The 56145-nt window shown below is 72.8% G+C and carries 51 protein-coding genes and 1 pseudogene (1 of these 52 only partly in view); 22 read left to right on the top strand and 30 right to left on the bottom strand.

All coding sequences use genetic code 11. The features are described 5' to 3' along the window. From IE273_RS29790 to IE273_RS29775, 4 genes are all read left to right on the top strand, one after another. Positions 1-580, top strand: the 3' portion of a protein-coding gene (locus IE273_RS29790) for a zinc-binding alcohol dehydrogenase family protein (RefSeq protein ID WP_189818269.1). It extends 452 nt beyond the left edge of the window; the window shows 580 of its 1032 coding nt (coding positions 453-1032); the start codon falls outside the window, past its left edge; it ends in the stop codon at positions 578-580. Positions 581-1133: 553 nt separating this feature from the next. Beyond that, complete coding sequence (locus IE273_RS29785) at positions 1134-2003, top strand: aldo/keto reductase (RefSeq protein WP_189818268.1); 870 nt, start codon at positions 1134-1136, stop codon at positions 2001-2003. A gap of 204 nt (positions 2004-2207) precedes the next feature. Continuing rightward, positions 2208-2819 carry a flavodoxin family protein gene (locus tag IE273_RS29780; RefSeq protein WP_189818267.1) on the top strand — a complete coding sequence of 204 codons (612 nt, stop codon included), beginning with the start codon at positions 2208-2210 and terminating at the stop codon, positions 2817-2819. Between the two features lie 68 nt (positions 2820-2887). Further along, complete coding sequence (locus IE273_RS29775) at positions 2888-4159, top strand: MFS transporter (RefSeq protein ID WP_229887674.1); 1272 nt, start codon at positions 2888-2890, stop codon at positions 4157-4159. A 538-nt stretch (positions 4160-4697) separates the two neighbouring features. Here the strand turns inward: IE273_RS29775 and IE273_RS29770 are convergent. Together IE273_RS29770 and IE273_RS29765 are read right to left on the bottom strand one after the other, a co-directional pair. Further along, on the bottom strand, positions 4698-5225 hold the full coding sequence (locus tag IE273_RS29770; protein WP_189818266.1) for a YbhB/YbcL family Raf kinase inhibitor-like protein: 528 nt from the start codon (positions 5223-5225) through the stop codon (positions 4698-4700). 253 nt (positions 5226-5478) lie between these two features. Beyond that, the gene (locus IE273_RS29765; protein WP_229887672.1) at positions 5479-6954 is read right to left on the bottom strand and encodes an aldehyde dehydrogenase; all 1476 of its coding nucleotides are present in this window, start codon (positions 6952-6954) and stop codon (positions 5479-5481) included. Positions 6955-7009: 55 nt separating this feature from the next. Between IE273_RS29765 and IE273_RS29760 the strand changes: the two genes are divergently transcribed. Continuing rightward, a complete protein-coding gene (locus IE273_RS29760; protein ID WP_189818265.1) occupies positions 7010-9760 on the top strand; it encodes an AAA family ATPase in 2751 nt (916 codons plus the stop codon). A gap of 71 nt (positions 9761-9831) precedes the next feature. On the opposite strand, the gene IE273_RS29755 is transcribed toward IE273_RS29760, so the two are convergent. After that, positions 9832-10554, bottom strand: a complete 723-nt coding sequence (locus IE273_RS29755; protein ID WP_189818264.1) for an SDR family oxidoreductase — start codon at positions 10552-10554, stop codon at positions 9832-9834. 173 nt (positions 10555-10727) lie between these two features. Then, complete coding sequence (locus IE273_RS29750; RefSeq protein WP_014669470.1) at positions 10728-11654, bottom strand: LysR family transcriptional regulator; 927 nt, start codon at positions 11652-11654, stop codon at positions 10728-10730. A gap of 172 nt (positions 11655-11826) precedes the next feature. Between IE273_RS29750 and IE273_RS29745 the strand changes: the two genes are divergently transcribed. From IE273_RS29745 to IE273_RS29725, 5 genes are all read left to right on the top strand, one after another. Beyond that, complete coding sequence (locus tag IE273_RS29745; protein ID WP_189818263.1) at positions 11827-12630, top strand: glycine betaine ABC transporter substrate-binding protein; 804 nt, start codon at positions 11827-11829, stop codon at positions 12628-12630. A gap of 82 nt (positions 12631-12712) precedes the next feature. Beyond that, entirely contained in the window at positions 12713-13738 is a 1026-nt protein-coding gene (locus IE273_RS29740) for a zinc-binding alcohol dehydrogenase family protein (RefSeq protein WP_189818262.1), read from the top strand. 231 nt (positions 13739-13969) lie between these two features. Continuing rightward, complete coding sequence (locus IE273_RS29735; RefSeq protein WP_189818261.1) at positions 13970-14281, top strand: putative quinol monooxygenase; 312 nt, start codon at positions 13970-13972, stop codon at positions 14279-14281. A gap of 110 nt (positions 14282-14391) precedes the next feature. Further along, positions 14392-14862 carry an indole-3-glycerol phosphate synthase gene (locus IE273_RS29730; protein WP_189818260.1) on the top strand — a complete coding sequence of 157 codons (471 nt, stop codon included), beginning with the start codon at positions 14392-14394 and terminating at the stop codon, positions 14860-14862. Positions 14863-14923: 61 nt separating this feature from the next. Next, the gene (locus IE273_RS29725; protein WP_229887670.1) at positions 14924-15244 is read left to right on the top strand and encodes an isochorismatase family protein; all 321 of its coding nucleotides are present in this window, start codon (positions 14924-14926) and stop codon (positions 15242-15244) included. Positions 15245-15283: 39 nt separating this feature from the next. Here IE273_RS29725 and IE273_RS29720 read toward each other — a convergent pair whose 3' ends face one another. Beyond that, on the bottom strand, positions 15284-15739 hold the full coding sequence (locus IE273_RS29720; RefSeq protein ID WP_229887668.1) for an ATP-binding protein: 456 nt from the start codon (positions 15737-15739) through the stop codon (positions 15284-15286). A gap of 281 nt (positions 15740-16020) precedes the next feature. Between IE273_RS29720 and IE273_RS29715 the strand changes: the two genes are divergently transcribed. The 7 genes from IE273_RS29715 (at position 16021) to IE273_RS29685 (ending at position 21703) form a co-directional block, all read left to right on the top strand. Continuing rightward, positions 16021-16872, top strand: coding sequence for an MBL fold metallo-hydrolase (locus tag IE273_RS29715; protein WP_189818259.1), 852 nt, complete (start codon positions 16021-16023; stop codon positions 16870-16872). Positions 16873-17045: 173 nt separating this feature from the next. Continuing rightward, positions 17046-18542, top strand: a complete 1497-nt coding sequence (locus IE273_RS29710) for an FAD-dependent oxidoreductase (RefSeq protein ID WP_189818258.1) — start codon at positions 17046-17048, stop codon at positions 18540-18542. Between the two features lie 121 nt (positions 18543-18663). After that, complete coding sequence (rpmG, locus tag IE273_RS29705; RefSeq protein WP_014669330.1) at positions 18664-18828, top strand: 50S ribosomal protein L33; 165 nt, start codon at positions 18664-18666, stop codon at positions 18826-18828. Between the two features lie 68 nt (positions 18829-18896). Further along, complete coding sequence (locus IE273_RS29700) at positions 18897-19157, top strand: type B 50S ribosomal protein L31 (RefSeq protein WP_189818257.1); 261 nt, start codon at positions 18897-18899, stop codon at positions 19155-19157. Positions 19158-19194: 37 nt separating this feature from the next. Then, on the top strand, positions 19195-19317 hold the full coding sequence (gene ykgO / locus IE273_RS29695; protein ID WP_006130958.1) for a type B 50S ribosomal protein L36: 123 nt from the start codon (positions 19195-19197) through the stop codon (positions 19315-19317). Between the two features lie 108 nt (positions 19318-19425). Further along, entirely contained in the window at positions 19426-19884 is a 459-nt protein-coding gene (locus IE273_RS29690; RefSeq protein ID WP_189818256.1) for a GNAT family N-acetyltransferase, read from the top strand. Positions 19885-20068: 184 nt separating this feature from the next. Beyond that, positions 20069-21703, top strand: a complete 1635-nt coding sequence (locus IE273_RS29685) for a phosphodiester glycosidase family protein (RefSeq protein WP_189818255.1) — start codon at positions 20069-20071, stop codon at positions 21701-21703. A gap of 47 nt (positions 21704-21750) precedes the next feature. Here IE273_RS29685 and IE273_RS44985 read toward each other — a convergent pair whose 3' ends face one another. From IE273_RS44985 to IE273_RS29675, 3 genes are all read right to left on the bottom strand, one after another. Continuing rightward, positions 21751-22134 carry a tetratricopeptide repeat protein gene (locus IE273_RS44985; protein ID WP_308437070.1) on the bottom strand — a complete coding sequence of 128 codons (384 nt, stop codon included), beginning with the start codon at positions 22132-22134 and terminating at the stop codon, positions 21751-21753. Beyond that, positions 22103-22594 (bottom strand): hypothetical protein, encoded by a 492-nt coding sequence (locus IE273_RS44980; protein WP_308437069.1) that lies wholly within the window; start codon positions 22592-22594, stop codon positions 22103-22105. The genes IE273_RS44985 and IE273_RS44980 overlap by 32 nt, the downstream gene beginning before the upstream one ends. Before the next feature lie 151 nt (positions 22595-22745). After that, entirely contained in the window at positions 22746-23681 is a 936-nt protein-coding gene (locus IE273_RS29675) for a LysR family transcriptional regulator (protein ID WP_189818254.1), read from the bottom strand. Positions 23682-23815: 134 nt separating this feature from the next. On the opposite strand from IE273_RS29675, the gene IE273_RS29670 reads away from it, so the two are divergent. Beyond that, a complete protein-coding gene (locus tag IE273_RS29670) occupies positions 23816-25084 on the top strand; it encodes an MFS transporter (RefSeq protein WP_189818253.1) in 1269 nt (422 codons plus the stop codon). Between the two features lie 324 nt (positions 25085-25408). On the opposite strand, the gene IE273_RS29665 is transcribed toward IE273_RS29670, so the two are convergent. Continuing rightward, a complete protein-coding gene (locus IE273_RS29665) occupies positions 25409-27106 on the bottom strand; it encodes a hypothetical protein (RefSeq protein ID WP_189818252.1) in 1698 nt (565 codons plus the stop codon). Between the two features lie 266 nt (positions 27107-27372). Between IE273_RS29665 and IE273_RS29660 the strand changes: the two genes are divergently transcribed. Then, complete coding sequence (locus IE273_RS29660; protein WP_189818251.1) at positions 27373-27786, top strand: YciI family protein; 414 nt, start codon at positions 27373-27375, stop codon at positions 27784-27786. Beyond that, positions 27786-28931, top strand: coding sequence for an RNA polymerase sigma factor (locus IE273_RS29655; RefSeq protein WP_189818250.1), 1146 nt, complete (start codon positions 27786-27788; stop codon positions 28929-28931). Before IE273_RS29660 ends, IE273_RS29655 begins: the two co-directional genes overlap by 1 nt. A gap of 45 nt (positions 28932-28976) precedes the next feature. On the opposite strand, the pseudogene IE273_RS43890 reads toward IE273_RS29655, so the two are convergent. Next, positions 28977-29214: pseudogene (locus IE273_RS43890) on the bottom strand (hypothetical protein); the annotation flags it as partial. A gap of 633 nt (positions 29215-29847) precedes the next feature. Here IE273_RS43890 and IE273_RS29650 point away from each other — a divergent pair. Further along, on the top strand, positions 29848-30681 hold the full coding sequence (locus IE273_RS29650; protein WP_189818249.1) for an MmyB family transcriptional regulator: 834 nt from the start codon (positions 29848-29850) through the stop codon (positions 30679-30681). Positions 30682-30798: 117 nt separating this feature from the next. Next, positions 30799-31845, top strand: coding sequence for a beta-ketoacyl-[acyl-carrier-protein] synthase family protein (locus tag IE273_RS29645; protein WP_189818248.1), 1047 nt, complete (start codon positions 30799-30801; stop codon positions 31843-31845). Between the two features lie 65 nt (positions 31846-31910). On the opposite strand, the gene IE273_RS29640 is transcribed toward IE273_RS29645, so the two are convergent. From IE273_RS29640 to IE273_RS29545, 20 genes are all read right to left on the bottom strand, one after another. Next, the gene (locus IE273_RS29640; protein ID WP_189818247.1) at positions 31911-33050 is read right to left on the bottom strand and encodes a sugar phosphate isomerase/epimerase family protein; all 1140 of its coding nucleotides are present in this window, start codon (positions 33048-33050) and stop codon (positions 31911-31913) included. Beyond that, positions 33047-34462, bottom strand: coding sequence for an alkaline phosphatase family protein (locus IE273_RS29635; protein ID WP_189818246.1), 1416 nt, complete (start codon positions 34460-34462; stop codon positions 33047-33049). The genes IE273_RS29640 and IE273_RS29635 overlap by 4 nt, the downstream gene beginning before the upstream one ends. Next, entirely contained in the window at positions 34459-35628 is a 1170-nt protein-coding gene (gene eboE, locus IE273_RS29630) for a metabolite traffic protein EboE (protein WP_189818245.1), read from the bottom strand. The genes IE273_RS29635 and eboE overlap by 4 nt, the downstream gene beginning before the upstream one ends. A gap of 3 nt (positions 35629-35631) precedes the next feature. Continuing rightward, complete coding sequence (locus IE273_RS29625; protein ID WP_189818244.1) at positions 35632-36480, bottom strand: TatD family hydrolase; 849 nt, start codon at positions 36478-36480, stop codon at positions 35632-35634. Beyond that, on the bottom strand, positions 36480-37124 hold the full coding sequence (locus IE273_RS29620) for an EboA domain-containing protein (RefSeq protein ID WP_189818243.1): 645 nt from the start codon (positions 37122-37124) through the stop codon (positions 36480-36482). The genes IE273_RS29625 and IE273_RS29620 overlap by 1 nt, the downstream gene beginning before the upstream one ends. Next, positions 37121-38002: a sugar phosphate isomerase/epimerase family protein gene (locus IE273_RS29615; protein ID WP_189818242.1), complete on the bottom strand. Its 882-nt coding sequence runs from the start codon at positions 38000-38002 to the stop codon at positions 37121-37123. The genes IE273_RS29620 and IE273_RS29615 overlap by 4 nt, the downstream gene beginning before the upstream one ends. Positions 38003-38090: 88 nt before the next feature. After that, entirely contained in the window at positions 38091-39044 is a 954-nt protein-coding gene (locus IE273_RS29610) for an SCO3242 family prenyltransferase (RefSeq protein WP_189818241.1), read from the bottom strand. After that, complete coding sequence (locus IE273_RS29605) at positions 39041-40165, bottom strand: inositol-3-phosphate synthase (RefSeq protein ID WP_189818240.1); 1125 nt, start codon at positions 40163-40165, stop codon at positions 39041-39043. The genes IE273_RS29610 and IE273_RS29605 overlap by 4 nt, the downstream gene beginning before the upstream one ends. 123 nt (positions 40166-40288) lie before the next feature. Continuing rightward, positions 40289-41608: a ThuA domain-containing protein gene (locus IE273_RS29600; RefSeq protein ID WP_189818239.1), complete on the bottom strand. Its 1320-nt coding sequence runs from the start codon at positions 41606-41608 to the stop codon at positions 40289-40291. A gap of 12 nt (positions 41609-41620) precedes the next feature. Then, positions 41621-44107: a PQQ-dependent sugar dehydrogenase gene (locus tag IE273_RS29595; RefSeq protein ID WP_189818238.1), complete on the bottom strand. Its 2487-nt coding sequence runs from the start codon at positions 44105-44107 to the stop codon at positions 41621-41623. Between the two features lie 94 nt (positions 44108-44201). Further along, a complete protein-coding gene (locus IE273_RS29590) occupies positions 44202-45200 on the bottom strand; it encodes a sugar phosphate isomerase/epimerase family protein (protein WP_189818237.1) in 999 nt (332 codons plus the stop codon). A gap of 14 nt (positions 45201-45214) precedes the next feature. After that, positions 45215-46510 carry a Gfo/Idh/MocA family protein gene (locus IE273_RS29585; RefSeq protein WP_189818236.1) on the bottom strand — a complete coding sequence of 432 codons (1296 nt, stop codon included), beginning with the start codon at positions 46508-46510 and terminating at the stop codon, positions 45215-45217. 66 nt (positions 46511-46576) lie between these two features. Beyond that, positions 46577-47617 (bottom strand): substrate-binding domain-containing protein, encoded by a 1041-nt coding sequence (locus tag IE273_RS29580; RefSeq protein WP_189818235.1) that lies wholly within the window; start codon positions 47615-47617, stop codon positions 46577-46579. A gap of 17 nt (positions 47618-47634) precedes the next feature. Beyond that, positions 47635-48651, bottom strand: coding sequence for an ABC transporter permease (locus tag IE273_RS29575; protein ID WP_014669356.1), 1017 nt, complete (start codon positions 48649-48651; stop codon positions 47635-47637). Further along, positions 48648-50165 (bottom strand): sugar ABC transporter ATP-binding protein, encoded by a 1518-nt coding sequence (locus IE273_RS29570; RefSeq protein WP_189818234.1) that lies wholly within the window; start codon positions 50163-50165, stop codon positions 48648-48650. The genes IE273_RS29575 and IE273_RS29570 overlap by 4 nt, the downstream gene beginning before the upstream one ends. A gap of 287 nt (positions 50166-50452) precedes the next feature. Then, a complete protein-coding gene (locus IE273_RS29565) occupies positions 50453-51634 on the bottom strand; it encodes an ROK family transcriptional regulator (protein WP_189818233.1) in 1182 nt (393 codons plus the stop codon). Positions 51635-51782: 148 nt separating this feature from the next. After that, positions 51783-53075 carry a phosphatase PAP2 family protein gene (locus IE273_RS29560; RefSeq protein WP_189818373.1) on the bottom strand — a complete coding sequence of 431 codons (1293 nt, stop codon included), beginning with the start codon at positions 53073-53075 and terminating at the stop codon, positions 51783-51785. Between the two features lie 177 nt (positions 53076-53252). Then, positions 53253-54050, bottom strand: a complete 798-nt coding sequence (locus tag IE273_RS29555) for a restriction endonuclease (RefSeq protein ID WP_189818232.1) — start codon at positions 54048-54050, stop codon at positions 53253-53255. A gap of 165 nt (positions 54051-54215) precedes the next feature. Continuing rightward, positions 54216-54746, bottom strand: coding sequence for a MaoC family dehydratase (locus tag IE273_RS29550; protein ID WP_189818231.1), 531 nt, complete (start codon positions 54744-54746; stop codon positions 54216-54218). Between the two features lie 46 nt (positions 54747-54792). Next, positions 54793-55794 (bottom strand): SMP-30/gluconolactonase/LRE family protein, encoded by a 1002-nt coding sequence (locus IE273_RS29545; protein ID WP_189818230.1) that lies wholly within the window; start codon positions 55792-55794, stop codon positions 54793-54795. Between the last annotated feature and the right edge of the window lie 351 nt (positions 55795-56145).

The following is a 56145-nucleotide window of genomic DNA, read 5'->3' as shown; positions in this document are numbered from 1 at the left end:
CGCCCTGGAGAAGACCGGCACCCTGCTGGTCACCGCCGCCGCGGGCGGTGTCGGTGCCATGGTGGCCCAGCTGGCGCGCGCCCTGACCAGCCTGACGGTGATCGGTACCGCCTCCCGCCCGGAGACCGCCGAGTTCGCCCGCCGCATGGGGGTGTCCCATGTCGTCGACCACCGCAGGCCCCTGCCCCCGCAGGTGGCCGAGGTGGCACCGGGCGGGATGGACTTCGTCTTCAGCACCGCCGGTACGGACCGGAACCTGACCGCCTACGCGGACATCCTCAAGCCGCTCGGACGGCTCGTCGCCATCGACGACTTCGGCCCGGTCGAGATCGGCGTGCTCAAGTCCAAGAGCATTTCGTTCCACTGGGAGTTCATGTTCACCCGCTCGCTCCACCAGACGCCCGACCAGGCGGTGCAGCGGCACATCCTCGACCAGATCGCCCGCCTGGTCGACACGGGAATCCTCACCACCACCGCCACCACCGACCTCGGCACGATCAACGCCGAGCACCTGCGCGAGGCTCACCGCGTCCTGGAATCGGGCAAGGCCATCGGCAAGATCACGATGACCGGCTTCTGAGCACGGCCGCGCACGGCCGGCCCGCCGGGACGGTGCCCGGCGGGCCGGCCGTGCGGCGCGGCGACGGAGCGGCGGCGGAGCGGGCGCCTGGCGGTGGCCGACCGGCGCGCGGAGGCCGCCGGGAACTGGAGAGGGGAGGCCGCCGGGAGCTGGTGCGCGGACGCCGCCAGGTGCCCCGAAGCGGACCCCACTAAGTATCCACAAACGGCGGCCATGCTGGTCGGGCCGGCAGCGAGAGGCCCGACGACCGGGTCGACCGCGCGGCCGGCGGACCGCCTCGGACGAGCCCGTGACCCGTCGGCGCCCCTCTTCCGGTCCCCGCCACGGTCACGGTTCGCCAAGGAGATCCGATGGCCTCGGTGACGTGACGACTCCGGGCTGCTCCGCCGACGCGACCACGGCGTCGTCATCGCCGGTGGGACGCCGGCCGTGCACGCGCCGTCGCGGGTTCCTCGCCGGCGCGGTGATGCCACCCGCACAGACAACGCGGCACCTCCAGGGTGCCGGGGGCCGCCCCGACCGCGGGCGGCCCTGACGAGAAAGGCAGCGAGACATGGACACCATCTCAGCGGAGTCATCCGGGTCGTTCGCCCTCGGCGGTGAGCTCGTGGTCAACCGACTCGCTTACGGGACCATGCAGTTGACGGGTCCGGGAGTGTGGGGTCCCTTCCCCGACCGGGACAGGGGTGTGCGTGTCCTGCGCCGCGCCGTGGAACTGGGCGTGACCCTGATCGACACCGCCGACTCCTACGGACCCGGGACGACCGAACAGCTCCTGCGCGAGGCACTGCACCCGTACCCGGAGAACCTGGTCATCGCCACCAAGGCCGGGCTGGCCCGTCCCGGTCCCGGGGAGTGGCGGCCGAACGGCCGGCCCGAGTACCTGCGCCGGCAGGCGGAGTCCAGCCTCCACAGGCTGGGTCTGGAGCGCATTCCGCTCTTCCAGCTGCACCGCATCGACCCCTCGGTACCCTTCGAGGACCAGATCGGTGTCCTCAAGGAGCTGCGCGACGAGGGCAAGATCGCCCACGTCGGGCTCTCCGAGGTCGGCGTCGAGGAGCTGGAGCGGGCCCGCGCCATCGTGCCCATCGCCTCCGTGCAGAACCTGTACAACATCGCCCAGCGCGACTCCGAGGACGTCCTGCGGTACGCCGAGGCGAACGACATCGCGTTCCTGCCCTGGTTCCCGCTGGCCACCGGGCAGCTGGCCCGGCCGGGCGGTCCGCTCGCCCGCATCGCGGCCCGCCTGGCCTCCTCACCCTCCCAGGTGGCGCTGGCCTGGCTGCTGCACCGCTCGCCGGTCGTCCTGCCGATCCCCGGCACGTCGTCGGTCGAGCACCTGGAGGAGAACGTGGCGGCTGCCGCGCTGAAGCTGACGCAGGCCGACTACGAGGCCCTGGGCAACCCGTTCGCCCGGGGCTGAGAACCCCACACCCGGAGCCGGCGCCCGCGGAACCGCCCCGCGCGGCTGCGCCTTGCGAACCGGCCGACCGGCCCGGTTCCTAACAAGGGGTCACCGGCGAACGACCGTGACGCCCCTCCCAGGGTCGGGAGGCACGCGGCCCCCCTCCCCCCGAAGCACTCACTCTCGCACTCCCCCAAAGCACTCACTCTCACAGGAGCTTCCATGTCCGAATCGTCCTCCGCCCACCCGTCCGTCGCCGTCGCCTACCACTCCGGCTACGGACACACGGCCGTGCTCGCCGAAGCGGTCCGCCGCGGGGCCGCGCAGGCCGGCGCCGACGTCGTCTTCGTGGACGTGACCGCCGTGACCGACGAACAGTGGCAGGGGCTGGACCACGCCGACGCGATCGTCTTCGGATCGCCCACCTACATGGGCGGCGCCTCGGCCGGTTTCCACGCCTTCGCCGAAGCGACCAGTGGCCGCTGGGCCGAGGGGCGGTGGGCGGACAAGCTGGCGGCGGGATTCACCAACTCGGCCTCCAAGAGCGGCGACAAGAACAACACCCTCGCGTTCTTCGCCGCCTTCGCCGCCCAGCACCGGATGCTCTGGGTCAGCCTGGGCCTGGCTCCGGGCTGGAACTCCACCAGCGCCTCCGAGCACGACCTGAACCGCCTCGGCTTCTGGAGCGGAGCGGGCGCGCAGACGCCGATGGACGGCGGGACGGACACCGTCCACGGCGCGGACATCGCCACGGCCGAACACCTGGGCGCGCGCGTGGCCCGGCAGGCGGCTGTGATCAGCGCCGGACGCCGGGCGCTCGCCGCCGCGGTCTGAGCGCCGGTGTGACCTCGCGGGTCGGCACCCGTCCGACCCGTCCGGAACAAGCGGCCCGAGGAGACGCCGTGAAGCTGTCTTCAGTCCCTTCCTCACACCAGACCCCGGCGTCCTCCTCGGACCCGGCTTCGCCCTCCGGCCGCGGTCGGCCGCTGGCCACCGCCGGCGTGGTGATCGCCTCGATCGCCGTCGCCTTCGGGGCCGGCGCCGGCAGCCCGCTCTTCCTGCTCTACCAGCGCGAGTGGGGCTTCCCCGCCTGGCAGCTCACCACGGCGTTCACCGTGTACGCGGTGACGCTGCTGGCCACCCTGCTCGTGGCCGGTTCCGTATCGGACCACATCGGCCGCAGGCCGGTGCTGGTCAGCGCCATGCTCCTGTTGCTGGTCACCAGCGCGCTGTTCCTGGCCGCCGACGGCATCGGCTGGATCATCGCCGCGCGGGCCGTGCAGGGCATGGCCACGGGGGCGGCCACCAGTACGTTCACGGCGGCGATCATCGAGCTCGCCGCTCCGCGGCACCGGCCGGTCATGACGGTGCTGACCAGCGCCGCCCCGGTGGGCGGACTGGCCCTCGGAGCCCTCTTCGCGGGCCTGGCCGTCCAGTCCAGCACCCACCCGACGGCCGTCGTGTTCCTCGGCCTGACGGTGGTTCTCGTCTACGGCATCGCCTCCGTGCTGGCCGCCCCGGAGACGGCGGACCGGCACCCCGGTGTGCTGGCCTCGCTGCGCCCGAGGCTGAGCGTCGTCCGGACGGCCCGCGGATGGTTCTGGTCCCTGGCCCCCCTGGTCGCCGCCGGCTGGATGTTCTCCGGCCTCTTCCTCGGCCTGGCGCCGTCCTTCGACGCGTCGGTCTTCGGCATCCGCAACGCGGCGGTGAACGGTGCGATCGTCGCCGTCCAGCCGATGGCGGCGGCGGTGGCCGGCATCGGCTTCGGCCGGCTGTCCGCCGGGCGGGCCACTCGCACCGGCGCGCTCCTGGTGTTGGCCGGTGCCGTCCTCACGGTCACCGGCGTCGTGACAGCCAGGCTGCCGCTCGTCGTCGTCGGCGCGCTGCTGGGCGGCTCCGGGCAGGGTGCGGCGTTCGGCTCCTCCCTGCGCATACTGGGCCCGCTCGCGGACAACGCGAGCCGGGGCGGCCTCTTCGCCGCGGTCTACCTCGTCGCCTACACGGCGTACGGCGCGCCGGTCCTCGTAGCGGGCATCGCCGGCGACTTCGTCCCGCTGACCGCCACCGTCGCCGTCTACGGCCTGGTCGTGGCCCTCCTCGCCGCGAGCGCGGTCCTCTCGCTGGCCCTGCGGTCACGCCGTGACGACCGCGCGCGGCTCGTCCAGGGGGTCTGACAGGCCCCGGGCACGTGTGCGGAACCGGTGACCGAGCCTGAGCACCCCGGCAACGCTTTCCCCGCCAGGGGACACAACGGCGCGCACGTGGCGGACACGTGCGCGCGAGCGTGTCCGCCACGCGCGCGGGCGGCGGGCGTGCCGAAGGGCCGCCGGGAAGGGCCCCGACCCGCCACCGGACCCACGGTCGAGGGAACGCGCGACCGTGGGTCCGGTGCACGGCTGACCGGCTCACCGGCCGGCGTGGCCGTCTTCCCGTTCGACCTGCCGGAGGGCGCCACCCGACGCGCCGCGCCGAAGACCGCCGACGGCTCACCAAGCACCGTGACGTGCCGGGCGCGCCGGATGCCCCGTCCCCTGGCTCCCGTTCACCGACCGGGCCGGCCGGATGGGGCGTGCCGAAGGGCGGACCCGGGCCACGGGATCCGCGTCGTGGTGCCTCGGCGGCGGTCACGGGCTCGGCGGACACCCCACCGGCCGCGACGGGAAGCGTCGCGGCCGGTGGGGTGTCGGGGCTTCAGTCGACCTGGGAGGGACTTCAGTCGACGGAGAAGCGGGCGGTGACGACCGCCCGGGCCAGCGTGTGGCCCGAGAGGTTGAAGCCGAGGAAGGCCGGCGGAACGCCGTGGTCGAGGCCCAGGGTCTCCACGTCCACGGCGTGTACGGCGATGTAGTAGGTGTGTTCGCCGCTGCCGGCGGGCGGGGCGGCTCCCACGTACCGCTTCAGGCCGGCGTCGTTGGCGAGCTGCCAGGCCTTCTCCGGCAGTCCGGCACCCGACTCGTCGCCGGCCCCGGCGGGCAGCTCGCTGACCGTGGCCGGGATGTCGGCGACGGCCCAGTGCCAGAAACCGCTGCCGGTCGGGGCGGTGGGGTCGTGGACGGTGACGGCGAAACTCCGGGTCTCCTCGGGGAAGCCCGACCAGCTCAGCTGGGGCGAGGTGTCGGTGCCGCCGGCGCCGAAGACACCGCTCGCCTGAGGCAGCGCGAGCCTTCCGCCGTCGGTGAGGTCGGTGCTGGTGAGCGTGAAGGAAGGAACTTCCGCTATGAGGTCGTACGGGGTGGACATGGGATTCCTCTCGGTGTGCGCGGTGACCCGGAGTGCGGGCGCGTGCCGCCCCGTGCCTCGGTGCACGGGCACGCGCTCCGGCCCGGCCGACTGTCGTCGGACGCGTGGTCACGGTTGCCGCGACCGACGTCCATCGTCGTGAGCGGACCGGGAGCGGTGATCCGTCGATTGACTGACGCGGACGGAAAGGTGACGAGTGCGGCCCTCACAGGCGTTCGCGCGCGGAGGAGGTGACGGTCGCGGTGGGAGGGGGTCAGACCGCGATCGTCTTGTACTCGACGTACTGGGTCAGGCCGGCCGCGCCGAAATCCCTGCCGATGCCGCTGCTCTTGAACCCTCCGAAGGGGGCGTCGAAGGAGAACGGCGCGCCGTTGACGGAGAAGGTGCCGGTGCGGATGCGCCGGGCGACCTCCAGGGCGCGGTCCTCGTCGGCCGTCCACACGCCGCCGCCGAGGCCGTACGGGGAGTCGTTGGCAATGCGGACCGCGTGGTCGTCGTCGAACGGGATGACCACGAGCACCGGGCCGAAGATCTCCTCCTGTGCGATGCGCATGGAGTTGTCGACGTCGGCGAAGAGGGTGGGGGTGACGTAGGAGCCGTCCTCCAGACCGGCGAGGACCTCGGGGCCGCCGGTGACGAGCCGGGCGCCCTCGCGGATTCCCGTCTCGATGTACGACCGCACCCGCTCCTGCTGGTCCGCCCTGCCCATCGGCCCGATGAAGGTGGCGGGGTCGGAGGGATCGCCGGCGGTCAGCGACTCGACGAGGTCCTTCAGCCTGGCCACGGCCTCGTCGTAGCGGCTGCGGTGCACGAGGATCCGCGTGTGCGCGACGCAGGCTTCGGCGTTGTTGGCGAAGGAGAGGAACTTCAGGCCCTCCGCCATGGCGTCGAGGTCGGCGTCCTCCAGCACGATGGCGGCGGACTTGCCGCCGAGCTCCAGGCTCACCCGCTTGAGCTGCCGGCCTGCCATGGCCGCGATGGTGCGTCCGGCGCCCGTCGAACCGGTGAACGCGATCTTGTCGATGCCGGGGTGGGAGATGAGGTACTCGCTGGTGGCGCGGTCGGCCGGCAGGATGCTGACCACGCCCTCCGGCACGCCCGCGGCGGTGAGGATCTCCCCCAGCAGCAGCGTGACGAGGGCGTTCTCGGGCGATGCCTTGAGCACGACGGTGCAGCCCGCCAGGAGAGCGGGGACGATCTTGACGAGCGCGGACTGGTGCGGGGCGTTCCAGGGGATGACGGCCGCTACGACACCGACCGGTTCGCGGCGTACCAGGATGCGGCCCGGGGCGCCGTCGGTCCGCGGCAGTTCCTCCTCCCACGGCAGGACGGCCGCGGCACGCAGGAAGGCGTCGGTCTGCTGGGGCAGGGCGGCGGCGGTCCAGCCGGTGAACCAGCGCGCGCTGCCGTTCTCGGCGGTGGTGAGGTCCGCGATCTCCTCGGTGCGCTTGGCGTAGAGGTCGTTGAAGCGGGCGATGACGTCCTGGCGTTCGGCCGGGGACAGGCGCGGCCGGGGACCTTCGTCGAAGGCCTCGCGGGCGGCGTCGACGGCGAGGTCCACATCGGGCTTCGTGGCCTCGGCGGCCGGCCCGACCAGGGACCGGTCGTGCGGGGAGCGGACCTCCAGCAGGTCCTTCTTGGCGGGCTCGGTCCAGCGTCCGCCGATGTACAGCTCCTGCCCGCGTCCTCGCTGATGGCTCGGGTCAGTCCCCGACCCGAGCATGTACATGCCGCCATGGCTGAAAAGAGCCGTATAGTACGGTTGATCGACTTGCAGCGAGCGCATGTCGCAACACATCGGTACGGGTGGCTACGTGATAGGGCGGGAAACCGAGTTCGAGCAGCTGACCGCCCTCATCGATGCCGCGCGGCAGGGACACGGTGCCTCGGCGCTCGTGCACGGGGAAGCGGGTATCGGGAAGAGCAGGCTGGCATCCGCGGTCGTCGAGGCCGCGTCCTCGGCAGGCTTCACGGTTCTTTCCTGCCACGGCATCCGTGGCGCCGGCGCGGCCGGTTTCGAGGGGCTGCACGAACTGCTGCTGCCTCTGCTCGACCGTATCGACGCTCTGCCGCCGCGCCAGCGCATGGCCCTCAAGGTCGCGTTCGGGGCGGAGGGGGAACCGGCGGACCGGTTCATCACCGGGCTCGCCGCCTTCGGGCTGCTGGAGGAAGCCGCGGCACGAGGCCCCCTCGTGCTGCTGATCGAGGACCTGCACTGGCTCGACCGGTCGACGGCCGACGTCGTCACCTTCCTCGCGGCCCGCATGAGCGTCATGCCGGCGCTGCTCCTGGCCACCAGCCGGACCGACCGCGTCTACCCCGACCGCAAACTGCACTTCAAGCACCACGTGTATGTGACCCCGCTCGGGCAGGAGGACGCGCTGAGGCTGGTCGCCCTGCACGCGCCCGCACTGACGCTGCCGCAACGCCGCCGTCTGGTCGAGCGCGCGCTGGGCAACCCGCTCGCCCTGACCGAGTGGTCGGCCAACCCGTCCTGGGCCGAAGGGTCGCCTTCCGCCGACGGGGGCCGGGTTCCGATGGGCAGGCGCCTGGAGGACTCGTTCCTGGCCGAGGTCGCCCTGTTGCCGCCGGCGACGCAGCACGCTCTCCTCGTCGCCGCCGCGGCAGAGGACGCGAGCGGCTACGAAGTGCTCGCGGCGGCCCGCAACCTGGGCCTGGAGCAAGGCGACTTCGCGCCGGCCGAGAAGTTCGGACTGCTCACCCTCGCCCGTGGCACGTACAAGTTCCGCCACCCGTTGGTGGGTTCGGCCGTGTACGACAACGCCGACTTCGGCGCACGGGCGCGCGTGCACACCGAACTGGCAACGGTCGTCGTCGATGCCGCACGCGCCGTCCAGCACCGGGCCGCGGCGGTCGCCGGATGGGACGAGGACGTCGCCGCCGAACTCGAAGCACTCGCCGTGACGGCCGGCCGGCGGGGTGCGCGGACCGAAGCCGCCGCCGCCTGGCGACGCGCGGCCACGCTGACCCCGGTCGCGGCGGACCGGGCGCGACGCACGGTGATGGCAGCGGAAATGGCCCGGCAGGCGGGCTCGACCGGGGACGCCGTCGCGCTGCTCACCGAGGCGAAACCGATCGTCGACGACGAAGGGTCGACGGTGCAGTTCGCTCGTACCGAATGGATGCTCGCCGGCAGCAGCTCGACACGCCTGGGGCGGGGCGGCGACGAACTCGTCGCGATGTCGCGGAGACTGAGCGATCCGGGCGACCGGATCGAGGTCCTCACCTGGGCCGCGGTGCGCAGCTACCTCCGCCAGGACACCTCTTTCGACCTCGCGGCAGCCGTCGCGGACGAACTGCGGCGAGCCGACGCCGCCACCGAGCCACAGCAGGTGCTCCGGGACATCGGCCTGGCCCTGGTCAGCCCGGCGGACCGGATCAGCTCCGTCGAGAAGGCACTGTCGTTCATGCAGCGGGAGGCCCGCGAGGCGTACGCGACACTGCTGAACTGCCTCGCGTTCGCCGTCGAGGACACCCACGACCTCCCCCTCGCCGACCGCGTCTGGGGCGCCGGGGTCGACATGTTCCACCAGGCGGCACGGGCCGGCGACGTGGCGGTGGCCCTCTCCGGACGCAGCACCGTCCGCGTGACCGCCAACACGATCGCCGCCGGCCTCACCGACGCGGAACTCGCACTGCGCCTCAGCTACGACCTGGATCTGCCGGTGGTCGGGGCCCTGGCCACCGCGAACATCGCACGCGCACGTGCGTGGCGCGGCGACCACGAGCTGGCGACCGCCGCCCTGAACACCTGTGCCGAACTGTCCGGGCCCACCCCGGTCCCCAGGGTGGCGGCGGTGGCATCCTGGGCGTCCGCCCAGGTGGCGGCGAACGAGGGCCGCGCCGACGAGGCGGTCGCCCACTTGCTGGCATGCGTCGAGCACCCGCCCATCGGCGTGTGGGCGGGCGGCGACATCGCCGACACGGCCGTGCGAGCCGGCCGGCCGGAGCTGGTGGGGGGCTGGCTCGACATGGCTACGGCCGCCCTCGCGTCCAGCGACTCCGACCATCTCGCGATGCTCGTCGAACGGTCGCGGGCCCTGCTCGCGCAGGGGAGCGACGCGCGCGGTCACTTCGAGCGGGCGATAGAACGCGGTGAGGGAACCACCGCGTTCCTCGACCTGGCCAGGACCCGGTTGTTCTTCGGCGAGTGGCTGCGCCGGGAACGGCGCATCGTGGAGGCACGCAGCCACCTGTCCGCGGCGCTGCACGTCTTCGAGTCACACCACGCGGCACCACTCGTACGACGAACGGCACGGGAGCTGGGCGCCGCCGGCAGTGATGTGCAGCGAACACAGCCGGGCCCGGCCTTCGACGCCGGCACCGTGCTCACCGCGCAGGAACTGCACGTCGCCCGGCTGGCCGCCCAGGGGTACACGAACAGGCAGATCGCCGACCAGCTGTATCTCTCCCACCGCACTGTCGGAGCACATCTGTACAAGGTCTACGCGAAGTTGCAGATCAACCGGCGCTCGCAGCTCGCCGCCGCCCTCGCGTCCGACACGCTCGACTGACGCGGAGCACGGCCCACGACCGCCGGGGTCCAGGTACGGCCGGGGCACCGGCCGCCCTGCGGGTGCCGGCTCTACGCCAGGCGCGCGCCGCCGTCGACGTGCAGCACCGTTCCGGTGACGTACGGGTTGTCCATGGCGAAGAGCACCGCCTTGACGACGTCGTCCGCCGTTCCGACCCGCCGTACGGGGTTGTTGTCGGCGATCTGCCGGAGAAATCCCGGCTTGGTGTCACCGAGCCTGTCCCAGGCGCCGCTGTCGATGATGCCGGGGGACACGGCGTTCACGCGCAGCGGGGCGATCTCGACGGCCAGGGCCTGGACGAGGAAGGCCAGGGCGCCGTTGGTGGTCGCCATGACCGTGCGCTCGGACGCCGGGCGCCAGGCGGCCACCCCGGAGAAGAAGGTGAAGGAACCGCCCTCGCGTGCCTGGCCGGCCAGGTGCTTGGCGAGGAACAGCGGACCGGTCACCTTCGCCGCGAAGGCCCGTCGGACGTCGACCGGGTCGAGTTCGGCCAGCGGCCCGTTGGCGGGAACCGCCGCCGTCGACACCAGGTGGTCGAAGGGACCGGCCTCGTCCGCCAACCGCGCGGCGGACGCGTCGTCGGTGATGTCGAACTCCACGGTCCGCCACGGGCCGGTCAGTTCAGCGGCCGTGTCCTTCAGCTTGCCGAGGTCCGGTCCGGCGAGAACCAGTTCGGCGCCCTCGGCCGAGGCCGTGCGTGCGAGGTGCCGGCCGATCGCGGAGCCGGCTCCGATCACGACGATGCGCTGTCCGGAACGTTCCTGCGTGGTCATGTGAATCTCCTTGGGTGAGGCGCCGTGGCGGGGCCGACGGGGCACGGCCGTCACTCTTCTCCTCCGCACACCAATGAGGCCAATGACTGTTTTCGTCGCTCCCCATAAGTTGCATTCATGACGTTCCGTTCATGACGTCCCCTTCATGACCCACGGGCAGCCCACCGTCCGCGCTACCGGCTTCCCCCCTTGCGCAGGCGTCTGGCGACGTGCGCGGGCATCAGCGGGGCGTGTTCCCCGAGGGTCTCCAGGAAGGACGAGGTGACCGGGTCCGGGCTGGTGCGGGTGTATCCGGTCAGCTGCCGGCGCAGGGGCGGGTCGGGACGCAGGAACGCGCCGGCGAAATGCGGCGGGATGCTGTTGGCGGGTACGAGTGTGGGCCCGAGCCCGGCCGCCGCGTACCCGATGGCCGACGCGGCCTGTTCCGTACGCACCGCGACCCGGGGCCGGAAACCGGCGGCGCCACAGGCCCGTTCGAGGATGTCGGACAGGCCGCTGTCGGGGGTGAAGTGCACCCACTCCCGCTCGGCGAGGTCGGACAGCCGGACGTCCGGCGCGCGGTCGGAGAGCGCCACCGGGTCGTCGGACCCGGTGACGACCAGGAACTCCTCGGCGCCGATGTGCCGGGCGGTGCCCTCCCAGTCCTCCGGCAGCGGTCCCACGGCGACGTCGGCCTGGCCCGCGGCCATGGCCTGCGCCAGCTCGTCGCTCCGCCGGTGTTCGAACAACCGGATGCGCACGCCCGGGTGCTTGCGGCGCCACAGCCCCAGGACGGTGGGCAGCACGCCCGAGCTGACCGAGTAGAGCGTGGCCAGGTGCAGTTCCCCGGTGGAGACGCCGGCGGCGCGGCGGGCGGAGACGGTGGCCCGGCCGGCCTCGGCCAGCGCGGCCCGGGCGTGGGGCAGCATCGACCGGCCGGCCGGGGTGAGCCGCACGCCGCGCGGCAGCCGTTCCAGCAACGGCCCGCCGACCTCCCGTTCCAGTGCCTGGAACTGGTGGGAGAGTCCGGGCTGGGTGACGTTGAGGCTTTCCGCGGCGCGGGTGAACGATCCCTCGTCCACGATGGCCACCAGGTACTCCAGTTGTCGCAATGTCGCCATGCCCTCAGCTTATAGAAAGAATTCCAAAGAGTTCTTGGACTTATGGGCCGGTGCCGGAGCACGATGGCGTGCGCCGGGGACCGGGCGGCCCGAAGGGATCGGAAGACTCCGGACGCCCGGTCATCCATGGCGGAGTTTCCGCAGCTCAGGCCCCCATGTCCAAGGAGTCGTCATGTCCACCTGCCGCTCGGAGCCGACCATCACCGTGGGCAACGTCGCCCTGTCGTTCCACCGTGCCGCCGCCGCGGTCACGCGCCGCGTCCTGGAGGCCCACGGGCACCGGGTGGACAGCGTGGAGGCACCGCACGAGCAGTTGTTCCGGCTCCAGGAGGAGGGCGGCATCGACGTCCTGCTCTCCGCGTGGCTGCCCTCCAGCCATGACACGTATCTCTCCCGCTACCGGGACCGGGTCCGGGTCCTGACGCCGCACTACCGGCCGTACTGCGTGTGGGCGGTACCGCCCTACGTCCCCGAGGACGCGGTGCGGGAGGTCGCCGACCTGACGCGGCGGGAGGTGGCCGGGCGGATGACGAAGGCCGTCGACGGCATCAACCCGGGCGCCGGCATCAGCCGCTTCTCCGCCCGGATGGTGCACGCGTACGGCCTGGACGAGCTCGGCTACACCTTCACCCCGGGCACCGAGTCGGGGTTCCTCTCCCGGGTGGAGCGCGGCATCGCCGCACGGGAGTGGTTCGTCGTCCCGCTGTGGCGCCCGCAGTACCTCAACCGCCTGTACGGCCTGCGCCCCCTTCAGGAGCCCAAGGGACTGCTGGGCACCGTGGACGACGCCAGTCCGGTCGTCCGGCTCGACGCGCTGGACCACCTGCGCCCCGACGCGGTCGCCCGGCTGGACAGCCTGCACCTGGGCAATGACGGTGTCGAGGAGATCGACGCCCTGATCAACGTGGACGGCCTCACACCGTTGCGGGCCGCCGACCGCTACCTCGCGCGGCACGGCCACACCCTGACGGTGTGACCCGCCCGGCGACGACGCGGCGGCACGCCCGTACACGACGACCTACCCGTTCGAGCAGCACACGGAAAGCGAAGATCCTCCCATGAACAAGACCACCATGCGGGCCGTCGGCTACCGCGAGAGCCTCCCCGTCAGCGACCCGGAGAGCCTGGTCGACGTGGAACTGCCCGTCCCCGAGCCCGGCCCGCACGACCTGCTGGTGAAGGTCGAGGCCGTGGCGGTCAACCCCGTCGACTACAAGATCCGGCAGAGCAACGACCCGGGCGGCGGGACCAAGGTGCTCGGCTGGGACGCGGCGGGCACCGTGGTCGCGGTCGGCGAGAAGGTCGAGACGTTCAAGACGGGCGACGAGGTGTACTACGCCGGCGCTCTGGACCGGGCCGGTGCCAACGCCGAGTACCACACGGTCGACGAGCGCATCGTGGCCCTCAAGCCCGCCACGTTGTCCTTCACACACGCCGCGGCCCTGCCGCTGACCTCGCTGACCGCCTGGGAGGGGCTGTTCGAACACCTCGGCCTGGAGAACGGCGGACTGAACCAGGACGGCGCCCTGCTGATCACCGCCGCGGCCGGGGGCGTCGGTTCCATCACGGCCCAGTTGGCCCGCGCCCTGACCAGTCTGACCGTCATCGGCACCGCCTCCCGTCCGGAGACCGTCGAGTTCGCCACCCGCATGGGTGTGCGGCACATCGTGGACCACCGCGAGCCCCTGGCCCCCCAGATCGCCGAGGTGGCCCCGGACGGCCTGACACACGTGTTCAGCACCGCCAACACCGACGGCAACCTCGGCGCGTACGCGGAGGCCCTGCGGCCCTTCGGCAGGATCGTCGCCATCGACGACTTCGACTCCCTGCCCATCGGCGTGCTGAAGGCCAAGAGCATCTCCTACCACTGGGAGTTCATGTTCACCCGCTCCCTGTTCCAGACTCCCGACCAGGACCGGCAGCGGCACATCCTGACCCAGATCGCCCGCCTGGTGGACGCGGGCATCATCACCACCACCGCCGTGAAGGACCTCGGCAGGATCGACGCGGCGAACCTCCGCGAGGCGCACCGCGTCATGGAGTCCGGCACCGCCATCGGCAAGATCACCCTCACCGGCTTCTGAGCCGCCCCCACACGCCGGCCGGCCGCGCAACACTGCCCCGGGCGCCCATTACCTGCGTTCACGGGCATCGGCGACCGGAATCACGTGTCCGACCGGCCCGCGGTGACGATGGTTGTTCCGGACCGCGGTGACGACGGTTGTTCCGGACCGCGGCCGGCCATGCGCGGCCCGCACGGACGTGCAGGGCCGCTTCCGGCCCCCAGGGCCACCCGACGACCTACGGAGAACGCCATGACCCACCCCGAGAACGGACCCATCGTCCTCGTCGCGCGCATGCAGGCGCGTCCCGGCAAGGAGCAGGAACTGCGGGACGCGCTGCCCGCTCTGGTGGCCGCCACCCGGCGGGAGGACGGTTGCCTCACCTACGTGCCGCACCAGGGCCTGGACGACCCCGGGCTGCTGGTGATGCACGAGGTGTGGCAGAGCGAGGAGCACCTGCGCGCCCACTCGGGCAGCGCCCACCTGCGGCGGTTCGCGGAGCTCGCACAGACGCTGACGGTGGGGGGCATCCGGATCGAGCGGCTGACCGAGCTGGCCGTGTAGAGGGGGCGTCCGGGCCGGCTCACCGGGCCGGGATCAGGTCCTCGGCCGCGGGGCGCTAGCGTTGCTCACCGTTCGCGCCCCGCCCGGGGCGCACCGAGGTTGGGACCCCGATGTTCACCAGCGTTCTTCTGATCGAGCAGCAGCTGTCGGCGGCGGACGTCAAGTTCGTCACCACGCTCCACGACGACGAGACGTTCTTCGTCGTCCTCATGCAGCCACGGGGCTCCGAGAACCGGCTGCTGCGCTCCCTGGACGACATCGCGCTCGGTGAACTGGAGCAGGCCGTCCACGAAGGCGGGGAGCCGGAGGGCGAGGAAGCCCGGCAGCAGGCCGCCCTGGCACTGGAGCACTCGGTCCAGAGCCTGCGGGCGGCCGGCAGCGAGTCCGTCGGGCAACTGGTCGGCGGCCACCCCCTGACCCTGCTGCGATCGGTGGTCGAGCAGACGGGTGCCGATGAGGTGATCGTCCTGACCGCACCGCATCTCGTGGAGGAACTCCTCCACCTCGACTGGGCCGGCCGGGCCCGTCACACGGTGGGCGTTCCCGTACTGAAGCTGTACGCACACGACGACGAGAGGTGACCAGCCGCGCGCACACCTGCTCGCGCGTCAGTCGGACGACCGATGCCTGGACGCGTCACCGGTGACATGCTCCGAACGGCTCGGCCCCACCCGGGCCGGATTTCCCGGCTTCAAGGCCGAGTTCGAGCGGATCCGCACCCTGGGCAACCCGCGCCGCCTGCTCGCCGGTCCGAACGACGTGACCATCGGCACGATGTGCGTGGAATCGACGGCACACGGCGCCATGGAACGCGGGTACCGGGTGACCCCGGTCCCGGATGCCACGGCCCCCGACGGCGGACCGGACTCCTACGAGCAGATGCTGCGGCGCTACGCGCTGGTCGCGCACGAGGTGCTGACCACCGACGAGCTGCCGGCGACGCGGCCGTTCCCCAGCCGCTGACCCGGTGTGCCGGGGCCGTCGCCGTGGCGGGACCGGCGGTCAGTCCGCCTCCGGCTCCCTGCTGCCGGTCCGGAAGACGGCGGTGACGGCTTTGCCTTCGAGCGCTGGACGGGTGTGCCAGGAGTCGGCGAGGGCGGCGACGAGGTGCAGGCCCCGGCCGGACTCGGCCAGCGGGTCCGCCTCGGCCGCGCGCGGCCAGCTCGTCGTCCCGCCCTTGTCGAAGACCGTCAGCGAGGTGGCGTTCCGGTCGTGGTGGAGCATCAGGCCCCGGACACCGGCCGTGTGGGAGGCCGCGTTCGCCACCAGCTCGGTGACGACGAGGAGCGCGTCCGGCAACCTCGCTCCGAGGAACTCCGAGCAGGTGTTCCGCACCGCTTCCCGAGCCCGCTGCTCCGCCCGGCCGGGACCGGCGAGGCTGATCACCCGGCAGGCGTCCGCCGAGGGCCGCACCCCCACCGACACGCCTTCTCGGTCAGGGCTGAGTGTTCTGTTCACGATCGGTGTCCTCCCACGCAAGAACCGCTGTTCAGACCAACCGATCCAATGAGTTGGATATTCCAACTAACCGCTCGGCCGCATGAGTTGTCCGACGGGCGGGACGGTCGCGCGCGTTGAGGCAGAAGGGCTGCCCCAACGACTCCTCCCTGCCTCCCCGCCCGCCGTTTCCGGGCCCGGCGGCAGCAGGATGAGGGGCGGCGGGTCGTGGATGACCCACAAGGAGGGGAACGCGGCAGTGCCCGTTCCCTCCACCCGCGACCCAGGCGAGAGGAACAACGATGACGTCCTTGGCCCATGCCGTACACGTCAGTCCGATGCAGCCGTTGGCGCCGGCCGCCCTGCCTCCCCGGCCGGACGGCGGCCCGCTGCTGTGGTCCCCGCTGTCCACGACGCTCGTCTACGGCCCCCGCGAAGCCGTCCTGGTGGACCCGGGGCTGACCACGGAGCAGGGGGTCGCCGTCGCGAAGTGGGCCGCCGGTTTCGGCCGTACGATCACCGGCGTCTACGTCACGCACGCGCACGGCGACCACTGGTACGCGACGGCGCCCGTGCGGGAGCGGTTCCCGGACCTGAAGGTGTGGGCCACGGCCGAGACGGTCGCGGAGATGGAGCGGACCACCCCCGGCGGCCGGCCGAACCCGTTCTGGGGAGCGGCGTTCCCCGGCCTGATCGGCGAGACCCCGGTCATCGCCGAGGCCGTCCCGGAAGGCGGCCTCCAGGTGGACGGGCAGCCGCTCGTCCCCCATGCCGCCGGGCACACCGACACCGATCACACGACGTTCCTGCATGTGCCGTCCTTGGACCTGGTCGTCGGCGGCGACGTCATCTACAACCAGGTGCACCAGTACCTCTCCGAGGCCGGTGCCCACGGCATCGACAGCTGGCTCGGCACGATCGACGCCGTGGCCGCCGTCAACCCGACCACCGTCGTGGCCGGGCACAAGAATCCCGAGCGCGACGATCCGGCGTCCGTCATCGACGAGACCCGCGCCTACCTGCGTGCGGCCACGGAGGTAATCGCCGCTGCCGGCGGCCGGGCGGAGTACTTCGAGGCGATGACACAGAGGTTCCCCGCATGGCTGAACCCGAGCATCGCGTGGCTCACCGCGGTGGGGCGCTGGGCCGAGTGAGGCCGGGCACCGGTGGCACGGTCGCCGGGAGAAGCGGCCTGCCGCCGGACGGCGGGGCGACTCCGCCGCCGTGATGACCAGGTGGTCATTACGGCGGCAGAGTCGTATCCTCCTAATGACCGCCTGGTCATTACGGCCTGACGGCGCATCTACTCGTCGGGAGTCGGTACGGCATGTCCGAAGACAGGGAACCCACGCGTCACCAGGTGGTCATCGTCGGCGGCGGCCCCGTCGGCCTGTGGACCGCTCATGAACTGGCCCTCGCGGGAGTGCGCCCCCTCGTCCTGGAGCGGGGCGAGCAGCGCAGTCCTCACTCCAAGGCCCTGGGTGTGCACGCCCGCACGATCGAGGTACTGGCCATGCGCGGGCGTCACGAGGAGATGCTGGCCGGCGGCCGGGCCGTGCCGAGCTGGCATTTCGGCATGCTGGACAACCGTCTGGACTTGCGGTCGTTGCCCACCCCGTTCCCGTTCATGCTGACCTTCCCGCAGTCGGCCACCGAGGAACTGCTGGAGCGGTACGCGGTCGAGTCGGGCGCGGAGGTACGGCGGGGACACGAGGTGGTCTCCCTGGCCCAGGACGACGCGGCCGTCACGCTCCGGGTCCGGGGCCCCGCCGGCACCTACGAGGTGACCGCCCGGTACGTCGTCGGCGCCGACGGCACCCACAGCACCGTGCGCCGCCAAGCGGGTGTCGACTTCCCCGGGACGGAGACCTCCGCGTACGCGTACCTCGGCGAGGTCGTGCTGGACAGTCCACCGCCGGCCGGGTTCCAGGCCCTGAACGAGGCCGGTCGCCTCCTGGTGGTGCCGCTCCCGCACGGCAGGTACCGCGTCACCGGGTACGACCCGCTCAACCAGCACCGCGATCCGCTCACCCTGGACGAACTCCGGGACGCCGCACGGCGCATCGCCGGCACCGACTTCGGCATGCGCGACCCGTCCTGGCTGACCCGGTTCGGCAACGCCACGCGGGTGGCCGCGTCCTACCGCGCCGGCCGGGTGCTGCTGGCCGGGGACGCCGCGCACAGCCACTTCCCCGCGGGCGGGGTCGGTCTCAACGTCGGGCTCCAGGACGCCATGAACCTCGGCTGGAAACTGGCCGCCGTCACACAGGGCAGGGCGGGCTCGGAGCTGCTCGACACCTATCACTCCGAACGGCACGCGGTGGGCGAGGAACTCGCGGAGCACACGCTGGCGCAGAGCGTGCTGATCACGGGGCTCACCCCGGACGTCACCGCGCTGCGGTCCCTGCTGAGCGACGCGGTCGCCGACGAACCGGGCTTCTCCAGGATGCTCGCCGGCAAGCTCTCGGGGCTCGACACGGCCTACCCGCCGGCCGACGCGGACGCCCATCCCCTCACCGGCGTCCGGGCCTACGACCCCGAGGGCCAGGGCATCCTCCCGCTGCTGCACGACGGCCGTCCGGCGCTGCTGACCATGGGTGACACCCCGGTCCCCGCGGAGGTGGCCGAACGGGCGGCGACGGCCGGCGTCGCGGTCCACCGCAGCCGGCTCTCCACCACCGGCGGGGACCACTGGGCCGGCGTGACCGCGGCACTGCTGCGGCCCGACGGACACGTGTGGTGGGCGACCGAACAGCCCGCCGACACGGCCGACTACGCCGGCGAGACGGTCAAGGCCCTGGACACCCTGCCCGCGCGGTTCTGAGCCGATCGGGGCCCGCGGGGGGCGGTGAGGGGCGGGAATGCGTCACGGGGTGGTGGTGTTGTGAGAACCGTCTGACATGTTCGAGTCAACAGGCTCGGGCGGTTGGCGGAAGGAGTCCCTCATGGCACGCAGCACCACACGCCCCGTCGTCAAGCTGAAGTCGACGGCCGGCACCGGCGTCACCTACGTGACCCGCAAGAACCGTCTGAACGACCCCGACCGGCTGGTCCTGCGCAAGTACGACCCGGTGGCCGGCGCGCACGTTCTCTTCCGCGAGGAACGCTGACCCCCCTCGCACCCCGCTTCCCGCCTCCGCCGCCCGTCGGCGGAGGCTCCCCCGAGGAGGAACACCCCATGAGGAACGCCATCCACCCCGTCTCCCGCCCCGTCGTCTTCCGTGACCGCGCGGCAGGCTTCCAGCTGCTCACCCGCTCCACCATCGAGTCCCAGCGGACGGTCGAGTGGGAGGACGGCACCACGTACCCGGTCGTCGACGTGGAGATCTCGTCGGCGAGCCACCCGTTCTACACCGGCACCTCACGCGTCGTGGACACCGCGGGCCGGGTGGAACGCTTCCAGCGGCGCTACGGCCGTACCACCGCCGACCGCCACTGACGGCACAACCCGTTCGACCTCCCGGGAGGAGACCGCGATGAAGGTACGCAAGTCCCTGCGCTCGTTGAAGGCCAAGCCGGGCGCGCAGGTGGTGCGCCGGCGGGGCGTGACCTTCGTGATCAACAAGAAGGACCCCCGCTTCAAGGCCCGCCAGGGCTGACGCCCCGAAACACCGAGCAGCCACGGCCCGGCACCGCACCCGCGGTGCCGGGCCGTTCCCGTTCCCGGCGCCGTCAGCGGAGACCTCGGCGGCGGTAGGCTGACGATCATGGGGGAGTGGAGTGTTCGGCCCGCGTCGGGGACGGACGTCGAGGCGGTGGCCGAGTTACGGGCCGTGGTGCTGCGGGCGGATCTGGAGCGGCTCGGGCGGTACGACGAGCGGCGGGTGCGGCAGCGACTGCGGGACGGGTTCGTCCCGGCGCACACCTGGGTGATCGAGGTGGGCGGCGCGTTCGCCGGCTGCGTGGCGCTGCGGCCGGCCGAGGGCGCCCACTGGCTGGAGCACTTCTACCTGGCCCCCCACCTCCAGGGCAACGGCATCGGCGCGGCCGTACTGCGCGGGCTGCTGGAGCGGTGCGACCGCGACGGCGTCCCGGTCCGGCTGAACGTGCTGCGGGGCAGCCCGGCCCGGCGCCTGTACGAGCGGCATGGATTCACCCTCGACACCGAGGACCCCGTGGACGTCTTCATGGTGCGCGAACCGGCCCCGGCCGCATGGGGCGGGTGAACACCCGCCGGGTGTCCCACCGGGGCGGGCGGATGCCGGTGGGTGTCGGCCAGGGCCGGTGCGCGCCGTCGAGTTCACATGGCCGTTGTGACAGCGTCGGTTCGCGAGGCGGTGGTTGTCATCTGCGGCCGGTGAAGTGGGCCGCTGTCGACAAGCTGTCGGACGATTCGTGAGGTGCAGGTCCATGCGTCAGATCCGCGTCCGGGGTGCCGAGCGGCGCTCCGCCCGTGTCCGGGCGGGACTCGCGACCGCCGGGGTGCTCGCCCTGACGGCCCCGGCCTTGCTGTCGGGTACGGCACAGGCGGACGCATCCGCGCACACCACGACGACCGAGCAGTGGACGACGCGGATCCTCGCCCCCGGGGTCACGGTCCGCACGGGTGTCGTCCAGCACCCCGGTGTGGAACATGCCTGGACGGTCACCGTGCAGGCGCCGGCCAGGACCCGGTGGACCGCGAACGACCCGGACGCGCCCGTGACCTGGGCCGAGGTCTCCACCCGCGCCTGGGCCGACGACACGGCGCGGAAGCTGACCGACGCGGGCCTGCGGCCACGGGTGGAGAGCGTGCGGTGGCCCGACTACGCCGACACACCGCACGGGACGATGGGGTACCGGGTGCGTGTCGGCCGTTTCGCCACCCAGGCGGAGGCGCGGGCGGCCGCGTCGGCGGTCACCGCGGCCGGCTTCCGTACGACTCCGTCCTGGACCGGGTACGACATCCAGGAGCCGGCCGACCAGGAGAACATCCACGTCGCGGTGATCGACCCGAAGACCTTCGACGGAACGGTCGAAGCCACGCACGACGGCGATGTGGCACAGCGGGAGACCACCTCGGCGATGGCGCGGAAGCTGAACTCGCTCGTCGGGGTCAATGGTGGCTTCTTCGTGCTGTCACCGGGCGACGGCGTGCCGGGCACCATGTCCGGGATCGGCGCGTACGAGGGCGAGTGGGAGTCGATGGCGGCCGGTTCCCGCTCGGCGCTGGTCATCGAGGACGGCGGTCACAGGGCCCGGATCGCGGACCTGACGAGCACCCTAACCGCACGGGCGGGCAAGGCCGCGTACCGGATCCAGGGCATCAACCGGGTGCCCGGCACCGTCCGGGACTGCGGCCGGCCCGGCAGCACGCCCAGTGAGCTGCCCTGGCAGGACGTGACCTGCCAACTCGCCGACGACATGGTCCGGTTCACCGACGCCTTCCGGGCCGACCTGCCGACCGGGCCCGGGGTGCAGGCCGTGCTGGACGCCTCCGGGCGGGTCGTCTCCGTCGGCGCGCGGGGCGGTCGCGTCCCCGTGGGCGGGCACGTGCTGCAAGGCATCGGCCGGGCCGCCGACTGGCTGACGGCGCACGCCGGGCCGTCCGGCCGTATCAAGGTCGGCGAGGTCGTCCGCACGACCGACGGCCGGCGCGTCGCGCTCGGACCCGGCGACTCCGTCGTCAGCGCCGCCCCGACGCTGGTGAAGGACGGCCGCATCGACATCGACGCCGCCGCCGAGGGTGTGGTCGACCCCGCGTACACCTCCTTCGGGTACGCGTGGGCCAACGTCCGTCAGCCGCGCACCCTGGCGGGCGTCGACGGGCGGGGCCGGCTGATCCTCGCGACGGTGGACGGGCGGCTGACGAACGGCAGCGAGGGGTTCACCCTCTACGAGGCCGCCGCCTTCATGAAGTCGCTCGGCGCCGTGCAGGCGATGAACCTCGACGGCGGCGGCTCCACCGCGATGGCCGTCGGCGGCACGCTGGTCAACACCCCGTCCGACGCCACCGGCGAACGCCCGGTCGGAGACACCGTCCAGGTCCTGCCGGCGGCCCACTGACCGAGGCCGCGGCCCGGCCGGGCCGCCGCTCGTGGAGGAGCGGGGCCTCAGCCGGTCTGGACGCGCCGGGCCGCGGCCACGAGTTCGGCAGGCAGCGCGGGACCAGCACACGCGTGATCAAACAGCAGGTCCCGGTACGAGTCGTTCGGCAGATCCGGCGCGAGTTCGACGAGTTCGCTCAGATCGGCAGGCGAGCCGGTCAGTCGAGCACGGTAGGCGGCCCCGGCCGCGCGCAGGGAGAGCTCAGCCGGCTCGTACCCCCTCCCCTGATCGACCAGCCGGACCGCAGAGGCGAAGTCGCCCTGCTCGGCACGCACATCGGCCAGGTCGAGGTAGAGCGACCAGTTGGCCGGGTCCAGGGCGAGAGCCCGCTCGAACGCCGCCACGGTCTGCTGAAGATCACCCAGTGTGCGCCACGTGCCCGCTCGCACGACCTCCGTCAGCATGATCCGCCCAACGGAGTCCGCCCGGTCGCAGAGGGCGAACGACGCATCGGTGAGACCGCATGCCCGCAGCAGGATCGCCAGGCCGGAACCGTTCCCGCATGCTTTCGGTGTCCAGACCATGGTCGTAGTCCATCGTCCGCATCGCGGCCTCGGCCAGCGCGTCGGCGCTCACCCCACCGAGGAACCGCGCGTCGCTGAACCAGGGGGCTTCGGCCGATGCGATGTCGGGCCGCACACCCGTGACCGACCCGATCGCCATCGCCGCGCCGTCCATGTCCCCCTCAAGGAAGCTGATGTACGACCGCGCCAGTACCGTCCTCAAGGAGTCGGCACCCTGAACGACCTCGGCGAGCTCCGACGGCCCGTCCGCCCACAACTCGGCGAGGACCGCATAGGGCTCGGGGTTCTCGGGTGCGGCGGCGATGGCACCCGCCAGATGGTGCACGGCTGCTGACGGGCTGCCCCCGCAGTGCGCCATCACCCGCGCGAGACCTGTTCCAGCGGCTACCGCCCGATTCGAGGTCCTCCGAGGTTATCCCTGGTCAGCCACCGAGCCGCACCGCGCCCTGTTCCCGGTGATCGTCGCCCTGCGCGTTTCAGCGTGGAAGCACCCAGCCCGGCGTCCAGGTTCCGGCGGCGGCGTGGCCGGCCGTCGTCGTGGCGAGGTGGTCGCGGAGGAGGGCCAGTGCCGGGTGGGGGTTGTCGCGGTGCCAGAGCAGCGAGTGCGGGTAGACGGGCGTCGGGTCGGTCACCGGGATGCGGCGCAGGCCGAGGCCGGCGGGCCAGACGAGGCTGGTGTGCTCGCCCATGAAGGTGGCCAGCGCCGGGGTGTCCGCGACGGTGTCGAGGAGCGCGTCGGAGCCGAAGTTGGGGCCGGTCGCCTCGATGGTGAGACCGAACTCGGCGATGAGGTCGTCGTAGTAGGCGGCCCACTCGGTACCGGGGACGATGCCGGGCATCCAGATCCGGTGCCCGGCGAGCCGGGCGAGAGGCACCGACCGGGCACCCGCCAGCGCGTGGCCGGGGCCGGTGAGGAGCTGGAGCGGTTCGTCGAGCACCCGGACGGACTCGATGTCCTCGGGGAGGGGCCGGCCGGGCGCGGCGACGGCGCGGAAGGACGCGTCGATCGTGCCCGAGCGGAGGGCGGCGACGGCCGTCTCGATGTCGAAGAGCATCACCACGTCGAGGTCGATCTCCGGGTGCGCCCGGTGGAACCCGCGCATCAGGCCGGTCGCCGCGCCGCGCGAGGCGATCACGTCGACGCGCAGCGGGCGGCGGCCGGTGCGTACGGAGGCGACCGCGCGCTCGGCGACGCGGAGCAGTTCGCGCGCGTGGGGCAGGAACGCCTGCCCGTCGATGGTGAGCTCGGCGCCGCGCGGAGTGCGGGTGAACAGCCGTACCCCGAGGGTGCGCTCCAGCGCGGCGATGCGCTTGGAGACGGCCTGCTGGGTGACCGCCAGTTCGGCGGCGGCCTCCTGGAACTGCCCCGCGTCGGCGGCGGCGACGAAGGTCCGGACGGTGTCGAGGTCCATGCCGACCACCCTAGGGCCACAACCGGCGGTTGTGGCTGACGGCGCTGTGGTTGTTTGATCCCTGCTCGGAGAGCCCGCTTTGATGCTTCCGGTCGCGGACCGGTTGTGCGGAGGAAGGCGAGGGGACGTCGGGCATGAGGAGCGGACACCGGCTGGACCAGTTGCCCGGACGCCGGCTGGGGCGGCGGTTCGGATGGCTCTGGGGAGCGTACGGGACCAGCGCGCTCGGCACCTGGCTCGCCTTCGGCGCCTTCCCGCTGATCGCCGTCCGCGTGCTGCACGCCGGACCGGCCGAGGTCGCCGCGCTCTCCTCCGTGGGCGCCGCGGTGGGCGCGGCCGTGGCGGTGCCGCTCGGCCCGTGGGTGGAGTTCCGCCGCAAGCGGCCCGTGCTGATCGCGATGGACCTGGTGCGGTGTGCGGCACTGCTGACGATCCCCACCGCGTTCGCGCTCGGCGCGCTCACCTTCCTCCAGCTCCTGCTGGTCTCGGTCGTCGTCGCGGCGGCCGACATCACCTTCCGCGCCGCCTCCGGCGCGTACCTGAAGACGCTGCTGCCGGCCGGGGACCTGTTCGTCGCCAACGCGCGGTTCGAGTCCACGTCCTGGACCACCACGATCATCGGACCGCCGCTGGGCGGCGCGGCGACCGGGCTGCTCGGTCCGGTGGCGACGGTGGTGGCCGACGCGGTGAGCTACCTGCTCTCGGCCCTGGGCCTGTGCGCGATGGGCGGGCAGGAGCCGCCGCCCGAGCGCCGACGGGCCGCGCGCATGCGGGCCGGGGACCTGCTCGACGGCTGGCGGTACATCCTCGCCGACGCGACGCTGCGTCCGCTGTTCTTCAACACCGCCGTGTTCAACGGCCTGGTGATGGCCGCCGATCCGCTGCTGGCCGTCCTGATGCTCGGCCGGCTCGGGTTCACGCCGTGGCAGTACGGCCTCGCCTTCGCCGCGCCCTCGATCGGCGGGCTGCTCGGCTCACGGCTGGCCCGCCCGCTCGCCGCCCGGTTCGGGCAGCACCGCGTCCTGGTCGTGTCCGGGACGCTGCGCGCCGTGTGGTCCGTCGGCCTGGCCTTCACCGGGCCGGGCACCGGAGGACTGCTGCTGGTGATGGGCGTCGAACTCGGCCTCATCTTCTGCTGCGCGGTGTTCAACCCCGTGTCCGCCACCTACCGTCTGGAGCGCACCGCGACCGACCGGGTCGCCCGCACGCTGACCGCCTGGACGGTGACGACCAAGGGGTCGACCGCGCTCCTGACGGCCGTCTGGGGAATCGTGGGCAGCCTGCTCGGCCCGCGTACGGCCATCGGCCTGGCCGGCGTGTTCCTGCTGGCGACCCCGCTGCTGCTCCCGCGCCGCGCGGCAACGTCCCTCCCCGAGCGGGAACCGGCACCGGTCCGCACCTGACGCCTGAGGACCTCGCGGTCGCTGCGCGCTGGACCGCATGCCGCTCTCGGCCGTCCGCGAGGCGAGCAGGATGGCCGTCGAGGGGTTCACCGCCGCCCTCGCCCTCCCCCTCGCCCTCGCGCCGTTCGGCGTGCGGGCGAGGACGGTCGAGCCGGGTGCCTGCCCGACGACCGACGCCGCGGGCAGGACGACCGGCGGCGCGTCGGTGAACGAGCCGGTCCCGGCGCCCCGAGCAGGCCCCCCGCACCCGCACAGGGCCCGCCCGCCGCCCGGACCAGCCGCGCACGGACCTGCTCCCGTCCCCGCCGGAGCCGTACTCGACGGTCAGTCCTCCTCGGCGCAGCAGCCGTGCCGGGGCGCGGAGCCCGCGGCGACGGTCTGGAGGCGGCAGAAGCAGGACGCCTCGACCGGTACGTCCGCCAGCGCCGCGGCGATCTTCAGCTGCTGGGCCACGATCCGCGCCTCCCCCTCCTTGCCGAGCCGCACCAGGCACTCGTGGAGTCCGTGCAACGCCCAGACGTTGCCGGGGTGTTGCAGCGGGCGGGGGAGCGTGTCGTCGAGTCCGAGGTCGGCACGGTAGACGGCCTCGGCCTCCGCGACCAGGCCCTGTTCGAGGAGCAGGGCGCCGTAGGCGTGCCGGGTGGGCTGCATCCAGCCCCACGGCTCGTCGTACGGCAGACCGTCGTCCAGCTCGATCGACCGGCGCAGCGCCGCGAACGCCGCCTCGTACCTCCCCTTGCGGTAGTCCAGCTCGCCGTCCAGCATCTGTGCCGCGATGGCGAGGATGTCCGTACAGGTGTTGTTGAACAGCATCCGGGTCTCCGGCACCCGGGCGACCGCCTCGTGGAACAGCGCGCGTTCCGTGTCGGCCTCGTCGGTCCGGCCCGTGGCCGAGAGGGCGACCCCGCGCGCGTACCGCAGCATCGCCGTCGTGACGCAGTGGAGCCGGGCGTCGGCGGGCAGCGGCAGGCGCAGGATGTCGTCCCAGCGGCCGAAGCGGACGAGCACGTGCACCCGCATCGCGAGGAAACCCTCCAGCCAGTCCGCCATGGGCGGGCTCTCCACACGCAGCAGCTCCTCGGGTACGGCGGCCTCCAGCCGGTCCGCCGTTTCGACGGCGTCCTGGAAGCGGCCGAGGAACATCGCGCCGTAGATCTTGAAGTGGAGGTTGTGACACCGGTACAGGGTGTAGAAGTTCATCGCGCCCGCACGGGCACGGAACCTCTCGTCGGCCGTGATCGCCTCGGTGTTGTCGGAGATCACCCGGCGGTAGTCGCCGCAGAGCACTTCCAGGTGGGACGGCATGTGCTGGAGATGGCCCGCGTCCGGCACCAGACCGCGCAGCCGGTCACCCGCCGGCAGGGCGGCCTCGGGCGTCGGGGACATCTCCATCAGGTGGACGTACAGGTGGAGCAGCCCCGGGTGCCGGGCTCCCGCCCGGGTGGCGAGGGCCTGCTCAAGGACCGCCTTCGCCTCGGTGGTGCGCGCGCCGGGGGCCGGACGGCCCGAACGGATGTCCCAGAGCCGCCAGGGCGTGAGGCTCATCAGGGCGTCGGCGTACAGGGTGGCCACGTCGAGGTCGCCGTCGGCCAGTCGGTGGGCGGCCCGCATGCTGTCGGCGTAGGCGGCGTTCCACACGGAACAGTCCTCGGCGTCCGGGGCCCGGGACCGTGGGTAGCGGGCACCCAGCGCGCCGACGAGGGCCCGCTCGACCGGGGTGGCGCCGGCCGCCTTCGCGTGTGCGCGCCGCACGGCGGCGTGCGCCCGCTCCACCGTCCGCTCCAGGTCCTGACCGTCGAAGAACTCCCACGGCTTGTTGTAGTTGGGGCCGAGCGCGTAGGCCAGGCCCCAGTCGGCCATGGCACAGTCCGGGTCCGCCGCGGCGGCGGCCTCGAAACAGCGGACGGCCTCCTCGTGGTTGAAGGCGTACGTCCAGTTCAACCCGCGGTCGAACCAGGTCTGCGCCTCGTCGGACGAGGTGGTCACGCGCCGGCTGTGGCTGCCGAGGTCGTAGTAGTCCATGCCCCCGCGCCTCCCTCGTACGGGTTGTCAACGGGTCACGCAGCGAACGGTACCTTCCAGCGAACCGCATGGCGTCACACACCGGCGGCCCGGGTGTTCGGACGTTCGGCCGATCCGCTTCACCCGGTTCCGGAGCCGGAACGGACACCGGCCCGCAGGCCCCGGCGGAAAAATATCCGGGCGGTGATGTCGAGAACCCGTGACCGGCTCCGTCCCAGGGGTGAGCGCGGCCACAATGGGTCGCACCAGCACCGAGGAGAAGCACCATGGCCAAGTACCTGCTGCTCAAGCACTACCGCGGCGCTCCGGCGGCGGTCAACGACGTGCCCATGGACCAGTGGACGCCGGAGGAGATCTCGGCACACGTCCAGTACATGCGGGACTTCGCGGCCCGGCTGGAGGAGTCCGGCGAGTTCGTCGACGGCCAGGCCCTCGCCCCCGAGGGCACGTGGGTCCGGTACGACGGTGAAGGGCGCCCGCCGGTCACCGACGGCCCCTTCGCCGAGACCAAGGACCTCATCGCCGGCTGGATGGTGATCGACGTCGACAGCCAGGAACGCGCCGTCGAGCTGGCCGGGGAGCTGTCGGCCGCCCCCGGAGCGGGCGGCAAGCCGATCCACGAGTGGCTGGAGCTGCGCCCGTTCCTGAGCGCGACGCCCACCGGCACCGAGTGCCATTGATGGACGAGGCCCTGCTGAGGAGCCTCACGCCGGGCGTGCTCGCGCTCCTCGTGCGCCGCGGAGCGGACTTCGCGGCGGCCGAGGACGCCGTCCAGGACGCGCTGGTCGAGGCGGTCCGCGGCTGGCCGGCCGACCCGCCGCGGGACCCGAAGGGCTGGCTGGTCACCGTGGCCTGGCGCAAGTTCCTCGACCAGAGCCGGGCGGACACCGCGCGCCGCCGGCGCGAGGACCGTGCCGGCGAGGAGCCCGCGCCCGGGCCGGGGCCCACGGTGGACGACACCCTCCGGCTCTACTTCCTGTGCGCCCACCCGTCGCTGACGCCGTCGTCCGCGGTCGCGCTCACGCTGCGCGCCGTCGGCGGGCTCACCACCCGGCAGATCGCCCGGGCCTACCTGGTGCCCGAGGCGACGATGGCACAGAGGATCAGCCGCGCCAAGCGCACCGTCTCCGGCGTGCGGTTCGACCGGCCCGGCGACGTCGCCACCGTGCTGCGCGTCCTCTACCTGGTCTTCAACGAGGGCTACTCCGGCGACGTCGACCTGGCCGCCGAGGCCATCCGGCTCACCCGGCAGCTCGCGGCCGGGACCGACCACCCCGAAGTGGCGGGGCTGCTCGCCCTGATGCTGCTCCACCACGCCCGGCGCGCCGGCCGGACCGCGCCCGACGGCAGCCTGGTCCCGCTCGCCGAGCAGGACCGCGGCCGGTGGGACACGCGCCTGATCGCCGAGGGCGTCGCGATGCTCCAGGCGGCCCTCGCCCGGGACCGGCCGGGCGAGTTCCAGGCCCAGGCCGCCATCGCCGCCCTGCACGCCGACGCGCCCACCGCCGAGGAGACCGACTGGGTGCAGATCGTGGAGTGGTACGACGAACTCCTGCGCCTGGCCGACAACCCGGTCGTCCGGCTCAACCGCGCCGTGGCCGTCGGCGAGGCCGACGGTCCGCGCGCCGGCCTCGCGGCACTCGCCGAGCTGGACGGCTCACTGCCCCGCCACACCGCCGTAGCGGCCTACCTGCACGAACGCGACGGCGACCTGGAGACGGCGGCGCGGCTGTACGCCGAAGCGGCCCACCGCGCCCCCCACCTCGCCGAACGCGACCACCTCACACGCCAGGCCGCCCGCCTCAACGCCCGCCGGCGCCACTGAGGCGCCCGGGTCCTGAAGGCCGGGTCGCTACTGGATGCTCCAGCGGACCTGCCGCCGCCGGTGGATGTCCGCCGGCCGCCGGCCCCGCCCGCGGTCATGGGCCTCGCCGCACACCGGCCAGGGCTCGTCCGCCGGCCACAGCAGGGGGCCGCCCACGGAACCGGCCGTGGCACCCGGCCTGCCCGGCCGGGGGGTGCAGCCGTGTCGTCGTTCCCCGGTAGGCGGCCAGTTCCGGGAAGAGCGCCTCGACATCGAGCGGGCGCGGCGGCGTGGTCCTCTGCATGGACGCGACCTTGGAGGCGGGACGGCCCCGGCCGCCGGGCACCCCGGCAGGCGGCGGCACCGAGCGGAAACCGCCGCCCTTTCGACTGGTGCCGCGGCCGTACTCGGGGATCGGCCGCGGCACCAGCCATCCAGGGCACTCCCGCGCACGGCACGAATGCCCCGCGCCGACGAGCGTATGCGGAGCCGAACGGGTGAACCGACAGGAGACCGAGGGTCGGTCGGCGGCTTCCGTGGCCGCCGGCCTGACGGCCGGTGCCGAGGCCCCTGGGGTGGGGCGAGGGGGCACCGGCCGTGGCCTGGCAGCCGGGCGCCGTACCGTGGAGTGCCGCGTCTCAGGCGCCGCACGTGTTCCCGTCGATGGGAAACGGCACCCGAAAACCGGTCGCCCTCCCGGTCCGTCCCGGTCCCCCGCTCACGGATACCGGCCGGCGATGCGTGCGATGCCGATCAGCACCCGCGAGGGTGTCACCACGCGGTCACTGACCACTGCATCCGCAGGCCAGCGACCCCGCGTCACTGAGCATGCAGCACGCAACCAGTCGATATCTACGGCGAATCTTTTACATCAATACCGCCTGACACTAATTAAACTGAGCCGTAGTCAACGCCAGCCCCGGGGGACAAGCCACCAGTGAACCGCCAAGCATTGAAAAAGCTCCTCAAAGACCGCCGCGCGCTCATATCCCCCGAAACGCACGGACTGACCCGCCCCACCGGCCGGGGGCGCCGCGCCCCCGGCCTGTCACAGGGGCAGGTCGACGAACTGCTCGGATACTCCGAGCGCACCTACCAGCGCCTGGAATCCGGCAACTACCACCACCCCCCGGTAGACCTCCTCCGTGACGTCGCGCGCCTGTACGGCATGAACGAGCAGGAGTGGATCAGCCTGTGCCGGTACGCCCGCGGCGAGGACCCGCCCGGCCCGCTGTACGACACCTCCGGCCACGCCCTGCCCGCCGCCTGGGCCGACGCCGTCGCCGGCATCACGTACCCCGCGTACGTCACCGACGCCTCCTGGAACCTCGTCACCTGCAACGACCGTTTCCACGCCCTCTTCGACAGCGGCCGGGCCCCGGTGAACACCATGCGGTGGATGCTCCTGGACGGGCGTGACCAACTCATCGACTGGGCCACGGCCTGGGCCCCGCTGGTGATGCCCCAGTTGCAGGCGGCGCTCGCCCAGCGCCCCGACGACAAGGTCCTGCGGCAGATCGAGGCGGACATCCTCGCCGACCCCCTCGCCCAGCCCCTGTACGAGAAGGGCGGGGCCTCCATCCACCCCGACGGCGACGAGCGTCCGATCCGTCACGCGGTCGAGGGGCAGGGCTGGGTGACGATGTGTGTGGCGCAGCCGCTCGCGGCGCCCGGGTCCCGGTGCATGATCCTCGTTTTCCGGCCGGGTCCGCGACGGACCGGGAGCAGGCCGCGTATGTTGAAAGCCCAGGAGAACGGCATGAACGCCTGAATTTGCCCGTCTTTGGTGCGCGGCCAGGCAGTATTTCAAGGACGGCGAAGGAAACAAACCAGCCAATTTTGCCGTACCTTGACTTAATCAGGTCGCAGCGCCTTCAGGGGGGAACCCATGCCCGCTCATATCGCCCGCCCCACCACCGTCCTCGCCCCTCACAAAGTCACCACAGCGGAGATAGCCGACGACATTCGCGCCCACCACCCCCACCACCCGCGCCTCGGTGCGATCCTCCGTGTCCTCGGCAACTGCGGCGTGGAGACGCGCTATTTCACCCAGCCCCTGGACTCGCCCACCGTCAACGGCACGGCGGAGGTGGGCGACCGCGCCGCCCGTGCCTTCGCGGACGGCCTCACCATGGCCGAACAAGCCGCCCGCACCACCCTCGACCGGTACCGGCTCCAGCCCGGCGACATCACCGGCCTCATCACCACCCACGCCACCGGCTGGGCCGTCCCCAACCTCGACATCCACCTGGTCGAACGGCTCGGGCTACGGCCCACCATCCGCCGTACCGCCCTGACGACCACCGCCTGCGCCGGCGGAGCCCACGCCCTGGTCCGGGCCGTGGAACAGGCCCTGCTGCACCCCGGATCCCGCGTCCTCGTCGTCGCCGCCGAAGTGCTCTCCACCGCCTACAACCACGCCGACACCAAGATCGAGCACATGATCTACAAGGCGCTGTTCGGTGACAGCTCAGCCGCCACCGTGGTCTCCAGCGACCCCCTCGGCCCCGGCCTCGCCGTCGACGCCGACGGACTGTTCGAGTACGTCCTCCCGGACAGCCTCACCATGTACGCGGGCAGAATCGACAGTACGGGCCTGCACTTCGACAGCACCAAACAAGCGACCGGCGGCGCGAGACATGTCATGCCCGCCGTCACCGACTGGCTCGCCGGCCGCCCCGTCGACGTGCCCGTCATCCACCCCGGGTCGAAGCCCATCATCCTCGACACGGCCGACGCCCTCGGCCTCACCGCGACCGACGCCCGCCACTCCCTCGACACCCTCTCCGAAGAAGGCAACCTCGGTGGTGTATCGGTTCTCCGGGTCCTCGAACGCACCCATGGCGAGCCCCCGGCCGACGCCGAGAGCGCGCTGCTGGTCGCCTACGGCCCGGGATTCTCCGTCTCCGCCCTCCGCGGCACCTGGCAGGACTAGCCGGATGCCGACGGCAGCGGCCGGGGCCCGCTCAGCGGGCCCCGGCCGGTGAGGGACGACGGGCGTCAGCGGCGCAGTGCCGCCAGGTTGCGGTAGCCGATGGCCGCGTGCTCCAGGGACTGGGCCGGGTTGGCCGCGCTCGGGGCGTTGTCCTGCTCGACCATCGGGTTGTGGTAGTTGCGGTGGCCCACGCGGGAGAAGAACGTCGTGTAGTCGATGACCCCGGTGCCGAACGGGACCATGTCGTACCCCATGCCGTTCGTGGTGTTCACGACGCCGTCCTTGGCGTGGAAGAGCGGGTACCGCTTGTCGTGGCGGGTGACCAGGCCCGCCGGGTCGAAGACGTTCGTGCGCGTGGAGCCGTCATGGGCGGTGTAGGTGCGGAACTTGTACTGGGCGACGTGCGCCCAGAAGACGTCCATCTCCAGCCAGACCAGCTTCGGGTCGGTGCGGGACAGGAAGTACTCCAGCTTGCGGATGCCGGAGCCGCGGGTCGGCCTGCCCTCGGCGTCCAGCGGGCCGCCGTCCAGCAGGAAGTCGTAGGCCGCGTCGTGGTTGTGGGTGTACAGCTTCAGGCCGGCCCGGCGGGCGATCTCCCCGAGGGCGTTCCACTTGTCGGCGGCCACGTCCCAGTCCGCCTTGTACCGGCTGTTGGTGGGGTCGGCGCCGGTGCCCATGTGCGCCATGCCGAGGATGTTCGCGATCTCCAGGTGCTTCTTGAAAGTGTCCAGATCGCTGCTGGTCAGGGGCCAGGAACCAGGGATGAAGCCGTGGTTGCCCTGGGCGCGCAGACCGGTGTCGTCGAGCCAGCGGCGCAGCAGCTTCGCGCCCTGGACGGACTCCAGGTTCGCCCCGCCGGGCGCGTTCGGGTGCTGGCCGTAGCCGGCGAACTCGACCTGACGGTAGCCGAAGCGGGCCAGCTGCTCGAAGACGCCGCGGAAGCCGGACGGCAGCGAGGTGGACAGCGGGTCCCGGCCGATGGCGTCGCGCACGGTGTAGAGGATGATGCCGCGCTTGTCCGCGGGGACCAGGGACCTGCCGTTGCCGCCGGCCGCGGCCCGGGGCGCGGCCTGGACGGGGGCGGCGCCGAGGACGGGGGCGGCGACGGCGCCGGCCGCGACGGCGGTGCAGGTGCTCAGGAAGCGGCGGCGGCCGATGCCGAGGCTGCGGCGCAGGTCTTCGTCGGTGTGCTGGCTGATGTTCACGGGTGCCTCTCTCTGGACGGGTCGTCGGTGCTGAGACCGGCGAGGTGCAGCAGGAGCGGTTTCACGTCGGTGGCCGCGATGCGGTCGCCGACGGCGCGGGGGGTGGAGCACAACAGGAGCGGACCGTCGTCGTCGCTCGCGGGGAGGCGGCCGTGGCTGCCCCGGATCGGTGAGGGGTCGAGGGGGACGACCGCCATGCGGTAGCGCAGGCCGAGCTTCTTGCGGGCCAGCGCCGTCGCCGCCCTGACCTTCACATAGGGGTCCTCGGGGTCCATGAACAGCTCGACCGGGTCGTAGCCGGGCTTGCGGTGGATCTCCACGAGGGGCGCGAAGTCGGGGGCGCGGGCGTCGTCCAGCCAGTAGTAGTACGTGAACCAGGCGTCCGGTTCCGCGACGGCGACGAGCTCGCCGGAGCGCGGATGGTCCAGGTGGTGGGCCTTCTTGCCCTCGTCGTCCAGGAGTTTCTCGATGCCGGGCAGGCCGTCGAGGGCGGCGCGGGTGGCCGCCAGGTCCTCGGGGCGGCGGACGTAGACATGGGCGATCTGGTGGTCGGCCACCGCGAAGGCGCGGGACGCCGTCGGGTCCAGGTACTCCATGCCGTCCTGGGTGTGGACCTCCAGCAGGCCGGCGCGGCGCAGGGCGCGGTTGATGTCGACGGGCCGGCTCACCGGGGTGATGCCGTACTCGGACAGCACCACGACGGTACGGCCCTGCGTGCGCGCGTCGTCCAGCAGCGGGGCCAGGGCCGCGTCGAGGTCGGCGGCGGCCTTCGGGGAGCGCGGGTCGTCCGGGCCGTGGCGCTGCAAGTCGTAGTCGAGGTGCGGCAGGTAGCAGAGGGTCAGGTCGGGCTGCCGGGTGCGCAGGATGTGCCGGGTGGCGTCGATGATCCACTGGCTGGAGACCAGGTCCGCGCCCGGACCCCAGAAGCGGAACAGCGGGAACGTGCCGAACCTGTCGGTGAGTTCGTCGTGCAGGGCGGGTGGCCGGGTGTAGCAGTCGGGTTCCTTGCGGCCGTCGGCGTAGTAGACGGGACGCGGGGTGACGGTGATGTCGGTGTCGGCGCCCATCGCGTACCACCAGCAGATGTTGGCGACCGTGTAGCCGGGGTGGGCGCGGCGGGCGGCGTCCCACAGCTTGTCCCCGGCGACCAGGCCGTTGTGCTGGCGCCACAGCAGGACCTCGCCGAGCTCCCGGAAGTACCAGCCGTTGCCGACGATGCCGTGCTCGGCGGGGAGCGTGCCGGTGAGGAAGGTGGACTGGGCGGCACAGGTGACCGCCGGCAGCACGGTACCGAGGTGCGCCTGGGAACCCGCGGCGGCGAGGGCCTTCAGCCGGGGCATGTGGGCGAGGAGACGGGGGGTGAGGCCGACCACGTCGAGGACGAGGAGCGGGGTGGGGGTCCGCGCGGTCATGGCAGCTCCTTCAGGCCCAGGTCGGTCAACAGGTCGCGGGCGAGCGCGAGTTCGGCGGCGATGCCGTCGGCGAGCCGGTCCCGGCCGCGCGGACGCAGGCCGGGCGGGAGCGCCTGCCAGGTGTACGTCTCGACCTCCAGGTGCCGGGTGAGCGGGCGCGGCCCGCCGACGAGCCGGGCGAGGGCCGCGCGGAGCACGGGGAGCGTGCTGGTCAGCGGCGCGGTGGGGGACGCGTGCAGTGGGACGTGGAAGTGGGCGCGCCAGGGCACGTCCGCCGGCAGCGGCCCGCCGGCCAGGGCCTCGGGCAGGTCGTCGGTGCCGCGCACCCCGGCGCCGGTGAGGGCGCGGGTCTGGTGCAGGAAGCGCGGCTCCGCGAAGCCGGCGAGGGCGGTACGCACCTCGGGCCGGCCGGGGTGTTCGGCGTGCAGCGCGGCCGACAGCTGTGCCTTCACCACCGGCACCGGGGACGCGGCCAGGGCGTCCAGCGCGGCGGTCGGGTCCTCGAACGAGGTCGCCAGATGACAGGTGTCGACGCAGACGCCGACGCGGGGATGGCCGACCGAGCCGAGCGGTGCCAGGGCGTCCGCCGTGGTCTCCACGACGCAGCCCGGCTCCGGCTCCAGGCCGACGCGGACCGAGCGGCCGGTCAGCTCCGCCAGCGAGTCCAGGCGCTGCCCGAGGGTGCGCAGCGCCGCCCGGCCCGCTGCGGCGCGCTCCGCGGTCCAGGTGGTGCGCCAGCCGAGCGGCAGGGTGGAGACGCTGCCCTCGGTGACGTCGTCGGGCAGCAGCGCGGCGAGGACACGGGCGAGCGCGGTGGTGTACTCCAGACGCTCGCGGTCCGCCCAATCGGGCTTGTACACAAGGTACTTGACCTCGGCGGCGCCGAAGCCCTCGTAGGGGAACCCGTTGAGGGTGACGACCTCCAGACCGCGCCGGTCGAGTTCCCGCCGCAGGGCGCGCAGCGCGGCCGGGTCGGTGTCCACCGCGCGGGCCGCGTCATGGGCCAGCCACAGGCCGATGCCGAGCCGGTCGCGGCCGAGCCGGCGCCGGACGGGCTCGCAGTGGTCGCGCAGTTGGGCGAGGACGCCGTCGAGGGTCTCGGCGGGGTGGACGTTGGTGCAGTAGGCGAGGTGGACGGTCGTACCGTCCGGGTGGCGGAAGCGCATCGCTCACTCACCGCCGCGCAGCAGGGAGTTGCCCTCGTGGGTGGCCTCGGGCGGGACGACGTCCAGCTCCAGCCGGCCGCTCATGCCGTAGAACGCGACCGGGTTGCGCCACAGCACCCGGTCGACGTCGTCCTCGGTGAAGCCCTCGGCCAGCATCAGGTCGGCCACCCGGCGCGTCTTCAACGGGTCGCTTCGGCCCCAGTCGGCGGCCGAGTTCACCAGCACCTTCTCGGGGCCGTAGGCGCGCAGGACCGCCACCATCCGCCGCTCGTCCATCTTGGTGTCGGGGTAGACGGAGAAGCCGAGCCAGCAGCCGCTGTCCTTGGCGTCCCGCACGGTCGTCTCGTTGAGGTGGTCGACCAGGACCCGGTCGACGGGCAGGGCGGACTCGCGGACGACGTCGAGCGTGCGGCGCAGACCGGCGAGCTTGTCGCGGTGCGGGGTGTGCACGAGCGCGGGCAGACCGTGGTCCGCCGCGAGCTGGAGCTGGGCGGCGAGGGCCTTGTCCTCGGCCGGGGTCATCGCGTCGTACCCGACCTCGCCCACCGCCACGACCTGGTCCTTGACGAGGTAGCGCGGCAGCTCGTCCAGGACGGAGGCGCAGCGGGGGTCGTTGGCCTCCTTCGGGTTGAGGGCGAGCGCGCAGTGGTGGGCGATGCCGTACTGGGCGGCGCGGAACGGCTCCCAGCCCAGCAGCGAGTCGAAGTAGTCGAGGAAGGAGGCGGGGGAGGTGCGGGGCTGGCCCAGCCAGAACGACGGCTCGACCACCGCGCGGACGCCCGCGTCGCGCATGGCCTCGTAGTCGTCCGTGGTCCGGGACGTCATGTGGATGTGCGGGTCGAACAGGCGCATCAGGAGGCCTCCTTGCCGGACTCCGCGGTGGCGAGGGCGAGCACGCGGTCCAGGCCGCTGGGGACGGGGCGGCCGGCGGCGGTGCGCTCGGCCGCGAAGTCGGTGAGCATCCGGGCGAGTTCGGCGTCGTCGCGGGCGCGCTCGGCGAGACCGGCCACCGCCTCGACGGGGACGCCGGTGAACAGGCACTTCAGTACGGCCTGCCGCCAGCCGTGGGCGTCGAGGTGGCGGGCCGCGTAAGGGCCGACGGCGGCGGCCAGCAGCCGGGTGTCGTTCGTGCGCAGGGCGTCCTCGACGAGGGGGAGGGCGTCCGGGCCGGGGACGAGGCGGGGCAGGGCGAGCAGCACGGCACGGCGTTCGGCGGCGGTGCCCTGCCGGTAGACACGGGTGACGGCGGCGAGGTCGGCGCGGGCCGTGTACAGGATCAGGACACGGGCGGCGTCGGCGTGCCGGCTGCCGCAGCGGCGGCCGGCCTCGGCCAGCCGCAGCTCCCACGCGGAGATCGGGCCGTGTCCACCGGGGTGGTCGGCGGCCTCGGCCAGCGCTCCGCGCAGCCAGGCGCGCGCGGGCGGGTCGAGGTGGGCGTCGAGGTGGTCGCGCAGCGCGTCGGGCGAGGGTGCCGCGGCGGCGGTCGAACGGGTCACGGGGTGCTCCCTTCGTGCACGGTGGCCGGGGTACGGGCAGTCGCGCGGCGGAGGAACGGCAGGGAGGTGGCGGCGTGGTGGGGGCCGGCGTGGGAGTGGCGGGGCAGCTCCACGACCGTCAGGCCCCGGTAACCGGTGGCGGCGAGTGCCGCGAGGACGGGCGGGAAGTCGATCTCGCCCTCGCCGAACGGGAGGTGGTCGTGCACGCCCCGCCGCATGTCCTCGATCTGCACGTGCCGCAGCCACGGCGCGGCGGCGCGTACGCAGTCGGCGGGCGGCAGCGGCTCCAGGCACTGGCAGTGGCCGATGTCGAGGGTGAGGCCGAGCGCGGGCGGGTCGCCGAGGAGGCGGCGCAGGTGGTGGAAGTCGGCGAGGCTCGCCAGGAGGTGGCCCGGCTCCGGTTCGACGGCGAGGGGAAGACCGGCGGACTCGGCGGCGTCGAGGACGGGGGAGAGGGAGGCGGCGAGCCGCTCCCACGCCGGCGCCGGGCCGGGATCGGTCGGCGGAACGATTCCGCTGAAGCAGTGCACGGCCGTGGCACCGAGGTCGGCGGCCACCCGCACCGCCCGCAGCAGCAGGTCCACGCGCCGGGCGCGGGCCCCGGGGTCGGGGTCGAGCAGCGAGGGACCGTGTTTGCGGCGCGGATCGAGGACGTACCGGGCGCCGGTCTCCACGGCCACGTCGAGCCCCAGCCCGGCCAGGCGCCGGGCCACCCGCCGGGTACGGTCGGCGAGACCGGGGGCGAGCGGGTCGAGGTGCATGTGGTCGAGGGTCAGCCCGACACCGTCGTACCCGAGGTCGGCGAGCAGGACGAGGGCGTCGTCCAGCCGGAGATCGGCGAGACCGTTGGTGCCGTAGCCGAAGCGCAGGGGGTTCACGCGGCGCTCCCTTCCCTGACCGACCGCCCGGGGGCTGCGGTGACGGTGACGGTGACGGCGTTGTCGCCCCGGCGGGCGGGGACGAGGCTCATGTGACGCTCACCCTTCTCGCCGCGCGGGCGGCCAGTGGGCCGAGGGCCGCTGTGATGAGGGCGGTCGCACCGGCTCCGGCGCGGGCGGCGAGGGCGGCCTGGAGCGGGATCGTGGCGCGGATGCCGGCGCCGACCGCGCGCTGGGTGAGCGGGGGTGACGGGTTGAGGGAGGCGTGGAGGTAGGGGCGGGCCGTGGTCGTGGCGTAGCCGAGGGCGAGCGCGGTGGTGAGCGGGCGGTCGGGGAGCAGCCGGGTCACCGCACCGGTGGCGGCCAGCGCGGCGAGCGGGGCGAGCGGAGAGCCGCCGCGGGTCTCCTGCCGCGAGACGGCCGTGACCGCGAGCGTGTGGGTGCCGAGCAGGGCCGCCGACGACAGGGCCGGCCGGACGCGTCCGGCACCGGCGGCGGCGCCGAGCAGCAGGTCCAGGGCGCGGGCGGCGGCCATCGCGGCCGGGCCCGCCGGGGTCCGCTTGAGCAGGAGGTCGTACGACCACACGGTGGCCGCGAGCGGGGTGGCGACCGCCAGCGCCGGGCGCCCCGCGCGGGCGGCCAGGGCGAGCCCGGCGGCTGTGAGGGCACAGGCCGCGGTGAGGGCGGCGGCGGGCCGGACCCTGCCGGACGGCAGCGGCCGGTGCGGGCGCTCCACGGCGTCCTCGGCTCGGTCGGCCCAGTCGTTCAGCGCCATCCCGGCCTCGTACAGGCACAGCGACGAACCGATGGCGAGCAGGCACCGGCGCCCCGGCCGGCCGCCCACGGCCGCCGCTCCGGCGAGCGCGTCCCCGGGAACGGTGAACAGGGCGGGCAACCGCAGCAGTTCGGCCCATGCCCGCAGCCGACCGCCGGACCGCGAGCGACCGGGGGAGCACGGCACGCGGCTGTCCGGTGCGCCCGGTGCCGGTTCGCCGGGCTCGTGCCGGACGTGGTTGTGCGTGCGGCTCGGTACCGCGCTCACTCGGGGTCTCCCAGGTCGTGGGCGAAGCGCAGGAGCGCGGTGTACTGGTCGGCCAGGGCCGCCGGGGCGGTGCCCGTCGGGTCCTTGAAGTAGAAGGACAGGGCGGTGAGCGGGCCGGCGCGGCCGGTCTCGTGGGCGCGGGCCGTCAGGCGGGCCAGGTCCAGGACCAGGGGCGCCGCCAGGGCCGAGTCGCAGCCCTGCCAGATGGTCTGGAGGACCATGCGGGTGCCGAGGAAGCCGTCGAAGGCGATGTGGTCCCACGCGGTCTTCCAGTCGCCGAGCGCCGGTACGTCGTCGATGTGGACCCCGCCCTCGGGGACCGTACCGAGGGTGTCGGCGAGGACGCGCTCCTTGCCGGCGTTCTTCGCCGCCGCGGCGGCCGGGTCGGCGAGGGCGGCGCCGTCCCCGCCGCCGAGGAGGTTGGTGCCGGACCAGGCCCGCACGTCCAGTGCCCGCTGGGCGAACATCGGGCCGAGGGCGGAACGCAGCAGCGTCTGCCCGGTCTTGCCGTCGCGGCCGGCGTACGGCAGCCCGCTGGAGGCCGCGAGGCCGGCGAGCGCGGGGTGGTGCAGCCCGGTCGACGGGGTGAAGTTGACGTACGGGCAGCCGGCGCGCAGGGCTGCCGCCGCGTAGAGGGAGCTGGGCGGGAGGGACGTACCGGTCGCGGCCGGCTCCGTGGAGGCGACGTTCACCACCACCGCGCGGGCCAGACCGTGGCGTCGTACGAAGTCGCGCAGGTCCTCGGTGAAGGCGGTGATCAGTTCCTCGGCGGTGCGGGTGTCACCGGGAAGGGGGCCGCCGCTCCTGATGTCCCGGTCGGCGGCGGCGAGTTCGGCGGCGACGGCCGTGGGGAGGCCGGGCGGGAGGACCCCGCCGGCGGCGAGTTGCTCGGCGCGCTTGGGCAGCGGGCAGTCCGTGGTGTCGTGGCCGCCGAAGACCAGGGACGACAGCGCGGGCAGGCCGCTGCCGGCGAACGCCGGGCCCTCGGTGATCAGACCCGTCGGCCGGTGCAGGCCCGCCGTCAGCGCGGCGCAGCCCGCGACCACGGTGGTGGCGACGGAGCCGCGGGCCCCGATCAGCCAGACGCCGACACGCGGGGAACGGGCGGGGGGCGCGGACATGGGCAGCCTCCTTGACGAGCGCGGGCACCGGGAGCGGTGGGGGATGACGCCGTACGTGGGGGGTTCGGGCGTGCGGAGGTGGTGACGGCGGGCGGGAGTCCGGCGTCTCCCGCCCGCCGCCGTTCAGTGGCCCTTGGCGGGCAGTTCCCTGATCCGGATGTCGCGGAAGGACACCTCGTCACCGGCCCCGTGGTTCTGGATGCCGATGTGCCCGTCGGTGAGACTCCGGGCCGGATCGGTGTTGGTGAAATCGTTGATCTTCACGCCGTTGAGCCAGATCCGCAGGCGTTCGCCCTCGACCCGGATCTCGTACGTGTTCCACTCCCCCGGCGGGTTCAGCGCACGGTCGCGCTTCTTCAGGTCGGCGGACCGGAAGCCGTAGACGGACCCGGTGGTCTTCTCCGGGACGTCGGTGGCGTCGATCTGGATCTCATAGCCGTTGTTCACGGCCGACCACGGGTCGTCCGAGGGCGGGAAGCCCACGAACACGCCCGAGTTGTCGTCGCCGGCCGTCTTCCAGTCGAGCTTCAGGGAGTACGACCCGAAGCTCCGGCCGGCGTACCAGAGCAGGCCCATCCCGCCGGACGAGGTGAGCGTGCCGTCGTCGGACAGGGTGAAGGAGCCGGGGCCGGCCTGTCGCCAGCCGTCGAGCGAGTCACCGTCGAACAGGGCGGTGTACCCGGTCTCCGGCCGGCAGTCGGCCTGGACGGCGCCGATCGCGTACCGGATCCCGCCCAGCAGATGCCGGCGGAACTCCGGGTCCGCGTACGACTCCTTGGTGTGGCCGCCGCCGGTGTAGAAGGCCCGGCCGCCCTGGTACTCCTGGCACCAGGCGATCGGATGGTCGCCGTTCATGGTGCCGCCGGTGTACGACGACTCGTCGAGCGAGGCGAGGACGTGGGCCCGGTCCCGGGGGTTGGAGCGGTAGTTGTACCACTCGTCGGTCCGGTTCCAGGTCCGCGCCGGCCCCGAGGTCGCCGGGTGGGCGCGGTCCTCGACCCGCACGGTGGCCGGCTGGATCGCCGGGTGCGACTGGAAGTACGCGCCGGCGAGGCCGCCGTAGAACGCCCAGTCGTACTCGGTGTCGGCCGCCGCGTGGACGCCGACGTAGCCGCCGCCGCGGTGGACGTAGTCCTCGAACGCCGTCTGCTGGGCGCTGTCGAGGACGTCCCCGGTGGTCGACAGGAACACCACGGCGTCGTAGCGCCGCAGGGTGGACGGGGTGAACGCGCCCGCGTCCTCGGTGGCGTCGACCGTGAAGCCGCCGCTCTCGCCGAGCTGCCGTACCGCTGCGACGCCGTCGGGGATCGAGTCGTGCCGGAAGCCGGCCGTCTTGGAGAAGACCAGCACCCGCTTGGTGTCGTCCGCGTCGTGCGACGCGGCCGGTGCGGCGGCGCAGCCGAGGAGCAGCGCGGCCGTCGCGACGGCGGTCACTGTGCGCATGTGCCGCTCCTCTCAGCCGGTCGTGAAGGTGAAGTCGTCGACGTCGAACAGGGCTCCGTCGCCGCCCTTGAACACCAGGTAGAGCGTGGTGGTGCCGCGCGGGGCGCGGGACAGGTCGGCCTGGACGTCCTGGAAGGTCTCCCAGCCGCCGGTCACCGGCACGGTCGCCTTGCCGAGCAGGGTGCCGCCCGCCGAGCCGGCCCGGACCTCCAGGGTGCCGCCCGCGCCGCCGGAGGAGACGCGCGCGGTGATCTTCTTGGCGTTGTCCAGGACGTACGGGGTGAAGGAGATCCAGTCGCCGTTGTCGATGTCGCCGACGGTCCTGCCGCCGTGCGCCGTCTCCTTGGCGATCACCGAGACGCCGGAGCTGTTGCCGAAGTGCTCGGCCTGGCGGTGGCGGGGCTGGAGGACGCTCTGGTCGTGCGAGGTGAGCGCGGCCTGGCCGCCGCCCCCGTTGTCGGTGTACTCGGCGTTCAGTACGCCGAAGATGTTGGCGTCCTCGTCGTGGCCGCCGTCGGCGCTGGTCTGGATGGTGCCGGTGCAGCCGGTGGCGGAGGTGAGCGGGTGGCCGTGGGTGTCGTGGCCGAGGACGAAGGTGACCTTGACCTTGGCGCAGTCGATCCGGCGGCCGTCCTCGGGGTCGGTCACCTTCACGGTGAAGGGAACGGCGTCACCGAAGCTGAAGAGCTGCCCGTCCTTCGGGGTCTGGAGCACCACCGTGGGCGCGGTGTTGCCGACGACGATCTGCACGCTGGCGCCGCCGGTGCGGCCCGAGGGGTCCTTCGCGGTCACGGTCGCCGTGTAGGTGCCGTTCTTGCGGTAGGTGTGCGCGGGGTTCGCGTCGGTCGACCGCGTGCCGTCGCCGAAGTCCCAGCTGTAGGTGAGCGCGTCGCCGTCCTGGTCGCTCGTGCCCTGTGAGGAGAACTGGACCTTCAGCGACGCCTGGCCGGAGGTGCGGCTCGCCGCGGCCTGGGCGACGGGCGAGTGGCCGTCGGTGGCGTTCTCGATGCGGTACAGCGCCGAGTTCTCGTCGCCGCCGAACCAGGAGACGCCGTAGTCGAGGACGTACAGCGCGCCGTCCGGCCCGAAGGCCATGTCCATCACCTGGGTGCCGGTCCAGGGCACGCTGTTGACGGACCGCACCGTGCCGTCCGCGTCGCTGGTGATGCGCTTGATCCAGCGGCGGCCGAACTCACCGGCGAAGAAGTCGCCGTCGTAGGCCTCGGGGAACTTGACCGGCGAGTCGAGCGCGGGGTCGTAGTGGTAGACCGGGCCGCCCATCGGGGACTCGGAGCCGTCGCCGAACTCGGGGACCGACGGGCCGTTGTAGGGGATCCAGGCGGGCTGGGCCGGCGGCAGGTCGGTCAGTCCGGTGTTGTGCGGGGAGGTGTTCTTCGGGGCGGAGCAGTCGAAGGAGGCACCGGAGGTCTTGGTCGCGAAGTCGTAGTCGACGTAGGCGTCGTTGGCGCCGGTGCAGTACGGCCAGCCGAAGTTGCCCGGCTTGGTCACCCGGGCGAACTCGACCTGTCCGGCCGGGCCGCGCTGGGGGTCGGCGGCGCCGGCGTCGGGGCCGTAGTCGCCGACGTAGAGGATGCCGGTCTCCTTGTCGACGCTGAACCGGAACGGGTTGCGGAAGCCCATCGCGTAGATCTCGGGCCGGGTCCTGTCCGTCCCGGGCGGGAAGAGGTTGCCGTCGGGGATGGAGTAGGAGCCGTCGGCGTTGACCTTGATGCGCAGGATCTTGCCGCGCAGGTCGTTGGTGTTGCCCGAGGTGCGCTGGGCGTCGAAGCCGGGGTTGCGGTCCGCGCGCTCGTCGATCGGGGTGTAGCCGTCCGACTGGAAGGGGTTGGTGTCGTCGCCCGTCGACAGGTAGAGGTTGCCGGCCGCGTCGAAGTCGATGTCACCGCCGACGTGGCAGCACAGGCCGCGGGTGGTGGGGACGTCGAGGACCTTCTTCTCGCTGGCCGTGTCCAGGGTGCCGTCGGTGTTCAGCACGAAGCGGGAGAGGCGGTTGACGCCGTCGAAGGGGGCGAAGTCGGCGGCGGTGCCGGTCTCGGGCGCGTCACCCGCCGGGGTGTTCAGCGGGGGCGCGTAGTAGAGGTAGATGAAACGGTTCGTCGCGAAGTCGGGGTCGACGCCGACGCCTTGCAGACCCTCCTCGTCGTGGGAGTACACGGCGAGCTTGCCGGCGATCCTGGTGTTCCCGGCCGCGTCCGTCAGGCGCAGCTCGCCGTCGCGGGAGGTGTGCAGGACCGAGCGGTCCGGGAGGACGGCGAGCGACATCGGCTCCCCGGTCTCCGCCTCGCCCTTGGCGAGGGTGACCTGCTGGAAGTCCTCGGCCGCCGCGGCCGGGTCCTGGTCGGCGACGGCTGCGCCGGCCTGGGGCGAGGTGAGGGTGAGGGTGGCGCCCGCGAGCAGGGCGCCGCCGAACAGGGCGAGCGCCTTGCGCAGGCGTGGTCTGCTGGTTCCGTTGCGGGTGGAGCGATCGTTCCCGTGCACGAAAGGCCTCCAGAGTGGGGCTGGTTGTACGGGGCGGGTGGATACGCCGGGACGCGCCGTCGTCCCGGAGTCGTGAACCAACCGACAGGAAGGGTCAGTTGGCGAACGCCGCGTCGAACGAGGCCGACGGCGGCTCGAAGTCGTAGGTCTTCAGGCGGGCCAGGGCCTCGGGTGCGCCCTGGAGCCGGTCCATGCCGGCGTCCTCCCACTCCACGGAGACGGGTCCGCCGTAGTCGATGAAGCGCAGCATCCGGAAGACGTCCTCCCAGGGCACGTCACCGTGTCCGGCGGAGACGAAGTCCCAGCCGCGGCGGGGGTCCCCCCAGGGCAGGTGGGAGCCGAGGCGCCCGTTGCGGCCGTCGAGCCGCCTGCGGGCCTCCTTGCAGTCCACGTGGTAGATCCGGTCGCGGAAGTCCCACAGGAAGCCGACCGGGTCGAGGTCCTGCCACACGAAGTGGGAGGGGTCGAAGTTCAGCCCGAAGGCGGGACGGTGGCCGACCGCCTCCAGGGCGCGGTGGGTGGTCCAGTAGTCGTAGGCGATCTCGCTGGGGTGGACCTCGTGGGCGAACCGTACGCCCTCGGCGTCGAAGACGTCGAGGATCGGGTTCCAGCGGTCGGCGAAGTCCTGGTAGCCGCGCTCGATCATCGACTCGGGCGCGGGCGGGAACATGGCGACCAGGTGCCAGATCGCCGACCCGGTGAAGCCGATGACGGTGTCGACGCCGAAGGCCGCCGCGGCACGGGCGGTGTCCTTCATCCGGTCGGCCGCGCGCCGCCGTACGCCCTCCGGGTCGCCGTCGGCCCAGACCGCGTCCGGCAGGATGGCCTGGTGCCGTTCGTCGATGATGGCGTCGCAGACCGCCTGCCCGACGAGATGGTTGGAGATGGCCCAGCACTTCAGGCCGTAGGAGTCGAGGAGCTGGTGCCGGGACTTCACGTAGCCGGGGTCGGCGAGGGCCTTGTCGACCTCGAAGTGGTCGCCCCAGCAGGCGAGTTCGAGGCCGTCGTAGCCGAAGTCCCGGGCGAGCCGGCAGACCTCGGCCAGGGGCAGGTCGGCCCACTGGCCGGTGAACAGCGTGAACGGACGCGGCATGGGGGCGGCCTCCTTCAGCCCGCGACGGGCGTGTAGACGGAGTTCTTCTCGGCGCTCTCCTCCACCGCCGCCAGGACGCGCTGCACCTGGAGCCCGTCGGCGAAGGAGGGGTCGGGGCGGGTGCCCGCGGCGATGGCGTGGACCAGGTCGCGGGCCTGGTGGACGAAGGTGTGCTCGTAGCCGAGGCCGTGGCCCGGCGGCCACCAGGCGTCCAGGTACGGGTGCTCGGGCTCGGTGACGAGGATGCGGCTGAAGCCCGCCTCGGCGCCGGGTCCGGTGGCGTCGTGGAACCACAGCTCGTTCAGCCGCTCCAGGTCGAAGGCGAGCGAGCCGCGCTCCCCGTTGAGTTCGATGCGCAGGGCGTTCTTGCGGCCGGTGGCGTACCGGGTGGCCTCGAAGGCGGCGAGGGCACCGGAGGCGAACCGGCCGGTGAACACGGCGGCGTCGTCCACGGTGACCGTGCCGGTGCTCACGCCCGGGGTGTCCGTCCCGGACCCGGCCGCCAGACCGCGGCTCGGGCCGCCGGGCAGCGGGCGCTCCCGGACGAAGGTCTCCGTCAGGGCCGACACCCCGGCCAGCGGCTCGCCCGCCAGGTACTGGGCGAGGTCCACGATGTGCGCGCCCAGGTCCCCGAGCGCGCCGGAACCGGCGTGCTCCCTACGCAGCCGCCAGGTCAGCGGGAAGGCGGGGTCGGCCAGCCAGTCCTGGAGGTACGTCACCCGGACGTGCCGCAGCGTGCCGAGCCGGCCGTCGGCGACCAGCCGGCGGGCGAACGCGGTCGCGGGCACCCGGCGGTAGTTGAAGCCGACCATCGCCACCTGCCCGCGCCCGTACGCCTCCTCGGCCGCGCGCGTCATGGTCTCGGCCTCGGCGACCGTGTTCGCGAGGGGCTTCTCGCACAGGACGTGCTTGCCGGCGGCGAGCGCGGCGACGGCGATCTCGGCGTGGCTGTCACCGGGGGTGCAGATGTCCACGAGGTCGATGTCGTCCCGGGCGACCAGCGCGCGCCAGTCGGTCTCCACGGCGGCCCAGCCGTGCCGCTCGGCAGCCGACCGGGCGGCGGCGCCGTCCCGTCCGCAGAGCACGGCCGGCACCGGCCGGCGGGGCAGGTCGAAGACGTGGCCCACGGTACGCCAGCCCTGGGAGTGGGCGGCGCCCATGAAGGCGTAGCCGACCATGCCGACGCGCAGCGGTGGCTTCCCGGCTCCGGGTGCCGCGTCCGGTGCCGTCCCCGGTGCCGCGTCCGGTGCGACCCCGGGTGCCGTCTCCGGTGCGGCCTCGGGGCCGGCTGACTGCTGCGGCTGTTCCATGCGCTCGTCCTCCTCGTCGTCGGGGCGCGTTCGTCGTGGCGCGGTGGGGGGTGCGGGCGGGCCGGCTCAGCGGAAGCCGGTGGGCATGTAGCGGTCGACGTTGGTCTTGTCGACCACGGCGGAGTAGAGGGTGAGGGACGCCGGGATCTCGAACTCGGCGAGACCGCCGACGCCCTTGCCCTGGCCGAGGGCGCGGGCCAGGTCGATGGCGGAGGCCGCCATGGTCGGCGGGTACAGGACGGTCGCCTTGAGCACGCCGTCGTCCTGCTTGATGGCCTGGAACGCGGAGAGGGCGCCCGCGCCGCCGACCATCAGGAAGTCGTCCCGCCCGGCCTGCTGGATGGCGCGCAGCGCACCCACGCCCTGGTCGTCGTCGTGGTTCCACAGGGCGTCGAACTTCCGCTGTGCCTGCAGGAGTTGCGCCATCTTGGCCTGGCCGGACTCGACGGTGAACTCGGCAGCCTGCCGGGCCACCTTCTTGATGTTCGGGTAGTTCTTCAAGGCGTCGTCGAAGCCCTGGGTGCGCTGCTTGGTCAGCTCCAGGTTGTCCAGGCCGGCGAGTTCGACCACCCGGGCGTCCGGCTTGTCCTTGAGCTTCTCGCCGATGTAGTGCCCGGCGTTGAGGCCCATGCCGTAGTTGTCGCCGCCGATCCAGCAGCGGTAGGCCTGCGCCGAGTCGAAGATGCGGTCCAGGTTGACGACCGGGATGCCGGCGCGCATCGCCTTGAGGCCGACCTGGGTGAGGGCCTTGCCGTCGGCGGGCAGCACGACCAGGACGTCGACCTTCTTGTTGATCAGGGTCTCGATCTGGCCGATCTGCTGGGCGGTGTCGTTGGAACCCTCGGTGATCTCCAGGGTGACGTCGGCGTACTTCTTCGCCCGGTTCTTGGCGTTGTCGTTGATGGCGTTCAGCCAGCCGTGGTCGGCCTGGGGTCCGGCGAAGCCGATGGTGACGTGCTTGCCGGGCTTGTCCTCGGCGGCCGGCTGCGCGTTCGCGGCCGTCTTCTCGTCCTTCGTCTCGTTGCTCGTGCACCCCGCGAGGAAGGCACCGGCGGAGACGGCGGCGGTCCCGAAGAGCAGTCCTCTGCGGCTCGTCAGCTGTGTCATGGTGGTGAACCCTTTCCTCAGGTCGTGCTCGCGGTACGGCGCTGGACCAGGACGGCGGCGACGATGATCGCGCCCTTGGCGATCTGCTGGACGTCGCTCTGGAGGTTGTTCAGGGCGAAGATGTTCGTGATCGTCGTGAAGATCAGCACGCCGAGCACGGAGCCGGTGACGGTGCCGCGGCCCCCGCTGAGCAGGGTGCCGCCGATGATGGCGGCGGCGATGGCGTCGAGTTCGTAGAGGTTGCCGTTGGTGTTCTGGCCGGAGCCGGAGAGCACGATCAGCAGGAAGGCGGCGATGCCGCAGCACAGCCCGGACAGCAGGTAGAGGTAGAGCCGCTGGCGGCGCACGTCGATGCCGGCGAGGCGGGCGGCCTCGGCGTTGCCGCCGACGGCGACCGTGCGCCTGCCGAAGGTGGTGCGGTTGAGCAGCAGCCAGCCGAGGACCGTCACGCTCGCGAACACCAGGACCAGCGGCGGGACGCCGAGCACATAGGAGTCGCGCTCACCGAGGTTCAAGATGCCGTCGACGCTCACGATCTGCGTCTTGCCGTCGGTGATCTGGAGGGCGAGTCCGCGCGCCGAAGCCAGCATGGCGAGGGTGGCGATGAAGGGGACCATCCCGCCGTACGCGATGAGCAGGCCGTTGACGAGCCCGCAGCCGAGGCCGACGACCACCGCCGTGAAGAGGATCCCGGCGAAGCCGTACTCCTGCGTGGCGACGGTGGTCGCCCACACGGAGGCGAGGGCGACGATGGCGCCGACCGACAGGTCGATGCCGCCCGAGGTGATGACGAAGGTCATGCCGACGGTGACCACGCCGATCACCGACGCCTGGGTCAGCACCAGTTGGAGGTTGCGGGTGTCGAGGAACTCGTCGGGCTTGGTGACGCCGCCGATGACGACCAGCGCGGCGAGCACCCCGAGCAGGGAGAGGGTACGGAGGTCGGCGCGGGCCGGCAGGCCGCGCCAGACGGGGAGCCGGGCCGGCGGTGTCGGGCCGGCGGTGTCCCGGGGCGGGGAGACGTGCTGCGTCATGACGCCGGGCTTCCTTCCATGACGAGGTCGAGGACTCGGTGTTCATCCAGCTCCTGGGCGGGTGCCGTGTGCACGACACGGCCCTCGCGGAGCACCAGTACGCGGTCGGCGAGGCCCAGCACCTCGGGCACCTCGCTGGAGACCAGCAGGACGGCGAGGCCCTCGTCCGCCAGCCGGCGCACCACCGCGTACAGCTCGGCGCGGGCGCCGACGTCGACGCCGCGGGTGGGCTCGTCCAGCAGCAGCACCCGGCAGCCGCGCAGCAGCCAGCGGGCGAGCACGGCCTTCTGCTGGTTGCCGCCGGACAGGGTGCGCACGGGCACGTCCGGGTTGTCGGGGCGCAGCGACAGCTCCCGGGTCGCGGCCCGCGAGGCGCCGCGCTCGCCGCGCCGGTCGATCCAGCCGCCCCGGGAGAAGCGGGACAGGGAGGACACCGACACGTTCCGCGTGACGGACTCCAGCATCAGCAGGGCCTGCGCCTTGCGCTCCTCGGGCGCGAGCCCTATCCCGGCCCGTACGGCGGCACGGACGCTCCCGGTGCGCAACCGGCGGCCGTCGACGGCGACTTCGCCCGCGCTGGGCCGGCGTGCCCCGTAGACGGTCTCCAGGATCTCCGAGCGCCCCGAGCCGACCAGTCCGGCGAGCCCGACGATCTCACCCGGGCGCAGATCGAGGTCGAACGGCGCGAACTCGCCGTCCCGGGCGAGGCCCCGCACCTGGAGCACGGGCTCGGCCTCCGGCGCCCGTGCGGGCCGCTCGGGGAAGACGTACTCCACGGTGCGGCCCGTCATCAGGGCGACGACGTCCCGCGTCGGGGTGGTCTCGGCGGGCAGTCCGCCGGCGACGGCCCGGCCGTCCTTGAGCACGGTCACCCGGTCGCCGATGCGCCGGATCTCCTCCAGGCGGTGCGAGATGTAGACGACGGCGACCCCGTCGGCGGTGAGATCGCCGACGATCCGGAAGAGGTTGTCGACCTCGTCGGGGTCGAGCGCGGCGGACGGCTCGTCCATCACGATGAGCCGTACGTCGTGGGAGAGGGCCCGCGCCATGGACACGATCTGCTGCTGCGCCGCGGACAACTCCCCGACCAGGCGGGCCGGATCGATCTCGGGATGCCCGAGCCGCTTCAGCAGCGCCGTCGTCGCGGCGCGTGCCGCCTTCCCGCGGACGACGAACCCGGCGGCCGTCGGCTCGTGGCCGAGGTGCACGTTCTCCGCCACCGACAGGTGTTCCACCAGGTCGAGTTCCTGGTAGATGGTGGCGATGCCCAGGCGCATGGCGGCGATCGGGGAGCGCAGGGTGACCGGCTCGCCGCGCCAGCGGATGCTGCCGCCGTCGGGCTGGTGGGCACCGGCCAGCACCTTGATGAGCGTGGACTTCCCGGCGCCGTTCTGGCCGAGCAGGCAGTGCACCTCCCCGGCCTGGACGTCGAGGTCGACGCCGTCCAGGGCGCGGACCCCGGGGAACGACTTGGTGATGTGGGACATGCTGAGCAGCGGTGGTTCTGGTGCCATGTGAGTCCCCTCGGCGGGCGTGCGGACCGGTGTCAGGGCGTAGCGGGGCGAGCGCCCTGCGGCCAGGGAGCGGCGTTACACGAGTAAGTGGCGTGGTGCGGGAAGAGGTCGCTGATGCGGACGGGGTGCGTGGGCGGGCGGAACGGTGTTCGCTTGCGCGCGGGACGGTGACGGTTTGCGCCGTCGGAACGGTGGTCCGCTTGCGCGGGCGGACGCTGAGGCTTGCGCGGGCGGAACGGTGATGGCTTGCGCGGGCGGAACGGTGGTCGCCCGCGCGGGCGGTGCGGCTACGCGGGTGAGAAGAGGTGGTCGCTGATCAGCCGGGCGGCGCCGATGACACCGGCGCTCGGTCCCAGCTCCCCGAGGACGATGGGCAGGTTGCCGGTGGCCAGCGGCAGTGACTGGCGGTAGACCTGGGTGCGGATCGCGGCGAGCAGGGTGTGGCCGAGGCCGGTCACCCCGCCGCCGATCACCACCAGGCCCGGGTTGAAGAAGGACACGAGTCCGGCGATGACCTGGCCGACGCGGGTGCCTCCCTCACGGATCAGTTCGAGGGCGGTGGCGTCACCCGCGGCGGCAGCGGCGGCGACGTCCACGGCGGTGAGGGTGCCGTTCGCCTCCAGCCGGGCCGCGAGTTCGGCGGACAGGCCCTGCCCGGCCGCCTGCATCGCGTCCCGGGCCAGGGCCGCGCCGCTGAAGTGGGCTTCCAGACAGCCCCGGTTGCCGCAGGCGCAGGGCCGGCCGTCGGGCACCGACTGGATGTGGCCGATGTCGCCGGCGCTTCCGGTGGTGCCCCGGTGCACCCGGCCGCCCGCGACGATGCCGCAGCCGATCCCGGTGCCGATCTTGACGCAGAGGAAGTCGGCCGTGGTACGGGCGACTCCCGCGTGCTGTTCTCCCATCGCCATGAGGTTCACGTCGTTGTCGACCATGACCGGGCAGCCGAGTTCCTGGCTGAGCGCCTCCCGGACGGGGAAGCCGTCCCAGCCGGGCATGATCGGCGGGGCGACCGGTACGCCCTCGGGGAAGCGGACCGGTCCGGGGACGCCGATGCCGGCGCCGTCGAAGCCCTCGGCGAGTCCCGCGGCCTTCAGCTTCCCGGCCAGGTCCAGGACTTGCTCGAAGACCGCGACCGGCCCCTCGCGCACGTCCATGGGCTGGTTGAGATGGCCGAGGATCTCCAGTTCCGGGGTGGTGACGGCGACGTCGACCGAGGTCGCGCCGATGTCGACACCGAGGAACCTGAGGTCCGGGTTGAGCCGGACGTTGTGGGAGCGCCGGCCGCCGCGCGAGGCGGCGAGTCCGTCGGCCACCACCAGGCCCGTCTCCAGCAGCCGGTCCACCTCCACGGCCAGCTTGGACCGGGACAGGTCGACCTGGTCGCCGAGCTGGGCCCGGGAGTTGGGGCCACCGTCACGCAGCAGCTTCAGCAGGCGGGCCTGGTGCGCGTTGGCCGGTCGAGCCGTCATGCGTCTCACGTGCCCCTCCCCGCCATTTTCGGCCACCAGTGTCGGGCTTTCGACAGGGAACGTAGCAGTGGCCGCCGAAGCTGGGAAGAAGTCGTGCACGGATTCCTGTGAACTTCTTCCACTGAGAGGACAAAGAGCGCCGGTCCCCTTAAGGGGCGACTCCCAGTTCCGGTTGCGGTTCTGGTCGCGGTACCGGCGGAGCCTTCGGTTCCCACAGTGCGGTGGTCCGTACGAAGCCGTGGACCACGGAGAGCATCGCCAGGAGGAGAAGGGGGCCGAACAGCCACGGATATGAGGCCATCTCCACCGGCACGAAACGGTATGACAGCAGGAGCGCCGTGAAGACGACCGTACCGTGGGCGACCAATTGGATTCCGGACCGGTCCCAGCCCCGGTCGAACGCGCGGAGCGCCGCCTCGATCGTCAGCGTGAACACCACACCGGCGAGGAGATCGGCGCCGTAGTGGTAACCGAATCCGAGTGTGGCGGTGAGCGTGGCGATCAGCCAGAACGTACCCGCGTGACGCAGGAAACGCGGTCCCTTGCGGGAGTGGACGAAGATCGCGGTGGCCCAGGCCGTGTGCAGGCTGGGCATGCAGTTGCGCGGGGTGATCTCGTCGAACGGTATGGAGTGCGGGGTGCCGATCGGCGGCGGCGTGTGCGGCCACAGGTCGGCGACCGCCCAGTGCCCGCCGTCGGCGGCGTAGGCGAAGACCGGCCCGACCACCGGGAAGACCATGTAGATGGCCGGCCCGAGGAGGCCGATGACCAGGAACGTGCGCACCAGATGGTGGCGCGGGAAGCGGCGCTCGGTCGCGACGTGGCGCAGCTGGTACATCGCGACGACGACCGCGGCCACCGCGAGCTGGGCGTAGACGTAGTCGAGAGCGTGGGTGCCGACCGTACCGCTGGCCCGGACGATCCGGCCCACCACCCACGACGGGTTGCCCAGCGCGTGGTCGGCGGTCGCCACGTACGGGTCGAGCACCGTCGGGCGGGTCTTCGACGTGATGAGGAGCCAGGTGTCGCCCGTCTTGCGGCCGGCCACCAGCAGCAGGCCCAGTCCGACGCCCTTCAGCAGCAGGAGGCGTTCCCGGCCGGTGCGGCGCGTGACCGCGATGACCGCGCAGCCCACGATGACCCACAACGCGCCGTTGCCGAACGGATGGCCGTCGGTCAGATCGGCGCCGGCCGCCCACCGTGCCAGCAGGAAGACGATGTCGATGCCGATCGCGGCGCCGATCGCGATGAACCGCTCCCGCCAGGTGAGGACCACCATCGTCAACGCCATGCTGGCATACAGCAGGAAACCTGATTTGGGCGGGAATATCAGCTCTCGCGCCTGATAGGTGACCGGCCCCGGCAGACCGTAGTGACGCGCGGCGATCTCCAGCACGACGAGGAATGCGAGGGTCACCACACCGGCCGCGGCCCACAGCACCGTCCGGGGTCGACGCCATGCGGCGAACGAATTTCTGCTGTTTGGTGGCGGATTGACCCGCGATGCTCTAGGTATCAATTGTTCGGCCGATGTGTTGGGTGTTGGTGTGCTTGTCGTGAGTTCGATCATGTTAACGGAGCATCGGCACCTTGTGGATGGGTCACCGACCGCGCACGGTCAGCACTCGATGCCTGTTCCGTCCCACGGACTCGGCCCCGTACCGCGGCACCAGGCGTCCAGGGCGCTGCCGTCGACGCACACGATGCCGCACTGGCGCGCGTACTCAAGAGCGGGCGCGGTGAAGTCGCTCGTCGTCACGACCGCCGCGACATCGGCCTCGTGGATGGTGAAGCAGGTTCCCCCGAACCGCTGGAGGTCCTGCGAGCCGACCTTGTTGGCCGCGCCGTACTGCTTGCACTGGATCACCACGCGCCGTCCGTCCGGGGTGACCGCGGTGACATCCGCCCCCAAGTCGCCGGCGCCTCCCACCACCTCCACCTCCTGACAGCCGTCACGGGTGCACAGGTCGGCTACGGCCTCCTCGAAACCATCGGGCTCAAGCTCGGCGCAGTCCACCACACCGCCGGGGAACGCGGTCGTCTCCTCGTCGGCCGGACGCGCCGGAACGTACGCCTCCTCGGCCGGCCGCGGTGGCAAGGACGCCTCCTCGGCCGGCCGCGGTGGCAAGGACGCCTCCTCGGCCGGCCGCGGTGGCAAGGACGCCTCCTCGGCCGCTTCCTCCAGTGCGCGGGCGGTCCGGCGCGCGTACGCCGCGGCCGAGAAGCGGCGCCACCTGGACCGGCACATCACAGCCGCCGCGACGCCGAACAGCGTCAGGACCCCGGCCCACAGCGGGCGCCGCTCGACCATGCCCGCGGCCGTCCGCACCACCAGCGCGAGGAGGCACAAGAGGACCGCGAGCAGCAGGAAGAACAGGGCGGTCGTGCGCAGATCGAAACGTCGGTCGTTCCGCACACGTCGAACGGGGCGCAGAGGTACGGACACGCGGGTTCCCTCCCGGACGGCGACGACAAAGGCCGGTCCTCTCCGGATGCCCGAGATCGCCGAAAGATCGCACACCGCTCATGGCTCAGCCCTGGCCGGCGACTTCGCCGGCCAGGGCTGTCCTCGGGGCCGGGGTCAGGAGGCCCTCTGCCCGGTGTCCGTCCGCGTCTGTCCGCACCGGAGCAGGTACTTGTGCTGTCCGGACAGCACGAGCTCGCCGCGCTGGTTGTGGATGGTGGCCTCCGTCACCACGACACCCTCCTCGCCGCGCGGTTCCAGGGCGGTGATGGTGAGCGCCGGGTACAGGGTGTCCCCGGAGTGCACCTCGGCCAGGAACGTGCAGGACAGCTCCAGGAAGCTGATGAACACCTCACCGATGAAGTGGGGGAACAGCGTGGCGCCCGGCGCGGTGAACGCCAGTACCTGGAGGCCGTGCACCACCGGCGCGGAGTGCCCGTGCCGGCGCGCCCACTCCGCGTCGTAGTGCACCGGGTGGTTGTCCGCGGAGACGGTCTGGAAGGCCGCCGCGTGGGCGTCGGTCAGGGTGCGGCTGGGCGCCCGGAACACCTCGCCGACGCGCAGGTCCTCGAAGGTCCTGGGCGGGACGACGAGGAACGCGTCCGGGTCGAACCCGGTCGCCGGCGCTGCCGTGTCCTGTGTGTCCATCGTGCTGTCCTCTCGCTCGTCTCTCGTCGTGCGCGTACGTCCGGGCCTACTTGCCGGGGGCGGGGACGATCCGGGCGGCCAGGAGGTTGGGGTCCTCGTCGGTGAAGTAGGCGGCGCTGGCGACGTACGCCGTGCGGCCGCGTACGGCGAGCGAGGTCGGCCCCTCAAGCCCGTCGGCGGCGGTGAGCACGACGGTGTGCCGGCCGCCGGGCTCGACCCGGGCCACCTCGTTGTCCTTGTTGATCGCGGCCAGCAGGGTGTCCCCACGGCCGGTGAACGCGAAGTCGTCGATGTCCACCAGGCCGGTGGCCCGGGTCGAGACGGGGCCGGCCGCGCCGTGGCGGGTGACCGGTATGCGCAGGACGGTGCCCCGGTCCAGGTTCGACACCCAGACCGCGCCGCCGTGGACCTTGATGCCGTTGGCGCCCAGGAACCCGTCGGCGGCCAGCTCGGGTGCGGTGGACCACGCGGTGGCGGCCCCGCCGGTGAGCGGCACGCGCCAGACCGTGCCCAGGACCGAGTCCGCCGCGTACAGCAGTCCGCCGTGCTCGTCCAGCGCCAGGCCGTTGGGCAGACCGTCGGCCGGGAGGGCGGCGATACGGTGCGGGGTGCCGCCCGGCCGCAGGCGCCACAGGCCGGTCAGGTCGCCGCTGCCGGTGGCGTACAGGAAGTACAGCGTCCCGTCGTGCGCACGGACGATCCCGCCGAGGAACGGCGAGGTGAGGGCCGGGGTGACGGAGCCGGCGGGCGGCTCGGGCAGCGTCGCGAGGACGTGCACCCGGCCGTCGGGGGTGATACGGGCGACCTGGCGGTTGTAGGCGAAGGTGACGACGGCGCTGCCGCCGGGTTCCAGGGTGATGTTCTCCGGCCGCTGGCCGTCGCTCATGTCAAGGTGCGCGAAGAAGCGCGTGGGGGACGCCGGCCCGGCCGAGGTGGTGGAGGAGGACGGGGCGGCCGTGGCCGGACCGGTCGCCGTGACAGCGAGCGTCGCGACCACCGCCGTGGCCAGGAGGCCGGTGCGCGTCCGCGTGGTCAGAGGGCTGGTCATGTCGTTCCTTCTCTGTGAGGTGGACGAGCGGGGTGCTGCGATGTGAGGTGACGGCCGGTCATTCCATGGCCGGCACCGGTCCGCGTGCCGGTGGAGCCGCGTCGCCGTCGTCGTGCCCCTCGGAGTGCCGGACGGCCGCACGGCAGGACCCGGGCGCGTCCGGTGGGAGCCACGCTGCCGGACCCGGTCACCGGCCCCGCGTGGTCGGTGCGGCGGGCGCGGGCGGGCGGAACCCGAAGGCCGGCTGGGCGGGTCGCGCGACGATGGACGGTCCGGCCATCAGCGCGACGAGTTCCGCCGCGGCCCGGTCGGTCCGTTCGGCGAGTCCTTCGGCGCCCCAGTCCTCGGAGG

It is taken from the genome of Streptomyces olivaceoviridis (assembly GCF_014650115.1).
GTDB classification, from domain to species: Bacteria; Actinomycetota; Actinomycetes; order Streptomycetales; family Streptomycetaceae; genus Streptomyces; species Streptomyces olivaceoviridis.
Note: the sequence above shows the minus strand (reverse complement) of the source record. Positions and strands in the feature narration are given on the sequence as shown.

What these genes read in the sequence shown, in the direction of transcription:
- IE273_RS29785 (WP_189818268.1), top strand. Translation starts at nt 1,134, where the DNA reads ATGGACACCATCTCAGCGGAGTCATCCGGGTCGTTCGCCCTCGGCGGT.
- IE273_RS29780 (WP_189818267.1), top strand. Translation starts at nt 2,208, where the DNA reads ATGTCCGAATCGTCCTCCGCCCACCCGTCCGTCGCCGTCGCCTACCAC.
- IE273_RS29770 (WP_189818266.1), bottom strand. Translation starts at nt 5,225, where the DNA reads ATGTCCACCCCGTACGACCTCATAGCGGAAGTTCCTTCCTTCACGCTC.
- IE273_RS29765 (WP_229887672.1), bottom strand. Translation starts at nt 6,954, where the DNA reads ATGTACATGCTCGGGTCGGGGACTGACCCGAGCCATCAGCGAGGACGC.
- IE273_RS29760 (WP_189818265.1), top strand. Translation starts at nt 7,010, where the DNA reads ATGTCGCAACACATCGGTACGGGTGGCTACGTGATAGGGCGGGAAACC.
- IE273_RS29755 (WP_189818264.1), bottom strand. Translation starts at nt 10,554, where the DNA reads ATGACCACGCAGGAACGTTCCGGACAGCGCATCGTCGTGATCGGAGCC.
- IE273_RS29750 (WP_014669470.1), bottom strand. Translation starts at nt 11,654, where the DNA reads ATGGCGACATTGCGACAACTGGAGTACCTGGTGGCCATCGTGGACGAG.
- IE273_RS29745 (WP_189818263.1), top strand. Translation starts at nt 11,827, where the DNA reads ATGTCCACCTGCCGCTCGGAGCCGACCATCACCGTGGGCAACGTCGCC.
- IE273_RS29740 (WP_189818262.1), top strand. Translation starts at nt 12,713, where the DNA reads ATGAACAAGACCACCATGCGGGCCGTCGGCTACCGCGAGAGCCTCCCC.
- IE273_RS29735 (WP_189818261.1), top strand. Translation starts at nt 13,970, where the DNA reads ATGACCCACCCCGAGAACGGACCCATCGTCCTCGTCGCGCGCATGCAG.
- IE273_RS29730 (WP_189818260.1), top strand. Translation starts at nt 14,392, where the DNA reads ATGTTCACCAGCGTTCTTCTGATCGAGCAGCAGCTGTCGGCGGCGGAC.
- IE273_RS29715 (WP_189818259.1), top strand. Translation starts at nt 16,021, where the DNA reads ATGACGTCCTTGGCCCATGCCGTACACGTCAGTCCGATGCAGCCGTTG.
- IE273_RS29710 (WP_189818258.1), top strand. Translation starts at nt 17,046, where the DNA reads ATGTCCGAAGACAGGGAACCCACGCGTCACCAGGTGGTCATCGTCGGC.
- rpmG (WP_014669330.1), top strand. Translation starts at nt 18,664, where the DNA reads ATGGCACGCAGCACCACACGCCCCGTCGTCAAGCTGAAGTCGACGGCC.
- IE273_RS29700 (WP_189818257.1), top strand. Translation starts at nt 18,897, where the DNA reads ATGAGGAACGCCATCCACCCCGTCTCCCGCCCCGTCGTCTTCCGTGAC.
- ykgO (WP_006130958.1), top strand. Translation starts at nt 19,195, where the DNA reads ATGAAGGTACGCAAGTCCCTGCGCTCGTTGAAGGCCAAGCCGGGCGCG.
- IE273_RS29690 (WP_189818256.1), top strand. Translation starts at nt 19,426, where the DNA reads ATGGGGGAGTGGAGTGTTCGGCCCGCGTCGGGGACGGACGTCGAGGCG.
- IE273_RS29685 (WP_189818255.1), top strand. Translation starts at nt 20,069, where the DNA reads ATGCGTCAGATCCGCGTCCGGGGTGCCGAGCGGCGCTCCGCCCGTGTC.
- IE273_RS29675 (WP_189818254.1), bottom strand. Translation starts at nt 23,681, where the DNA reads ATGGACCTCGACACCGTCCGGACCTTCGTCGCCGCCGCCGACGCGGGG.
- IE273_RS29670 (WP_189818253.1), top strand. Translation starts at nt 23,816, where the DNA reads ATGAGGAGCGGACACCGGCTGGACCAGTTGCCCGGACGCCGGCTGGGG.
- IE273_RS29665 (WP_189818252.1), bottom strand. Translation starts at nt 27,106, where the DNA reads ATGGACTACTACGACCTCGGCAGCCACAGCCGGCGCGTGACCACCTCG.
- IE273_RS29660 (WP_189818251.1), top strand. Translation starts at nt 27,373, where the DNA reads ATGGCCAAGTACCTGCTGCTCAAGCACTACCGCGGCGCTCCGGCGGCG.
- IE273_RS29655 (WP_189818250.1), top strand. Translation starts at nt 27,786, where the DNA reads ATGGACGAGGCCCTGCTGAGGAGCCTCACGCCGGGCGTGCTCGCGCTC.
- IE273_RS29645 (WP_189818248.1), top strand. Translation starts at nt 30,799, where the DNA reads ATGCCCGCTCATATCGCCCGCCCCACCACCGTCCTCGCCCCTCACAAA.
- IE273_RS29635 (WP_189818246.1), bottom strand. Translation starts at nt 34,462, where the DNA reads ATGACCGCGCGGACCCCCACCCCGCTCCTCGTCCTCGACGTGGTCGGC.
- eboE (WP_189818245.1), bottom strand. Translation starts at nt 35,628, where the DNA reads ATGCGCTTCCGCCACCCGGACGGTACGACCGTCCACCTCGCCTACTGC.
- IE273_RS29625 (WP_189818244.1), bottom strand. Translation starts at nt 36,480, where the DNA reads ATGCGCCTGTTCGACCCGCACATCCACATGACGTCCCGGACCACGGAC.
- IE273_RS29605 (WP_189818240.1), bottom strand. Translation starts at nt 40,165, where the DNA reads ATGTCCGCGCCCCCCGCCCGTTCCCCGCGTGTCGGCGTCTGGCTGATC.
- IE273_RS29600 (WP_189818239.1), bottom strand. Translation starts at nt 41,608, where the DNA reads ATGCGCACAGTGACCGCCGTCGCGACGGCCGCGCTGCTCCTCGGCTGC.
- IE273_RS29590 (WP_189818237.1), bottom strand. Translation starts at nt 45,200, where the DNA reads ATGCCGCGTCCGTTCACGCTGTTCACCGGCCAGTGGGCCGACCTGCCC.
- IE273_RS29585 (WP_189818236.1), bottom strand. Translation starts at nt 46,510, where the DNA reads ATGGAACAGCCGCAGCAGTCAGCCGGCCCCGAGGCCGCACCGGAGACG.
- IE273_RS29580 (WP_189818235.1), bottom strand. Translation starts at nt 47,617, where the DNA reads ATGACACAGCTGACGAGCCGCAGAGGACTGCTCTTCGGGACCGCCGCC.
- IE273_RS29575 (WP_014669356.1), bottom strand. Translation starts at nt 48,651, where the DNA reads ATGACGCAGCACGTCTCCCCGCCCCGGGACACCGCCGGCCCGACACCG.
- IE273_RS29570 (WP_189818234.1), bottom strand. Translation starts at nt 50,165, where the DNA reads ATGGCACCAGAACCACCGCTGCTCAGCATGTCCCACATCACCAAGTCG.
- IE273_RS29565 (WP_189818233.1), bottom strand. Translation starts at nt 51,634, where the DNA reads ATGACGGCTCGACCGGCCAACGCGCACCAGGCCCGCCTGCTGAAGCTG.
- IE273_RS29550 (WP_189818231.1), bottom strand. Translation starts at nt 54,746, where the DNA reads ATGGACACACAGGACACGGCAGCGCCGGCGACCGGGTTCGACCCGGAC.
- IE273_RS29545 (WP_189818230.1), bottom strand. Translation starts at nt 55,794, where the DNA reads ATGACCAGCCCTCTGACCACGCGGACGCGCACCGGCCTCCTGGCCACG.